The following is a 57,671-nucleotide window of genomic DNA, read 5'->3' as shown; positions in this document are numbered from 1 at the left end:
TGCCTGTTATAGCCTGTATTTTCAAGCGATTCTCCGTAACTTCAAATGGTGGTGAGTTTATGATATATTGTTGGCACGGATCAGCATCAAACCGGAGTTTAATTTGTCTGCCAGGGAAATAATAAATTTACTGAAATCAGACCAGGAAAAAGACCGTAAGCAGGTGGTAGTATATCTCACCAGAAATCTCAGCGATGAAAACACCAAGCTGCTCCAGAACATAGCGGAAAACGATCCTTCGACAGAAGTCAGATTTTTCGCCAAGAAAGCCATCAGGATCCTTAAGGACGGCGGGTTGATGGAACCTGGCTGGCTGGAAACCCAGCGCATAGATTTCAGCAAATTCAAGGTTTTCAGCGAAATCACTCAGATCGAGAAACTCCAGGTGATTCAGGGATTGATAATTTCAGACGACAAAGTCGATGCTCTGTCTCAACTGGTGCTTTACCTCAACAATGACCAGGACCCTACAGTGATTTCAGCTCTCCTGACGGCAATCGGCAAGCTCGGCAGCGAACAGGAAATCAATCTGATCGTTCCGTACCTTGAAAATGAGAATTCAAGGATCAGGGCGAGCGCAGTGGAGTCCCTTGAATACATCGACAATCCCAAGTGCTACCCCCATATAATGACAAGATTCGATGATGAAGACAACCGTGTGCGCGCCAATGCCCTTAAAGCTGTGAGCAAGCTGAATCAGGCACGAGCCATGGAAGTGATCCGAAACATGCTGCAGTCCAAGATGCCGAGCATGATTGCTTCCGCTGCTTTCGTCCTCCAGTATTACCCTGCGGAAGAGAATATTGAGCTGCTGCTGCCGCTGCTTGACAATCCAAATCTGAGCATTAAAAACAACGCCCTGCGGACATTGAGAAAATACCAGGACAAAGGGATGCAGAAAGTGGCGGATATTTTCCTGAAAAAATCCCTGGATTTTCTGGAACACCGCAAGGAGACCGTTGAAACCCTGGAAAAAGAACTGGACCATGCCCTTGAGATTAATCTCGATGAGGACAGCTCCAGTAAAGCAAAACCGGTCAGCCCTCTCAGACGGGAACCGGAACCTGACAGAATTTCAAAAATTCCCCCAATCTCAAGAATCTCAATCAAACGGGAGGATCTTACTTCCGCCAAACCTTTACAGCTCAGCTTGAAAACTCCGGAAATTCCTGACTGGTTGAAATCACCTCAGTTCAAGATCGCAGCTATGATCCTGCTGATTTTCATCATTTTGATCTACAATCTTATTTTGTTCAGCCTGAATGACCCGGGTGCCGTGCTGCGCCTGCATTCAATCGGATTAATCGGCATATCTCAGGTGATTTCGCGGTTTAGCGAAGCCTTTGACAAAGAGGACAGCAATTCGAAGATCCTGATGGCCGGATCCCTGCTGAAACTGAAAGCAGCCCCTAAAGATTCGCTTCCGCTGCTTTTCTGCGGCCTCAGAGACTCTGACCCCAGAGTCCGTGCGGAGTGCAACAATCTGCTGGACAAATACCTGCAGCAGAATGATTCGCTCCCTGCTCTTTTGTTTCTTCAGCAGAGTAAAAACCAGGCAGACTCGGTACTTTCCGGAAAAAAAATCAGCGCAGCCGCTGAAACAGAGCAAGGCAGAGCAGCATTAAGCAAATCTCTGGACAACGAAAACCCGCTCATCCGGATCCAGGCTCTGATCGCGCTTGGAAAAATTGCCGGATCTGAACCGATACTGCTGAAAATGCTGTCTGATTCCGTCCCGGTGGTAAGGCTTGCGGCACTTGAAGCACTGCTCACTTCCAGCTCCGGAGAAATAGCCGCCCTGGCCGTTACCGAATGCCTGATTGACGAGAATGACGAAGTCAGAAATTCAGCGCTTGGGTATCTGCGAAATTTCAATTCATTCCCGCCTGAATCTGTTCCCAGATTAGTCAAAGCACTGAAAAGCAAAAATCAGGAAATACAGCGTTCCGCCGCATTGGCTCTGGGAATGACTGGTTGTAAGAGCAGTGAAGTCATCGCCGCCCTGGTCAATGTGATTCCCGACGGGAGCGGGCAGGTGAATCTGAACGCCATTACTTCGCTCCAGAAACTTGGATGCCAGTCCACATCCATTCCCGAATTGATCAAATCGCTTTCAGATCCCAATCCTGTCACCTGCCGTTCAGCCTCAGAAACACTTGCAGGACTTCTGAAAACTCCGACCACCATTCCTGCTCTCATCACCTGCCTTTCAAGTCAGGATCCCAGAGTCAGACTGTACGCCGCAGAATCCCTGGGAAATTTCGGTAAGAAAGCCTTGTCTGCTTATCCCCTGCTGCTCGAAAACCTCTCCTCCTGCGATTCAGATGACTTCCCAAAGTATCAGACCGCACTGGAAAAAATCGGTCTGGACGAACCCGGAGCACTTCCCTACCTGATAAAAGCTCTGTCCGTCGATGGCCTCAGGGTCCGCACCTTTGTGATCCAGTCAATTGGGAAATATCAGAAGGCTTCATCAGGCGCGGCACAGGCCCTGGCGGATATTTTTTCAACCCCAAACCGTGAAATCCGCTGCCTCATTCTTCAAACCATCGGAGTCATCGAACCCGATTTCAGGATCGCCTATCCCCTGATCCTCTCAGCCTTTAAAGATAGAAGTAATTATGTCCGGTCCCAGGCCGAGGCATCTTTGAGAAATCTGGTCTCAACCGTAGAAACCCTGCCTGAACTTCTGGATGCCCTGAAAAGCACTGATCCTTACATCCGCTCCACAGTTGTTGCGTCGCTGGGTTTCTATAACCGGAACCAAAGCTTGGCAATCCACTCCCTGATTGAATCGCTTAAAGATAGCGATACAGCAGTGATTACTAATGCTGAATCTTCCCTGGTCAGGTTCGGTTCCGCCGCTGTTTTGGACTTGATCCCGATCCTGGAAAGCAGCGATACAGGTGAAGTCAAATCCGCGCTTAGAATACTTGACCGGATCGGCGGTTTATCTGCATCCATCCTGCCCTCGATCCTGAAAAAACTGACTGACCCGGATCTGGAAATTCATCACTGTTGTTTAAAGATCATTGGGAATCTCCGGGCTGGGGCTGATACTATCCAATTACTGATCAAGTCCCTGAATGAAAAAGACCCGGAATCCAGACGCCTTGCTGCAATTGGGCTGGAAAAGGCAGGTAAAGATGCCGGGGAAGCTGTCCCAGCCCTGACTGGTGTTTTAACCAGCGATGATCCATATCTCCGCCAGTTCGCAATCAAAGCCCTGGACGCCATCACAATCGACAAAGTCGAGGCATCTCCTATTTTTATCAAAGCTCTCGATTGCAGCGATTCCTATCTGAGGGAGTATGCAGCAGCAGTATTGAAAAAACTGGAAAATGACCAGGCCAAAGCTTTGCAGGCATATGCCAGGGGCCTCTCAGACGGGGATTCTTTTGTCAGGTTGCATTCGGCTAAATCTCTGGGCAGAATCGGGTCCGGCGCTATGGGGCAACTGTCTCTCCTCAGGCAGATCGCAGTGAATGATGAGAATTACAATGTACGTGTCGCAGCCCTGGAAGCAGCCAACGTCATTGCCGCATCCGGGAAATAGAAATCGATCGGTTCATTGATAAAAATTGCATCTCTGTGGTAAAATCAGCAAATCTAAGATTTCCTGGAGGTGCTATGATTAGAATCGCGATTTTGTCAGTATTTCTACTGCTTTTTTCGCTGGTGCTTGCGGCCGACAAAAAACCTGCTGCGCCGCAGAATACCTCTGACAAGGCCAGACCGGCAGGACAGATGCCGCCACAGATGGGACGCATGAACGGTTTCAGGAACATTGATTTTCGCGTTCCCTCCTTTGAAGAACTTGACAGAGACCATAATGGAACCCTGGACAGGGACGAATTCGCGGTCTGCATGCAGGAACTGACACAGCTGACAAGCATTGTCATGCAGATCAGACAGATCGTGGGCGGAGCTGGAGCAGAGAACCGGGACATGAACGGCGGCATGATGCAGCAGTTTATTTTGAAGAAATTTGATACGGACAAGAACGGTCACCTGGATTCGAAAGAAATCAGCGCCTGGAACAGCGCCCGCCAGACGATTGAGAAGAAATACGATCAGAGCGGCAAAGGCCAGATCGAACCTCAGCAGAGAAAAGCAATGATGGAAGAGATCATGGAGATGCTTGGAATGCCAGCTCCTCCGCAGAATCCGCAAACTCCCCCACCATCACCGGACGGTAATCAGTAATCCGACTTTGAGATTGTAATAAAGGGGAGCCTGTCTCCCCTTTCTGATTCCGGATTACACACAGTCAAAATACAGTCAGATTAATAACCTTATCTGCGTAAGGCGCAATTTGTAATAATTTGTAACAAATTGTAACTTGTCCCAATCTTTATTCAGAGTTATACTTCGGCCAGGAACCGAATTTGAGTCCCGGGGGCAGCATGCAGAATGCAAGATCGATTTATATCCTCGTTTTATTGATTTTCTTTTTTACATCATCAGTTCAATCCGGCAATCTGGACGGGAATTATTCAGGTGTAATGCTGCAGGGATTTCACTGGTATTCCTGGAAGTCTTCACCCTGGTGGGGTGTGATTGAGCAGAATGCCGGCAAAATTGCGGACGGGCATTTCACCATGGTCTGGCTTCCTCCCTGCTCAACTTCGGCAGCATCCGAAGGATACCTTCCAACCCGCCTGTCGTGTCTTGACACCCCTTACGGTACCAAAGATCAGCTCAAGAGCGCAGTCAATAAGCTCCATTCATACAATCTCAAAGCTCTCGCAGACATAGTGATCAATCACCGTTGCGGCACCAAGGACTGGGCTGATTTCACGGATCCGCAATGGGGACCTGATTCGGTCTGCTGCGACGACGAATGGCCCGGCGCACAAGGCGGTACAGATACCGGAGCCAGTTACAGCGCAGCCCGGGACATCGACCACAACAAGGAATATGTGCGCAAGAGCATCATCGACTGGCTGAAACTGCTTAGATCCGACGTCGGTTTCGACGGCTGGCGCTATGATTTCGTGCGTGGATATCACGGGAGTTTCACAGACATGTATAATCAGGCCACCACACCGTATTTTTCCGTAGGCGAATGGTGGGGAGACCTCAACATCAATAATCCTGACGTCAACCGGCAGATGATCTGCAACTGGCTGGATGCAGCAGGCGGCAATTCCGCGGCCTTTGATTTCACCACCAAGGGACTGCTGCAGCACTGCGTGACTACAAACGAATTTTACAGGCTCAAGGACAAAGACGGCAAGCCGGCAGGACTGATCGGCTGGTGGCCGGCCAAGGCAGTGACATTCGTAGACAATCATGACACAGGACCGAGCACTGGCGGTTCAGGCGGGCAGAATCACTGGCCATTCCCTGGCGACAAGGTGCTGATGGGCTATGCCTATATCCTGACTCATCCGGGCACTCCCTGCGTTTACTGGTGCCATTATTTCGACTGGGGCACTGGAATTCAAGCTGAGATCAAGAAACTGATCGAAATCCGGCAGCAGGCAGGCATCACCTCTACCAGTGACATCACGATTCCGATAGCTGACAATTCCAAATATGTAGCTCAGGTCGGTAAAAATCTGATCGTGAAGATCGGCCCTGGCGACTGGTCTCCAGCCTCAGGCTGGACTCTGGCAGCCAGCGGTGCCGGCTATGCGGTGTGGACAAAGTAAAGTTTTTCATGCTCTTAGATGCAAGATAAATATAATTACACCAAGAATAATTTGAATTATTCCCACAATCATCAGCATTTTCAGGGATGCCTTGTAGGGATTTAAAACAGAGTTTGATTTTTCAAGAGCTTGCATCGCTTTATAAGTTATGATGCAGACAACACCTGAAACAAATAAAAAATCTCCACAAAGATTAAGCAGTCTTTGATCATCATTCAGGAGATACCCGATTACTGCTGGAATCATTACTTTACTCAAATGTAACAGCCATCAGCGCATTGCCGCTGAGATCGCGGATCTTTTGGAAACCCGCTTTTTCGAAAGCCTTGAGAGGCCCCATCCAGGCATCACCTGGTGCGAGATCAGATTTACTTTTTGGATAGGCTTCGATTTTCCTGACACCTGAATTTTTCAGGTCAGCCACGATTCCTGATAAAAAAGCATTGCAGAGACCCTTCCCTCTTTGCGAAGGAATGATCAACAGGCAGGTGATGGCCCAGGTTTCAGAATCAGGTAAAAGATTAAACGCTTTCAGGAGTTTCGGCAGCCTGTCCCGCTGACCGGTCTGGCACCAGCCGCAGGGGACTCCGTCAAGATAAAGCAGATAGCCATCATATTCCCCGCTGCTGAACAGTTTGTTGCGAAGTTCACGGTTTTCTTTTGCAGTACGCTTATCCCAGCCGTCCCAGGTCGGCAGGTGCCAGGCCACGCAATTGCACCAGCCTTCTCCGTTTTCAGGGTCATGTACCCTGTAAAAATCAGGGATCAATTCTTGAGATAATCGTCTGATTTCGATTTTAATAAGAGACCTCTGCGGAATTCGATTTTCTGCCTGGTTACTCGGAAAGTCCGCTGATCAGAAGCTTGCCTACCTGATAATTCTGCATGAAAATGCTGAACTTGTCTTGATTGGGACCTGCCACGAAGTAGGGTGTGATTTCCGCAGAATTGCCGTAAGTAGAGGCAAGAGTTTTCTGAATGGTAGGTTCCAGAAAATAAATTCCCAGCCTGTCTGAAACCACATCTCCGATGGCCAGCGGCAGGAATTCGTTTTTCAAATCATAGAAAACCTTGCTTTTTTCCTTTTCGCTCAGGTTTTCCACGCCTGCATACTTGCTCATCACCCAGCCAACATTTTCGCCGGATGTATCGATTTTGGCAGCCATGTATTCAGCTGAAGCTTTGATGTTCGGAAGATAGGCCAGGTCGTTTTTCTCGGACAGCATGGGCGGACAGGTCGAAAATGGCGACATCAGCAGAAAAAGGGGATCAGGGAGGGCCTTCTGGAAATCCACGATCCCGGCGCAGCATTTGTCCAGCATCTCGAACTGGGTCACAAAGGCTTTTACGTCATGATTCCTTAAAGCCTGGGAAATCCGGTCGCAGATCAATACCAGCACGAATCCCTTGTCTGATTTTGCCGACAGAAGCTTGATCGATTTTTCCACCAGCAGAGAGAAAGATGGTTCATCTGCAGGCCTGTCCAGTTCGAAGCTCAGGTGGTTTTCAGTGAAAAGTCCAAGCACCTTGGTGTTGAGAGTGCTGCATTTCACTAGATCCAGGCGGTCGGCAAGCACTTTGTACCCCTGTTTCTCCGCGGTTCTTAGAAGATCCTTGCCGTCCTCCCTTACGCCACCCTGAGAATTGGACAGAAAATTGAACTTCCCGCCACCCATCACCAGATCAGGTTCCAGTTTCAGGAGGTCCAGGGCAAAGTCGTTTTCCTTGAATCTATTGGTGGAATGGGTGTAAAACGCAGCAGCCGGTGCAAAAGTCACTCTGGTGTCTGTTACGATGCCGATTGCTTTCCCGCTCTTCTGAGCTTCTTCCAGCAGTGTCGGCTTGACGCTGCCCAATGAATCCAGACTTAATTCGCCGTTATTAGCCCGTTCACCTGTAGCTATCGCTGACACTGCGGCGGCTGTGTCAGTAACCCAGGAATTGAAGGAATATGTGGAAAGGTAACCGCCGTGAGTCAGCTTCTCGAAATTCAACTTGCCGTAAGGCCCGGCAATAGCCATCCTGGCCAGGGAAAGACTTGCTGAATCAAGCCCGTTTATCAGAAAGATGATCTGGTTGTGCGGCCCTGCTGAATCAGCAGTAAAACCGCCAACTCCCAAACAAAAGATTGCCAATATGGTCAGGAATTTCTTCACAGCTCCTCCCGGAAACGCATGATGAAAAAATTTTATCACAGCCAGGGTTAAAAGTGTATTCTTTTTCGGCAGTCTGTCTGACGCTCTGCATTGCCATTTACAACCGGCAGGAATATAATTACGCAGAAATGAAATCCGGCAAGGAGCTAACGTGAGTCAATTCAGAGTCAGAATCGCCCCTTCTCCGACCGGCAGCACACATGTCGGCCTGGTCAGAAGTGCACTCTTCAACCAGCTTTTCTCAAAAAAAAATCAGGGTAAATTTATCCTCCGCATTGAAGATACGGATGAATGCCGCTCCACAAAAGAGTCCGAAGAAACCATCATCCGTGACCTCAAATGGGCCGGCATCCGCTGGGATGAAGGCCCGGACATCGGAGGTCCGCATTCCCCTTACCGCCAGAGCGAACGCACGAGCCTCTATCAGAAAATGGCGCGGCAGCTTGTAAGCTCAGGACATGCCTATTACTGCTTCTGCAGTGAAACTGATCTTGAAAGTAAAAAAGAAGCTGCCATGGCAAGCGGTGAAAACCCTCAGTACGATGGAACCTGTCGCAACATCCTCCCTGCCGAGGCCGAGAAAAGAGTAGCCTCAGGCGAAAACGCCACCATCCGCTTCCGGGTTCCACACAAAGATTATGTCCTGGACGACCTGGTGCGCGGACTGGTCACTTTTGAGGAAGGTATGGTTGGAGATTTCATCATCCTGCGCAGCAACAGCATTCCTATCTATAATTTCGCGGTGGTAGTAGACGATGTGCTGATGGAAATCACCCATGTCTTCCGGGGTGAAGAGCATCTTTCCAACACCCCACGGCAACTGATGCTTTATGAGGCTTTCGGCTATCCCCCGCCCCGTTTCGGACATCTCTCGATTCTTTTAGGTGCGGACAGGCAGAAGCTCAGTAAACGCCATGGAGCCGCCTCTGTAGCCGAGTTCAAAAAAATCGGCATCCTGCCGCAAGCTTTGACTAACTTCCTTTTTCTGCTGGGATGGTCTCCTAAATCGGATGAGGAATTCTTTTCTGCAGAGGAAATGGTGGAGAGATTCAACACTGAAAATCTGATCCGCAATCCCCAGTTTTTCGATGTGAAAAAACTTTTCTGGCTGAATCATCATTATCTCAGCCGACTGCCTGCCGATGAATACTGCAGGCTGGCTCTTCCCTTTTTACTGGAAGTTCATCCTGATCAGAAAGACGCTGACCCGGAATTCATGAAAAAAGTCCTGCTTTTCACCCAGAGCAACGTCGACAAGCTGTCCGATACCGGAGCAATTGCGAACTGGTTTTTCAATGAAGACATCAGTTACGAAGAAGCATTGCTGCCTGAATTGCCCGACAAAGATAAAATCAGCCGGCTTTTTTCGGAATATCTCGCGGAAATCGGGAAACTTCCGATACTGGAAAAAAATCTGATGCATGAGACGCTTAAGAAAGTCGGCAAAAGTTTATCCCTCAAAGGCAAGGAACTGTTCCTGCCATTCAGGCTTGCGCTGACCGGCAAGGAAGAGGGTCCTGGGGTGTACGATATCATTCATTGCCTTGGGATCGGAAAAACAACCCGGAGACTGGACAGATTTCTGAATTTTCTCGGGCGGAGAGATCATGAAAATCAGCTTTAAAAACACCTATAGCGGTCAAATTGAAGAGTTCCTTCCTGTGAAGCAGGGTGAAGTCGGCATGTACACCTGCGGCCCCACCGTATATAACTATGCTCACATCGGAAATTTCCGCACCTATATTTTCGAGGATCTGCTGCGCAGATTTCTGATCTCTGCCGGATTCAGCGTGACTCAGGTGATGAATATCACTGACATCGAAGACAAGATAATCCGTGACTCAGTCGCCCAGGGAAAATCTCTCCAGGAATTCACTGAATTTTATACCAGGGGATTCTTCGAGGACATGAAATTTCTAAACATTGAGTCTGCTGAACACTACCCCAGGGCTACAGCCCATGTTCGGGAAATGATAGAAATGATAGAAATCCTTAAATCCAAGGGATTTACTTATGAAAAGGACGGCTCCACCTATTTCCGCATCTCAGATTTCAAGGATTACGGGAAACTCTCCAAGATCGACCTTGCAGGAGTCAAAACAGGACTCAGATACGATACTGACGAGTATGAAAAAGATGATGTGCGCGACTTTGTGCTCTGGAAAGCCTGGAAAGAAGGAGAGCCATTCTGGGATTCACCGTTCGGAAAAGGACGGCCAGGCTGGCACATAGAATGTTCAGCCATGAGCAAGAAATACCTTGGCGAAACATTCGATATCCACTCCGGTGGAGTAGACAACATCTTTCCTCATCACGAAAATGAGATTGCCCAGTCCGAAGCAGCCTCTGGCAGGAAATTCGTCAGATACTGGCTGCACAGCGAGCATCTGATTGTGGACAACAAAAAAATGTCCAAATCCCTGGGTAATTTTTATACTCTGCGCGACCTGACAGACAAAGGCTTTCAGCCGCTCGGGGTCCGCTACCTGCTGCTTTCAGCCCATTACCGCAGCAAACTGAACTTCACCCTGGAAGGTTTGGAAAATGCCGAAAAAACTGTGAAAAGGATCGGCGAATTCAAGCAGCGGCTGATGGATTTTCATCCAGTAGAAGGAACTTCCAGCCTGGACTTCACCAGATTCAGGGAAGGGTTTCAAAACGCAATGGCAGATGACCTGAATATTTCCCTCGCTCTCAGCCATTTCCACGAATTCATGCGCACTCTCAATGATGCCATGAACTGCAGCTCTCTTTCCAATGATTCCAGAAATGCCGCACTTACTGAACTTCAGCTTTTTGACAATGTCCTGGGAATTCTTAAAACAGACAAATTTTCAATCCCTGAAAACATCCTGGAACTGGCAAGCAAACGCTGGCAGGCCAAAACCACCCGGAATTTTCCGGAAGCAGACAGGTTGAGATCCGAAATACTCTCCTTAGGATACAGGGTGGATGATTCCAAAGAAGGCTACAAGGTGCTGCCTATATGAATCTTTTTCAAAAGTACGATCCTGATGAGTATTCGCCATTGATACTCGCTTACATCGGAGATGCAGTCTTTGATCTTTATTTCAGGATGAAAGTCATTTCTTCGGAAAAATTTCAGACCAGATTCGCCCATAAAAAAGTCGTGTCCATAGTCAATGGCAAAAGACAGGCCTCTTTTCTCAAAAAAATGCTCCCCCTTCTCACTGAACAGGAACTGGATATAGTGCGCAGGGCGCGCAATAAAAAAATCACCTCACATCCCAAAGGAGTGGCCATGGCAGATTATCGTCATGCCACTTCGCTGGAAGCCTTGCTGGGATATTATTTTCTTCTGAAAGATGAAGAGAATCTCAAAAGACTTTTTCAAATGATGGAGACAATTCTCGTTCAAGATGAAACCTGATTTTTATTGCCTGATCTTGATCCAGTTTCTGCTCATCTGCAGTTGTACTGACCAGACTGCCGACCTTTCAAACCTTAAGCGCTACACTGGAGAAGTGACTCTCACTACCTGCACAAAAATCACAAATGGTGCGCCTCAAGACCCCAGGCAGTCTTTTGATGTGGGAGAAATGGCCTATACCCATGCCCTCTGGAAGGACGTCCAGGGCAGGCACCAGACTACAGCGATCTTTCTCGATCCCAGAGGAAACCAGCGCTATCCAACCGAGGTCTCGCTGAATGCCGCCGGCCAGGTTTCCACCTGGTACTGGCTGAAGATCGCGGAGGTCGAGCCTGAATGGGCACGCGGGAAGTGGGAAATCAGGGTGTTTTTCGACGGGAAACTGGCCGGTACTAAAGAAATAATTATTAAATAATTCCTGTAGGGGCGGATTTTACATCCGCCCATTCTCCAGGCAGAATGGATTTATTTACTACTCCCCCCAGCAGGGGTTGGCAGGTTCAAGTTTTCCCAGATCAATGTATTTTGTCTGGCCGTTCGTAATATCAAAGATCGCCAGTACGAATTTACTGCGATAATAAATCGCAGCTACCACGGCTTTGGCATCACTGGAGAGATCATAACCCTTGAGAGGATTATTGGTCAGAAAAGTGAAATTTTCAAGCTGCTTCTTGTCGATGTTCAGATCAGCCAGCAGAAGATTTTTTGACTCACCTGTGAAAAGCAGTTTCTTATAGTTGAGGCTGACTTTCGGTCTGCTCAACAGCTTGTATTTGGATAGATTTACATAATCATCCGCCGTATGAGCTTCCCCGCTGTTGTAGATCTTGATGACTTTCTTGGCAGTAAAATCATAGAACCGCAACCGGTTGGAATCTTCGAAGAAGATAAACGAATGTGACTGCAGATCCTCGCCCCAGTCCGGGTCGCTGATCGATCCGGTGTAATCTTCTGCCACACGGGAGAAGAGCATGGGCGTAACGCTGCGGTCCAGCACCCAGAGCTGATGGCTGTTTTTTGCCTGGATCGACACACAAGCCAGGTATCTCCCGTTATTAGGTGAAAACGTCTGTCCATAGTAATCATAGCGCTGCCCGCTGTCCTTGATCAGCGATTCCGGCTGGGACACAGAATTGACCACACCTCCCTGCATGAAAAACTTGAGCTTTGAGACTGCCGAGGGAAGGGGAGGATATCCGTGAAGATTAGTGAAATTCAGCTCCACAGTCGTACAGGCAACCTCCCTGGTGCTGCCCAGGTTAAAACAACAAGGCGCTGTCCATTTGCTGATCCTGTTCCCGCTGACAGGCTGGATGATGAGCTGAGGCTTACCGATCACTTCGAAGCTGTCGGTCAGGCTCAGCCCGTATAAATCTTCGGTGAAAATCTCAAAAGTCCGCTTGTAATAGACCGAATTGGCCGGGACCTGCACCTGTATATACTTCGGAGTTTCGGCTTCGAAAAATACTGTTTTCTCGGCTCTGCAGCAGGTTACCCAGATCATGAGCATAATCACGATGCTGATTTTTGTCATACTACCTCTATCGACTGAAACAGGTCTGAAAATTTAGGCATTTTCATTGTTTCTCGGATGCAGGTCTTTCTTCAACCTGGGCAGGGTCAAATAAATCCCTATCACCAGCGGACCGGTTTTTCCCGGCTTTCCAGCTCGCGCTGGTAATTCTCCCAGATTTTCCTGTAAAATTCAGGCAGATCCATGTTTTCATCTCTGATGTAATATTTTTTCAACTGCTCTTCTCTGGGTAAAGCCTGGCCGTCAGTCTGCCGCAGGTTCTGAAGTTCAGCTTCAGCTCTGCGTTTTTTTTCAGTCTCATCAAGTTTTTTCAGAGCTTCGTCGAGTTTGAGCATATTCTGGAAGGTACTTTCCTGCTTGTTGATTACATCCTGTCTGGGACTTTTTTCCTGCATTTTGCGTTCGATTTCCAACAGCATCATGTCGATCTGTTCCATCTGCCTCATCAACTCCTGAGAAACCGGAGAACCCGCAAGTTCCGAAAAGGCACCTCTGATAGCCGACTGCTGCTTCAGAACCTGCTGCCAGAGCTTCTCATACTCCGGTTCACCTTCACCAAGCTGTTTCAGCATCTGCATCGCCTGCTGCTGATTCTTCATGATCTCCCCCATTTTCTGCTTCAGCTCATCCAGCATCGAACCTGGATTGTTCTTCAGATACTCTTGAAATTTCAGCAGATCGTCGATCAGGGAGAGCAGCTTCTGATTCATCTTCTGCCTCTGGAAACGGAAGACAGGATCACTTTCCGCTTTCACAATCTTTTTAAAAGCATTTTCGATCTCTATCAGATCGATGAAAATTGTCTGTGGAAAAAGGAAACTCTGCTGTGAGAGATAGCTCAATCCGTCCGAGATTCGCTTGAACCATTCCAGGTAGCTTACGGCTTCACGGCTGAAGGAGATGTAATCCTTGAAATTTCCGGATTCATACCAGAAAAGCCCGGCTTCCAGCAGCAGCTGGTTGGTTCTTTGCTTCAGGTCACTCTTGCGTGTTTCTTCCTTCTGCTTTTTCTTTTTCTCACAAGAATCGAGAAAGTCGGAGACAGCTTTCTTGAAAGCCGCCCTGCTCTCTTCGGTAGACTCTCCTGACTCCAGGGTGTTTTTCACGTTTTTAAGTTCTGCTGAGAGCTCGTCCAGTTCGGGTTTAAAATCGTCAGGATAGGCATTTTCACGGCTGAGGTTCTGTTCGATTTTCTCGATTTCTGCGGAAATTTCACTGGTTCCGGCAGTATCAATGCGCTTTAGGGAATCGCGCAGCTGTTCCTTCAGCACCTCCAGGTTTTTCTCACGCTTCAGATCCTGCAGCAGTTTGAGTGTTTTATCGAGTTGATCAAGCACTGACTTCGCAGAAAAATCCTTCTTGCGATCGAAACTGGCGGATTTGGACTGATTCTCCACTTTCTCGATCAAAGGATTCAGATAGTCCCCGAGCAGTTCTTTGAGCAGATCTCTGACCTGTTCGCCCTTCTGCCTGATTTCTTCCGGTATTTCCAGCATCTGATCGGATTTTTCGGATTCCCGGTCCAGTCTGTTGACAAAGTTCTTGATATCGTCGCGGACTTTCTTCAGATCTCCGGCAATCTGCTGCAGTTCCTTCTGCTGCTCAAAACCAAGCTCTGGAGAAAATTTAGCCGACTCCTCCCATTTTGCCAGGGCATCCAGCGAACCTTTAATTCTGCTCTGGAGATTACCAGCCTCCTGCATCAGACCGACCTCAAAGGAAGACAGATTCTGCAGATTCATCTCCCTGTCCCCGAATCCGACTGTCAACTCGCAGGTGACGGGCAATCCAGCTGGATTGTTGTCTGAGACAGTCAAGCCAATTTTGAGAATGCCTGGTCTTGAAAACAGCTCTGCAGGCAGTTTTATGATTCTATCATAATAAAAAGCCGTTCCGGAAAGACTAAGCTCCTCAGTCTGCAGGAATTCATCCGCTCCGGCTTTGAAAGACAGCCTTTTCAAGCCATAATCGTCGTGAAACTGCGCTTTCAGCTTCAGATCTTCACCAGGAACAAGCAGGGATCCATTTGGAGGAGAATAGATCTCGATTACAGGGGCAAGATCCGGTCTGACCTCCAATTCACCGGTCAACAGCAGTTTGCTGATCGAATTCTCAGCAAGCAGTTTGATTTCCACAGTCGAGAAAGGCGCCAGTGAAAATTCAATTTTGTCCGCGGCCTGGACTTTTTCGGAAAAATCACCTGCAGACACTTCGGCACTTGCAATTGCTGAAAGCTGTATCCTGTAAGCTACGCTCCCGCCGCGCAGTATTTTTGAATTGAGAGAGGGCGTTGTCAGAGTTTCTGGAATTTTCCCGGTATATTCCGGGTAGCTGCGGACCTGCTTGATCTCGATAAGTTTAAGTTTAGGAATCAGAGTGATACGATATTCCCTGGTTTTACCGCCTGAAAATTCGAACCAGTACTGCAGGCTCCGCTCTGGAGCCAGAATGTACAGGTAGCTGTTCCCCTGCCGCTGTGGCACAATCTCGTTCAGGATTTCCCCCTGTCTGTAAAACAGCATCACTTCCCGGGAGCGCGCCCAGTCAAACCGTAATTTGAGTTCAACTCTATCTCCCTCTGCTATCGCTGCATCACCGGGGCTGACTGTGAAGCTGTCGTTCGACTGACGCTTTTCGGGAAAATGATTCACTCCTGCCAGAATCAGAAAGCAAGCCAGCAGAGGCAGCAGAAATTTCCATGGATTTAATGCTTTCCAGTAAGGCAGATGGGAAAGCAGTTCCCATCCCTTCTGTATTTCCCGATCCATCAGATATTCAGAGAAAGAATATTTATTTTTCCCCTTTTTTTCGATGAAATCAAAGGCATTCAGCAGCATTCCGCCGGCATTGAATTTTTCTTCCAGCTTTTTTCCTGTTTCACGGTATAGATTTTTGGAAAAAAAGGCTCCAAGCAATACCGCAGCTCCGGCTGGAATCAGAAACAGGGACAGGACATCAAAGGGAAGCCCAAATCCGATCAGGAAGAAACACTTCCGCAGCAGAAGCATCAAGGACAGGAACAGCACGAAGTAAAGCAGGTAAAGCGCTAACGCCGCTGTCCTGAAAACAAAGAGAACTTTCTGAAAAAGTTTATTCTGATCCGCAGAGTGCATAGTAGAAAATATTTACTCCCATCTGAAAGCTCTGTTCGCGCAGATTCTCCGGATCATTGTGTGTACCGGGATCAGCCCAGCCGTCGCTGATGTTTGACTCATAGGTATAAAACACTACCATCTTTCCCTTTTCGAAAATACCGAAGCCCTGTGGAGGTTTGCCGTCATGAACATGGATCTTAGGCAGCCCTTCCAGCCGGTAGAAAATTTTATAGATGGCATGATCTGCCGGCAGCGGCAGAAGTTCTTTATCTGGAAACACTTTTTTGAGCAGAAGACGAAAGCTCTGATCCATGCCATAATCGTCGTCAGCATAAAGGAAACCGCCGTTTTCAAGGTATTTTCTGAGCCTTTCCAGTTCATCGCCATCGAGTTTGATGTTTCCATGTCCTGTGAGAAACAGGAATGGACAGGAAAACAGTGCCTGGTCGGAAAGATCCAATTCTCTCTGCTGTTCGGAAACTTTGATTCCAGTCCGTTTGGTGATTTCACGGGCCAGATTCGGCAGAACTTCAGGGTCATTGTACCAGTCTCCGCCGCCCTGATATTTAATTCTGCATAGTTCAAGCGCTTGAAGCCGGAATGTAAGCAAAATCATCAGAAAAAAGAAGAATTTCACAGGTCATTTCTCATCGACTGTGCGGTATTTCTCTATCAGCGAGAGATAAAGCGCGTTATCCGGAGGAATCACGCAAGGCGTCAACTTTATTTTAAGCTTCTTTTCCAGAGTCATCACCATTGTCTCCACAAAACTGCGGAAATCGATCTGCAGTTCCGGGTAGTCTCCGGATTCCTGAAAAATCCTGTTGGACAGTTCAGGATCTCTCTTCAATAGAAGCGAGCCATGCTGAAGGCAGCAGTTCTTTTCCCTTTTCTGGGCAGAACCGAGGATCTTCTTCCCGCGGTGAATCAGCTCAAAATAGGAGGGGCTGCGGAAGCAGTCAAAGTTTTCCTGATAATCGTCCAGGTCGGGGTGGGACAACTCGCAGTCGATCTTCAGCTGTTCCAGGACTTCTTTGATCAATTCCGAGATTTTCCGGTACGAATCCTTGATGCTCCCTGAAAAAATTGATCCCTCCAGCGGAAACACGATGCTGTAAGTGATTTCATACTGATGCAGCACTGCCCGGCCTCCAGTCGGCCTGCGGATGACTTCCATCCCAAGACTGTGAATCCAGGGAAGATCGATTCCTTTGGAGGACTGGAAGACTCCCAGGGATAAACAGGCAGGGGAAAAAGTGTAAAACCTGAAAATTACAATCTTTTCTGCCTGTCCGCTCGCAAAGCGGAACAGGAACTCATCCCTCGCCATGTTCACTGCGCCGGACTGAGGCGGATCGACCAGCAGAAAATATTTCATTCGAATTCCGGATACAGCGGGAAGGATTTAGTCAGTTCCTTCACTTCAGCCTTGATCTTTTTCAATTCTTCCTCATTTTCGTTGTTGCTGAGAGCACGATCCACGAATCCGGCGATCTTTTTCATTTCTTCGGGTCCCATGCCTCGGGTGGTGACAGCCGGTGTACCCATCCGGATTCCGCTTGTAACAAAGGGGCTCTTGGTATCAAAGGGGATGGTGTTCTTGTTGACCGTGATGCCCGCGTGCTCCATGGCTTTTTCTGCGACCTTGCCGGTCAGCCCCTTGCTGCCCAGCACATCGAGCAGCATCAGGTGATTGTCAGTCCCGCCGGACACCAGACGGAATTTCCTGCTCATCAGTTCGTCAGCCAGGGTTTTCGCATTGATCAGGACCCGCTCCTGATATTTTTTGAAGTCAGGTTTCAGGGCCTCACCAAATGCCACTGCCTTGGCGGCGATTACATGCATCAGTGGTCCGCCCTGGATGCCGGGGAAAATGATCTTGTTGATTGCATTGTAGTCTTCTTCAGTATTGCACATGATCATGCCGCCGCGGGGACCTCTGAGGGTTTTGTGAGTGGTGGTGGTGGTAAAGCGGATCACTCCGATGGGGGTGGGATGAAGTCCGACTGCCACAAGTCCGGCGATGTGGGCAATATCAGCCATGGTCACTGCTCCCACGGAATTGGCGATTTCCTGGATCTTCACGAAGTCGATGATTCGTGGATATGCGCTCGCGCCGACCACGATCATCTTCGGTTTATGCTCGGCCGCCATTTTAGCGAGCTCGTCGTAATCGATACGCTCTGTCTTCTGATTGACTCCATAGGGGACGATCTTGAAGAAGATGCCTGAAAAGTTGACCGGCGAACCATGAGTGAGATGCCCGCCGTGCGAGAGATTCATGCCGAAAACCGTATCTCCGGGTTTCAAATTGGCGAAATAAACGGCCATGTTGGCCTGGGAGCCTGAATGGGGCTGCACATTGACCCACTGGCAGGAAAAAAGCTGCCTGGCCCTGGCTCTCGCAAGTTCCTCAGCCTGGTCCACGAATTCGCAACCGCCATAATAACGTTTGGCCGGGTATCCTTCAGCATACTTGTTCGTCATTACCGAACCCTGGGCTTCCAGAACAGAATAAGAAACGAAGTTCTCAGAGGCGATCAGTTCCAGTCCGTTTTCCTGGCGGTCGATCTCGGATTTGATGGCAGAAAAAACTTCAGGATCGGTATTTTTCAAGTGTTCCAGCATGAATTCCCCCATTCGTTGTATGATGTTCTCTCATTATAATGAGGCACTTGTCTTAAGATTAGTGTCCCATATGAGCCTCTAACAAAATTCCAACCCAAGATACAGCTCAAAAGAGAATTTTGCAAGAGGTTCATAATGCCTTTTAGCCAAATGATTCAATACTGCAGCAGGCAAATTTTGTGATCTGCCCCTTCATTGATACATTCAGAACGAGAACGCATGATTCAGGTTGACTTTCCAGGTTTCGTAGCACTCAGCAGGAAGTTCAGTCAGGAATTTCGACGGACTCACCATGGCCAGATATTTTTGTTTTCCACCCCTGACTGATGCTGAGCCATATTTTTCGACCAGATCAGGATAGGAAATATACAGTTCTTTTTTCGAGCGTGTAACTGCCACATAGAAAAGACGCCTTTCTTCCTCAATCCCTTCCTTGTCTTCATTCCTCGAGTCCGGAAAAATTCCCTGACTCACTCCAAGAATAAAGACCACACTCCATTCCAGACCTTTAGCTTGATGGATTGTGGAAAGAATCACTGAAGATTCTTCCTCGCTGCTGCTGTATTGATCGTTCTTGATATCTTCATCCAGCACAGCCAGGTGGATGAAATCCCGGATGTTTGTGCTCCCGGCCAGGATCCCAAGTTCCTCGATTTCAGCTTCGCGTTCATCGGCATCTTCGTACTCCATACTGAGGTAATTGCTGTAAAAATCATTCAGGATGGCAGTGACGATTTCCCCGCCTTTTTCCATGGTCATGGTTTTGGCATAAAGCTGCGCGAACATTGCCCAGCCTTCTTCGACCTTTTTGGAGAGCCGGACTGGCTGCAAATCTTCAGGATCTGACAGCCTGTCTCCATGGAATTCCCTGATGAATCTGAAATGCAGGGTTTCCGCGTTCTTGTTCCCGATACCAGGAAAAAGTTTGATCACACGCAAGAAATCCTGCAGATTGAAAGGATGAAAAAGCAGCCTGAGAAAGGCCATGATGTCCCTGATATGGGACTGCTCGAAAAATCCACGTCCTCCCCGGACCACAAAAGGCATTCCGTCTTTCTTGAGCTGCATTTCCAGTCGCAGTGCCTGGTAACGCGCCCTGAACAGCACGGCAATTTCTGAGGGCTCAGTACCGGCTTCCTTCAACTTCCTGATCTGTTGAACAATAAAAAGCGCTTCCTGGTGCTGATCACCGCATTTCACGATCCTGGGTATTAATCCTGTAGGAAGAACTGGCTTAAGATCCTTTGGATACTGATGCATGTTTTTGGAAATGCTCGCATTGGCCAGGTCCAGAATTTCAGGTGTACTGCGGTAATTTGTCGTGAGCCTGAATACTCTGCAGCCTGGAAATCGCTCCTGAAAATCGAGAATATTGCGAATTTCCGCTGCCCTGAAAGAATAGATTGACTGCGCATCGTCTCCCACAACCAGTAAATTTCCATCTTTAGGCACCAGTTTTTCCAGGATCTCGAACTGCAGTCTGTTCGTATCCTGATATTCATCCACCAGAACATAGTGAATCCTGTCCATGAAATTCCTGTAAATTTCATTGTCCAGGAGCTGGTTCCAGTAACAGAGCAGATCATCGAAATCCAGCAGATGCTGCTTTTTTTTCTCCTCCAGATATGAATTGAAGATTTCCAGAAAAACATCGGTACTGTTTATTAAGGCAGGGAAACGCCTGGCAATGGTGTCAGCTACAGGGCAGCAGGAATTCCGCGACAGGCCATAAATTGAACTTAATAAGCCTGGCTTGGGAGCGTAATTGCCGAATTTGGCAGCCAGGTTGACCAGGCAGCCCTTCAGAAGGTCTTTCTCATCTTCCTTGTCTATGATCGAATAATCATCCGGCAGTCCGACCAGACTGGAAAACCGGTGTAAAAAAAGATTTGCCACATGATGGAAAGTCCCGCCGTAGGGAAACATGTATGTCACACCGATCAGATTCTGGGCTCTGAAGAGCATTTCCTTGGCTGCTTTATTGGTGAAAGTGAGCAGCATGATTTCGTCCAGCGGCACATTCCGCTGAAAAAGATAGGCCAGCCTGTAAATCAGAGTGCGGGTCTTGCCTGAACCGGCACCGGCCAGGACCAGGGAATGGCCGTCGGCTTCCCGCACAACTTTTAGCTGCTCCGGATTCAGTGCGGCCTCGATATTCATCCTGTCCTGCTCCATCAATCAAGCCTCTCCCTGATGCGCAAAATCCCGATTCCGCGTCCATTCCGCTCATCAAGTTCTACCAGGACTCCACAAAGGATGTTTCCCTTTGCGGCAGGCTCGAACTTCTGAGGCAGGCGGCTCAGGAATTTCTCCAGGATGATTTCCTTTTTCATGCCTATGATGGAATGATGAGGTCCTGTCATTCCTGCATCAGAAAGGAATGCCGTTCCCTTAGGGAGTATCTCCTCATCTGCGGTCTGCACATGAGTATGGGTACCGATCACAGCACTGACCCTTCCGTCGAGATAATAGCCCAATGCCCTTTTTTCAGAAGTAGCTTCTGCGTGAAAATCGACAAAGATCAGATTTGTGCTGCTGCCGATTTCATTCAGAATTCTGTCCATGGTTCTGAAGGGGCATTCGATCCTGGGCATAAAGACTGTGCCCTGCAGATTGACAACAGCTACTTTCACTCTTTTCCGGGTCTCAAAGACAGCATAACCTCTACCCGGAAAACCCGGCGGATAATTCGCAGGCCTGATCAGTTTCGGTTCATTGTTCAGAAGCTCCAGGGCATCCGGTTTTTCCAGCACATGATTCCCTGTTGTATAGACATCGATTTCCTGAGAATTAAAAAAGTCCAGAGTTTGAGCCGAAATCCCAGAACCATGGGCAGCGTTTTCGATGTTGGCAATCACCAGATCCGGAAGATGCCTGCAGATCAGAACAGGCAGCAGGTCTTCCACAGCTTTGCGGCCTGGTTTTGCGAAAACGTCACCTATGAATAGTATCTTCATCAATCAATCCCATTAAACTGAAGGAGCTGTTTTAAATACTAATGGCAGTGACTGCACGACCCGCCGCCGCAAGTTCCGCAGGAAGCTTTCCCTTTGGTCGCAGTAAACGAAGCCGGGGACTTTCTGGTATCCTCGGAACCGCATTTAGGGCACTTGATTTTCTGCTCTCCTGATACCATGCCAAGCAGCTCCTCAAAATCGTGATGACATTTTTGACATGTAAAAACAAAAATCGGCATCTCCCCTCCGCTTTCTCCTGAATGTTCTTAAAATATATCTTTTAGGCCTGCCTGTGGCAATTTTTTTTCATTTTATTTTCGAAAGTACTTGATTTTTAGAAAAAAGCGGATAATATAGGTTTAGCTATAAGAAAGTTGTACGGATCTTCCAGTCAGAATCTCGCACTCCTTTCGACAGGCTACAAAAAACCAAAGGAGCTCGTTAAATGACAACGCCCAGACTGTACGTAGGAAACCTTCCCTATTCCACAACGACCGAGGATCTTAACAGCATGTTTTCCAAGCATGGCACTGTGAAAGATGTGAAAGTCATTGAAGGCAAAGGATTCGCCTTTGTCGAAATGAATGATATTGCCGAGGCTGAAAAAGCCATGACAGCCCTGAATAATCAGGAAATCAACGGCCGCACACTCAAGATCGACGAAGCCAAGCCGCAGCAGCCCCGCACTGGCGGATCATACGGCGGCGGAAACTCCAACAGAACACCCCGCAGATACTAATTTCCTCTCGGTTTGACTGGAACCAACAAAAGGGCCGGATATATCCGGCCCTTTTCATTTAGGTCAGCGGTTTACAAAATTATTAAAATTTAAAGCTTGCAATCCTGAGAAATCCGAATAACATATAGGTAGCTATGAGAAAGTTGTACGAATCTTTACCCAGTCATGATTTCGCACTCCTTTCGTTCAAGCGGAAAAATTCTCAAGGAGCAAGAACCAAATGAAGACACCCAGACTGTACGTGGGAAATCTCCCCTATTCCACCACCTCGGAAGAGCTGACCAACCTCTTCTCTCAGCACGGCACTGTAAAAGACGTTAAAGTCATCGAAGGCAAAGGCTTTGCCTTTGTTGAAATGAACGATACGGCAGAAGCCGAAAAAGCCATGGCTGCCCTGAACAATCAGGAAATCAATGGCCGCACACTCAAGATCGACGAAGCCAAGCCTCAGCAGCCCCGCACCGGCGGACCCTCAAACAGAGGTCCGAGAAGGTATTAATCAGCTGTACAAAACCCTGACGGGTTTCAACAGCTTCTAAACTTACAAGAACAATTTCGACTGGGAACATTAAGAGACCGGATAACACCGGTCTCTTTTCATGTCCAGCTATCATCCAGATCGTTGCTTCAGCTGGTCATATTATTGGAATTGAATCAAATGGCCGAAGACTTATTCCTGCTCCGGCTATCTTCGGCTGCGAATGCCTCGGCAATTGGCCTCGGCGGGATTCTGCTTCTAGCATAAATACTGCAACGCCTTTGAACGCCTCCGCAGGAACAAGTCTTCAGCCGATATCAGAATCCTGGATCAGATTGCCGGGAGTTGCCATATCTCATGTTTTCCAGGTAAATCCTTGCCACATCTTCCCTGGTGAAGCTCCGCTTGATTTCCGGATAACCGGTATTTAGTTCCGCCACTTCTGCAGGCAGCTCTTTACCAGTTAAGAATGACATGATCTTCGGAATCACCAGATCGTTCTGCTCGATCAGTCCGGCATGTGCGCTTTTTTCCAGCAGCACCAATTCGCAATTTGAACCAATACCTTTGCTGATCTGCTCCGCGTACTTCTGAGGTGTGATCGGGTCGAATTTTCCTACAAATACAAGCACAGGCATTTTCAACTGTGAGAACTTTTCAGTGACATTATAGCCGGTGAACTGGTTGAGCCCGGATTGTTTTCTGAATGCCGCGATTCCCTGGCAGCTCATCTTGTCCAGCCATCTGTATGTATAAATCTCCAATGTGCCGTTCTGGGCAGCTGCGCTTTCCACAGCCTTGTCATCCTGCATTTCCTGGGCGACTGTAATCTTGTATACATTCTCGTTCTGTTCCAGAGCCCGGTCAGTACGCGTACCGCCTCCCATCAGCTGCAGGATCAGGTTGAGAGTCTCTGACGAGCCGTTCCTGGCGATTTCGTCCACTATCTTAGCTACCATCGCATGGCCTTCCATGCTGTAGGTCAGACCTCTGACCAGAGCCAGGAATTCGTCTGAGCTCAGATTGACACCATCAGGCAGTTCCACTTCCTGGCTGTCGAATTTCTTGATTGAAGTGAGGTAGTTATTTCTGATCCCCTGGTGGATGGTTCCGTCCAGCAGCTTGATGTTATCGTCGCAGTTGGCCGGCAGGCTGGTGTAATAGTCGTCACTGGCAGCTGAATCGTGGATGATCAGCTTTTCAACGCTGCCCGGAAACAAAGTGGCATAAGAAAGAGCGACCATGCCGCCGTATGATTCGCCGAAAACCACGATCCTGTCTTTTTTTATCACCTGTTTGCGGATTTCCTCGATGTCGCGGCAGATGTTCGGAGTGCCGTAGCAGGCAAGCTTGGCAGGCTGGATATTTTCAGGCTGCACTGTAACAGGATTCTGCACTGTATTATGCTTGTCGCATTTGAGCCTGTATCCGGTCTGTGCATCGCCGGTGATGGAATAATTCCCGCGGCACGGGCATTTGAGGTTGCCGGCCAGGGCGTTCAGCTGCTCGATGGTGGGAAGCGTTTCCCCGATATCCTGCAGGTAAATTTCCAGCACACCTTCCAGATTTTTCAGGTTGTCGCAGCATTTGAGGGTCAGGACTTCAGCAGAAAGACCCATGGATGATTCATCGATTTTGCTGGATTCACCGTTACCACGCTGATCAAAATAATAAACATCGAATTTTTCGCGCAGTTTGGATAAATGATCTTCTTTGTAAGATGCTGTAGTCATGTCCAGATTGTGAAAAGTGTCGTGTGTACAGCCGGGACCGCCGTTGATGCAGATGACCGCCCCCTGACTTGTGCCTGAGCACTTCAGCCTTTCCCAGTAAACTTCAATTGTGCGGCCGGCAGGAGTGCTATAATCTTCAGGCACAGTGATCAGTCCGGAATCGTAGGCTTGTGGATCAGGAATCGCTGCCTGGCATGATAAAATGAAGGATATAGTGAAAAGCAAAAGAAAATGCTTCATCCGTCCCCCTGTATTCTTTACTTATACTCTGGATTTAATTATATACTGAAAACAGGAACACTGCCAGCCAAATTTTCAGATAGAATTCAGATAGAAGCTGTTTTCCGATTTATTACTTGAATTTATTGAATGCTCTTCGCTGTAGCAGAAAGGAATCCGGCCACCAGTTTAGTAGTAGCGGTCAGTGTATCTGTAAGATCTGATCTGAACTCCAGGAGAAATTTCTTTTCTTTTTCAGAATAATCAGGAATCTGAGGATTGAAGTATTCAAAAATGTCAAAACTCTGGTCAAGCCCTGGGTCATAGCCTGGATCTGAAGTCAGTTTGGCCGGGAAAACGTCGCAGATCATAGTATCCACCGCATTGGCGTGGTAATAAGCTTTTTCAGAGGATTGGTTGAATTCGTCCAGGTATTTTCCGATGCCTGCAGGAGGCTGCGGGCAATTAGCGGCACTCATGATGATGCCGTGGCAGTCCGGCATCACTGATTCGATGCACTGCAGGCGGCCGAACAGAGTCTCGCAGACCAGTGTTTCATAGAGAAACTGGTGATTGGCGAGCAGCTGGGTCTTTTCCCTGATGAATTTTTCTTTATCTGAGGCAGTGAGATAAGCCCAGGCAGTCCCGAAGCTGAAATTCGGAAAAACCCTGGAATGGTAAGGAACGATCACATCCTGCTGATAATGCAGGGAATTGCCCAGAAACCTGGCTGCCCAGAACAGGTCGCCGCTTTTGAGGGCGATCCCGGCCATTTCCGTAAAAATCGTAAATCTCAGGAAAGCCATGCTTTGCTTCAGGCTCGGCATCAGCTTGTACATCACGAAGCTTTCATTATTATAATCCTGATGGAAAGCTGACTGTGACGAGTATTTCTGAGGGTCTCCAAAAGGAATCGTCCCGTAACGGGGATCGCCGTTGAACAGATAGAGATCCATGCCCCAGTCAGGCTCGTCTGAAAAGCAGCAGAGCCAGGTGGAGAAAGGGAGCTCAGTGGCAGGGTTCGCAACGATTGTGCCGAAAGCTTCAGTGAAAAGCTCAGGCGGGGTGATTGAATTGAACGCCATCTCCTGCACGCCAAGCAACAGCTTGAATTGCGCCGGAGTCAGTGCTGCAGTGCTGTCCAGAGCGGCTTTTCCATCGTCAGTCAGGATCCATTGCTGATATGGATAAACTTTATTTTTCCAGGTGTAAAATTCTTTGAGTCTCTTCCTGATTTCAGAGCTGTTTTTTTCCAGAAACGGTTCCAGCGCAGAATAATGCACTTTTTCGCCAAGCAGCGGGTAGCCGGCCTGCAGAGCATTTGAAACAAGCTTCAGGTAAATGAAATGGCAGTCCCAGCAGAAGACCTGGCTGTAAAATCCGAGCAATAAGACAATTACAAGGGCAAATTTCAAATGCAGATTGAATTTCATCTTATTTTCATGATATCCGGATTCACTTCAGTGTCAAGAACAGCTGAATAATTTCGATCAAATTTGATATAATGAGCTCAGTTTGGTTTTGGCTTTCTGAAAACACAATGAGGGATAAATTGCAGGCAGAGAACGGAAAATTAACCTTCCTGTTCACAGATATCGAAGGCAGCACCAGGAAATGGGAGCAGCATCCTGAGGCGATGAAGACTGCACTGGAACTGCACGACAGCATCCTCTCTGAAGAAATTAAAGGATCTGACGGCAATGTATTCAAAACAGTGGGCGACGCGTTCTGCGCCACCTTCAAATCACCAATTCATGCTGCCAGAGCGGCGGAATCGTTCCAGAAACGCCTCGCAGGCGAAAGCTGGGGTGAAACAGGTGAAATCCGTGTGCGCTGCGCAATCCATTCCGGCCCAGCAGTGGAGCGCAGCGGTGATTATTTCGGCCCGACCGTGAACAGGGTAGCCAGAATCCTTGCTACAGGGCACGGCGGCCAGGTGCTGCTCTCCTCTACTTCAGCTGTATCTCTTGAATCTGAAACAGATTTGATCAGCCTGGGTGAACACAGGCTGAAAGACCTGGAAAAACCCGAGCAAATCTATCAACTCAGTTCCAAAGGACTCAAGCATGATTTCCCGCCTCTGAAATCCCTGAACCGCTTCCAGCACAACCTGCCTGTGCAGCATACCAGCTTTATTGGCAGAACAGAGGAAAAAGAAAAAATCAGGCAGCTGTTCTCTGAAAACTGCATTGTCACCTTGAAAGGCTTCGGAGGATGCGGAAAGACCAGGCTGGCCTTGCACTCTGCGGCCGAGATGTTCGACCGGTTCCCTGATGGAATCTTTTTCGCGGAACTGAACACTCTGAACTCAAAACAGGAGATCCTGGACAGGCTCTGTGAAATATTCAACCTGCAGATCCAGAAAAATGTCCCTGAACTCAATCAGATCATCCGGCATCTGAAAGAACTCAAGCTGCTGCTGATTTTCGATAACTGCGAGCATCTGATCGATGCAGCAGCGGAAGTGATCAGCAGCATCGCAGCTGGTGCATCGGCTGTCAGACTGATGGCCACTTCCAGGGAAAGCCTTAGAATCGATGGCGAATGCATAGTGGAGATCCTGCCGCTGGCCACTGCATCCGGGCAGGCTGAGTCAGAACCTGCTGAGTCTGTGCTTCTTTTCATGGACAGGTTCCAGAAGAAGAAGGAACTCATTGACAGGGATCAGGAGCTGATCGAGCGGATCTGCAGTAAACTGGACGGAATACCTCTGGCGATCGAGCTGGCTGCAGGCCTGACTTCCTCGCTGCCTCTCAGTGAAATCGCAGCCAGGCTGGACGAGAGATTCTCACTTCTCAAATCCGGAAAAAGGGGCGCACCGCTTCAGCACAGGACATTGCGGGCAGCCATTGACTGGAGCTATGACCGGCTCAGCGATCCGGAAAAAATGCTGTTGCGGATGGTTTCAGCGCTTAAATGCGAATGGGTTCTGGAATCAGTGGAAAGAATCGCCTGCTCAGCTGGTTCCAGGAGTGATGAAGTGCTGCACCTGCATAGTTCGCTCGTGGAAAAATCCCTGATCCTTCCCCTGCAAGACGGCAGGTTCCATCTTCTGGAAACAGTCCGCGAGTATGCCAAGGAAAAACTTCTGGAGTCAGGCGAAATGCCCTTTGTCTTCAAGTGCATTTCCGAGCATTACCTCGCTCTGGCTGAAACGACTTCCCTACGCATTTTCGGTGATCATCGGACTGCAGTGAAGACCTTCCGTGCCGAATCCTGCAATTTTCTGGCTGTGGCGGATGAGCTGGATTCCCATCACGACCAGTCGTCGGCTGAACAACTGGCAAGGCTGATTCTGGCACTTTACGAATACTGGCATACCACAGGCATGGAGCTGGAAGCATCGGCAAGGTTCAAGCTGGCTCTTAATAAAAGGGAACAGCTGCCTGAACAGATGCTCGCTGAACTGCTGATGAAAAGAGCCAGGAATCTCAATTCCCTAGGGCTTTATGAAGAAGGGGAGAAAACTTCCCTGGAATCGATTGCAATTTCCGAGGGTAAGTTCCCAGTCCTGTGCGCCTGGGCCCATTTGACTGCCGGAGTATCTTACATCCTGAGAAAAGATTACGTTAATGCGAAGAAACATTATGAAATAAGCCGGCCTTTGTTTGAAGCATCAGGTGATCTGATCGGCCTGGCCGGGATACTCGGAAATCTTGGCGGGCTTTTTACAGAAACTGGCGAACTCGAACCAGTCGAAAAACTGCTTCTGCGGTCCTGCGAAATTTATCGCCAGGCTGGGGAGTCCAGACGGCTGGCTTTTGCAATCGTCAATCTCGGTGATCTGTATCTGGCCAGAAATGACCTGCTGAAAGCAGAGCAGAAATACAGGGAAGCCATCGCCCAGCTGGAACAGAACGGCTGGCATGGACATCTGGATATCGGTTATGGTCAGTTAGGGAAACTGGCTGAACTCAAGGGAGAGCATGCCACAGCCCTTTCCTGTTTCATCACGTCGCTGAAATCGATTCTGCATAACCAGTGCCCGCTGATCTGTTCGGAGTATCTCCAGAAATCGGCCTATTCCCTGCTCAAACTCGGCCGGATATATGAATGCGGAGTATTACTCGGAGTTGCCGCTGCAGCAGAAAAGAGCATGTTTGGAACAGAAATCGAACCATTCGTTGAAAAATGGCTGCAAAGCCGCGGCGAAAAATCCGATTCAATCGATGGCCTGAGGAAAGGCTTTGATTACGGCCTGGGATTAAGGCTGAAGGATGTAGAGGGATTTCTGGAAAAGCAGCAACTCATTCCAGCAACTCAGACTTAGTTAGGCCTTATTTAATTTGCCCGAATCCATAATAACATTTAATATGTAATATGCTCAAATTCAGGAATCTCGGTTTTAAGAGATTTTTTATAAAGTCCGCACTGATTCTCTTGATCTTATCATTTGCCATCGCTCCGTTTATAAGGATTAAATTTGAAAAATATGAGTATTTCAAAAGGTTTGTTATTAGTTTCGGAGAAAGTAAAATCTTTTTCTACCTGAATTCAAACCGTTTCCCATACGGAGAATTCAGAACAGTCGAAAAAGTCAGAAAAGACTGCATTGCTAACATGCGCACAATGGAAAGCGGTTTGGAGATGTATTACATGCAAAACAAGAAATTCCTGGAAAAAATGAATGATCTTCAGCCTTACATTTGCGGTTCTAAATTGCCTTCATGCCCTGATAAAGGTGAATATTGTCTGCGCTACAGTTCAGATTATAATTTTTGCTTATACTGCAGCCGTCACGGAACGATCTCTAAACCTTTAGCTGCTCCAGTTGAATCGTCACCGATCATTACATCAATAGCAGGAAGAAAAATCACTACTTCAGGAGATTCTTTAGATTTAGATGGTATCTTAAGCCTGATTCAGAATAAAGAAAGATTGGAAATCCCTGATTTGGATGGAAACACCCCTCTTTTAATCAGCATTGCCGCAGGTCTGAGTTCCATCACGAATGCCCTGTTATCAGCAGAAGTCTCTCTCTCAACCAAAAATAATTCCGGGGTCAGCGCAATTGGTGCGGCCCTTTCATTTCAGAATTTCGATTCCTTGTGTGCGCTGATTGATTACAATGCACTTATCACAGGTTATACAGAGGAAGTTATATACATGCTTTCAAAAAATGGCCTGATCAAACAGTTACAAATGCTTCTCGAAAATGGAATTTCTCCCAATCTGACCCTTCCATCTGATCGATCAAAACAGTATTGGAAAACAACAGTAAAAATATTAAACTATGAACATGTAAACTTGTTGCTGACTCCGAACATTGAATATGATTCAGTTCCTCCGATTTCAGCTGCTGCCAAAAACCTTCAAAAAGAAACCCTTCTTCTACTGTTGGACCATGGAGCTGATCCAAATTTTCCCGACATCACAGGTGCAACTCCACTTGATGTTGCTCTGAAATCCTTACGTAGCTTCAACAATGAGGATAACAGGAACACAGCGCTGGAAATTATCAGAATACTTTCGACTGTTGGTTCAACCATTAAAACTGTCGACAATTCCGTCTGGGGAAATGACCTAGACTATGCTTTGCGGTGCGCCCCTGAAGAGTGTTGTGAATATCTTTACAGTATCGGGGCCACTCCGAAAAGATTCAGAGGCAATGATCCCTCTGCGCTCATGGTAGTTGCAGAGAGAGGATTCTGCAAATTAGCTAAGTTTTTACTTGTTGATGAGCAGGTAGATAAAACTGATTTTTCGGGAAATACGGCCCTGCATCATTCTCTCTTCGAAGATTACAGCAGAAATAAAATCCAGATGCTCAATTTTCTGCTTGAAAGAGGCGCAGATATCAACAAAATAAATGCTGATGGTCTTACGCCTCTTATGTATGCTTCTAAACATTCTACTCTTGAAGTTATAGAATTCTTGATTAAAAAAGGATCTGCTGTAAATTCAACCGACAATGAGGGCAAAACAGCACTTTTTTATGCCTGTGAAAATTATAGAAATTATGGTCAAATCATTGATTTACTTGTGGCGAATGGAATAAGCAAGGAAGCCAGGGATAGAACGGGCAGAACTGCGTTGGGTTACATTAAGACTTATGAATCTTATCGTGATTCAGACAAAAGAAAGATCATGGATAAACTGAAGCAGGCGGGAGTGCCTGAGTGATCTGTCCAAAATCTTTTACTTCCAGTACCCAGATGCAAGTCCATCAATACAAAACCAGAGCAGATAAAGTGCTCCGGTCAGGAAATAAGGAATGGAAATCCAGAGCTTTCTGCCCCGTGATTCGCGGATCAGAATTGCCAAACCCAGCAGAAACAGGACTAAATAGAATTTTTCGCTCAGATCATTGGCATTGAAGCTCTCGAAATTGCATCCGCAGCCTAAAACTTTCACAAAAACCCACTGATTTAGAACACCATAGGCATTCACAAAGATCGGAAAAGCCAGGAATGGAAACAGCAGGTTAAATTGGCAGAATCGGTTTTGGCAATAGACTATGATCAGAACTATGGCAGTGGCCAGCCAGCCAATGTAACATGGATAGTCGATAAAACTTCTCAAAGGCCAGTCTACCAGCCTCCAGATTGTCATCGACACTGCGGTGAAAATGGTACTGATTTTCAAAAAAAGTAACAGCTTTGATTTCTGCTGCATCCAGAAGCAGATAAAAACAAGCAGATAAAGAATCACGATCATGAAAGTCGCTATATGATAACAATGAGAAGTATCAGACCAGAAATAATAAATCATTGGTTCCTACTAATTCAAAATAAAACCAAATCTGCCATACACTCATATTGATACTGGTATTTCTTCACTGATGCGACATTCAGGCTTATCTCAATGCTCTTCCATCAGTCCCTTTCGGGATCAATGGAGCGTTCTTTGAAGTACCATCAAACTCTATCTCGATTATGCCGAGTACGCCGCTTTTTATCTTAAGCTTTTTCCAGATTGGAAAATATGGTTCGATTTCGTCATAATTTCCGACTCGATCAGTTAGAAAACGATAGAATTTTTTCGATGGCAAAACTAAAATCCCACAGACAAGCTTATCGTTCAGCAAACCCAGAGCCATTTTGTTCAATGCGCGATGTGTTGAGGAAATATTGCCGGTTTCCCATTCCAAAGCGAACAATTTTTCGTTTGAAACTTTTTTAACAGCATCAACTGGGCCAGGACTTTCCTCTGAGGAAATCGGCATCCGTCCTTCCAGTTTCCAGCCATAGTCCTTAAGCATGGACATGCAGGCATTTTTTATTGGTTTAACGCCGTTTCCCATTTTTGTAGGGTTAATAACGAAGATATCGGCTTCATGCCATGACACCGCAGTGATGGCGGTCTTGATTTCAATCATCAGAGAATTAAACTCTTCGGATTTATGGAACTCGCCTTTTTTCAAAAGATATTTAACTTTTTTAATCTTCATTAATTACCTTTAAGACCTCAGAAATTAAGGAAAGCAGGTCAAGTTCCAGCGCTTTGGAAATGGAGATCATTGTTTTCAGGGTTGGCTGTCTCAATCCACGTTCCAGTAATGAAATATAGGTTCTGTCCAACCCGCTGTCCTGAGCGAGTTTTTCCTGAGAAATCCCGGATTTTTTCCTTTTTCCCCTAAGAACGATGCCGAATGCTTTTTCAGGTTTCAAAAATAAATTCCTCAGCTGTTGTTGAAACAACTATAAGTTTTAATGATAATATTTTCGACGGACTATAGTCTGCAAAGATTGCTTTTTTAAAAAGTTTGTAATAATATAATCATGAGGAAAATATGGATAAAATTGGCTCATCACAGAGCTTCAAACCTTCTTTTTACTCCGAATACGGGCATATGTTTCAAGGCGATTGCCTGGAAATTCTACCAACGCTACCATCGGAAAGCGTGGATCTGGTATTTGCTGATCCTCCTTTTAACCTGAAAAAACAATATCCTTCAAAGATTAACGACGATCTGAAAGCCACCGAGTATCTGTCCTGGTGTGAAAAATGGTTGAGTGAATGCATCAGAGTTCTTAAATTCGGAGGCAGCTTGTTCGTCTGGAACATTCCCAGATGGAATACTTACATCTCCGGTTTCTTAAACCAAAGGATGACTTTCCGCCACTGGATTTCAGTTGACATCAAGTATTCGCTGCCGATAAACGGACGCCTGTATCCTTCCCATTACTCTTTGCTTTATTATTGCAAAGGTGCAAAACCCAAAGTCTTTCACCCTGACCGCCTGCCAATGGAAACCTGCCCCAAATGTGCCTTTGACCTGCATGATTATGGTGGCTACAAGGATAAAATGAACCCGAAGGGCATCAATCTGTCCGATGTCTGGTACGACATACCACCAGTCAGGCATTCCAAGTATAAAAAGCGGCAGGGTGCAAATGAATTGTCAATCAAGCTTCTTGACCGGATCATTGAAATGGCTTCAAACGAAGATGATGTAGTATTAGACCCATTTGGCGGTGCAGGCACTACCTACATTGTTGCAGAAATCAAGAAAAGGCAATGGATAGGATGTGAAATCGGCCCGATTGAAGTAATCGAAGAACGTTTCAAGAAAATCAGCGAAGATCGTGAACTTCTAACTAAAATTCGGAAAAAATGTAATGTTTTGTTCACTGATGAATCATACCGGACACGGAAGAAGAATGGATTCTGGACGTGCGAATCGGTTCGAGAAAGAAAAAAAGCTGAAATAGAGGCTCAAGAAAAGCAATTGGCTTTATTGTGAAGCATTGTAAAGTTTTAATCCATGATTGAAGAAATTGATGAAAAAGGTTTTTTTTGGCTCCCCGAAAAACCCGAAATAAAAATACCAGGGACTTTTTCGTCTTCCCCCGCATCTGGTGGCTCAAAGTTAGAGCTTTTCCACCCCATTGAACTTCTATCTGATGAGCCAATTATATCTGATAGACCATATAAATTCGATGTGATACTAGGACATTTTCTAAATGGTTATGAAATTACTCTAGTGAATTGTATAGAAACAGCTGAATTTAAAAATTATAGTGTTGATAAAGTTTTTTTAGGCTATCATTTTAAAGATAAATCAGAAATAAAATTCAGAAAAGTCCGTTTCAGCCTAACCTTCCTCAACACATGGATGAATAAATCGGTTTTTTCTTTTAAAAAAATAAGTGAAAATTCATCACAAATTGAATTCGTTAAACCATCACCTGTTTCAATAACATCTTACAAAAATATCAAAGTTTTTCTGGATACTGGAGTTCACGAATCATATCAGTCATTAAATCCATCTGTTAAACTTGATCAACAGGCTTTTTTCACTCTTGAATCAGAACAAGATTTAATAATTGATGAGTACCTTGAAATGTTGTATTTCATAAGATCTTTTTTTTGTTTTGTTCTAACTGAACCCATTTACCCTCTTGTCATGAATGGTGTACTTATCAATAAAGAAAAGGAAAACAGTCAAAATCCCTCCAGAAACACAATTGTCCCTATTATACTAAAAACTGTTGGATATCCGGATAAGTCTAAGCAACCGCAACCAAGTATTTTTTACTTTACTTTTAGAGATATCGAAAAAAATTTAGGAACTTATTTCAGTAATTGGTTTACGAACTTTGAAAAGCTGAAATCTGCCATAGATTTATATTTCAGTGCAGTTCACAGCCTGTATAAATACCCAATTGATATTTTTTTGAGCTTTGTGCAAGTATTGGAAATCTATCATCGTTGCTCATACAGAAATTCAATAATGACCAAACATGAGCATAAGTTACGGATTAAAAATATTATTAATACTGCACCTTCAGATTACCAGATTTGGTTGAAGGATAAACTTGCTTATAGCAATGAGCCAAGTTTAAAAAACAGAATAAAAGATTTATTATCTGTCAATCACACTATCTTAAGTGAATTCATTCCAGATGAAGATACCTTTATAAAAAAAGTTGTAGACACCAGAAATTTTAATGTCCATTATGACCCGCGCCTGAAAAGTAAATCACTTACAGGAAAAGAACTTTATAATCTTGGACAGAAGTTAAAAGTTCTTTGTGAATTGTGTTTTCTTAGAGAAATTGGATTTACAGACGATTTATTGATTCAATTCACTACACGGAATTATAGATTTCATAAAATTTTAAAGGATTTGGCAAATTGACGAACGGAGGTTTTCATGAACCCAGTGATCATCGTGCATGGCGGGGCAGGGAAAGTTTTAGTGAAAAAAGCCACTGTGAACGGGGTGCGCAAGGCATCCACTGCCGGGTATGAGGTGATGCTCGGCGGAGGGTCGGCCTTAGACGCTGTGGAAGCTGCAGTGAAAGTACTGGAAAATGCGGCACAGTTCAATGCTGGTTACGGTTCATACCCGACTCTTGCAGGCACTGTGCAGAACGACGCAGCGATCATGGATTCTGAGCTGCACTGCGGAGCTGTGGCCGGGATCGTAGGCATCAAAAACCCGATCAGTTTTGCCAGAAAAATCATGGACCGCACAGATCATGTGCTGTTTGTGGGCGAGCAGGCAGGAAGGCTTGCAGACATCTGGAAATTGAAGCGGGCTAATCTTTTGTCTCCACGCCGCAAGGCCCGCTGGGAAAAAGCGATCCGCGATCTGAAAGCAGGGAAACAGGTCTCAGCCTATTTCAAGAATCTTCACAAATTCCTCGATAAATACGGCATCGAACCGCACGGCACAGTCGGAGCTGTAGCCAGGGACAAAAACGGCCTGCTCGCAGCCGCCACTTCCACAGGCGGGATTTTCCTGCAGCTGCCCGGCAGGGTGGGCGATACGCCTGTGATCGGCTGCGGCAATTTCGCTGATAAATGGGGTGCCTGCTCAGCCACAGGACACGGCGAAGGCATCATCAGGCTTACTCTCACCAAGATGTGCGTGATGCAGATGGAATTTCTGAACGCGAAGCAAGCCCTGCGGAAAGCCATGGAGCGCGCCAATGAACTGGACGTAAAGTGCGGAGTGATCGGGATTGACCATAAAGGTAATCTGGGTTATGAATTCAACACAGTGGGCATGAGTTTCGCTTATTTCGACAAATCAGGTAAAATTTATTCTTATGGAGACACTAACAAAACTTGAGTTTAACATGATAACAACCTTTACAAGCTGCTTCACTGAAAGAATTTTGTTATTGCTCCAAGAGCCTCTAACAAAATGTCTCTCAAAAACAGCGGGTAAAGACATTTTACAAGAGGCTCTATGACGAGCATGCTTGATTATTTCCTTCTCTTTGTCTCGCTGCTTACGATAGTGACGGGTCTGATCAGGGGATTCATCAAAGAGATTTTTTCCCTTGTCTACCTGGTCTTCCTGATCTTTCTGTTCCCGAAAATAGCGGCCAGACTCTCGATTTTCTCGAACAGATTCCAGAGTTACCCTGTCTACCTGCTCTCTGTATTCATTGCCTGTTTCGCAATTTTCTTTCTGATCGAATTCGCGGTTTCCAGATTTCTCAAGGATTCCAAGGGCACTTTTTCAGACCGCATCGCCGGGGGGATGCTTGGATTCATCAAGGTCTGCGGCCTGTTTTTCCTGCTCGCGATTTTTTCGGAAATGAACATGCCTCCATTGACCATGCTCGACAATTCCAAGATCATCCACTCATTCAAGGAGTCAACAGGGCGCGGGATCAATTATTCAGCATACCAGGATAAGCTCTTCGATCTGATGCAGAACAACATGGAAAAGCTTGTGACCTCCAGCCTCCGCTCTACAGGGGAAGCGGTTTCTGCAGAAACTGATCAACTCTCACAGACAGCGGAAGTCAGAAAAATAAAGACCATTGAGGACCTGCAATCCAGTTTCCACGGCAGTGCAAAACTCAACGAACTTTTCTCAGACCCTGAAGTGCAGGAAAAAGTCCAGAAAAAGGACATTCAGGGGCTGCTCTCAGCGAAAAAGTTCAAAGAGCTCTCAGAAGACCAGGAATTCTGCAATGAGTTGAAGGAGCTGATGAAAAACACGGATTTAAAGTCCCTGATGCGCGACATGCAGAGAATTCAGAAAGAAAACGAACCCAAATGATAAGAACTGGTTTCAAAGGTCACCGGTCAATTTAAGTTTAATTTATCTCTTGACATCATTTTTGATCTATATTAGTCTATTGTGCCGCCCTGGAGAGTATGACGTAATAAAGTAGATCCAAAACTCGAAAAGGGAGGGGCAAAATGAAAAGATACCTGGTCCTCTGTTTCGCACTCACAACTCTTGCAATTTTCGCAGACAGCCTCACAGCTACCGACGACCAGCTGAAAAGCAGAAAGAAAACGGCAGTTGAAATCATCAGTTCAGACGAAGGCTTTCTGGAAGAGTATTCCGACAGACTGAATGAAAAGGAAATGACCTATTTCTATAACCTGTCTTTCAAAATGGCGGAAGACCTTGCTTCCGAAACCATCCAGATTAAAGACGACAACCTGGCCTATGAATACATCCAGACCAGAATCGAGTGCAAAAGCGGCCTCAAGAGCCAGATCCGCGGCAAAATTGAATCCTATCTAAGAGGCGAGTACCAGCTGACCGAAGTCAAACTCAATCCGGATTTTTCAAACGCCTGCAGCAGGATGCTCAGAAACCTGGAAGCAATCAAACTGCAGCGCGCCATGACAACAATTTAACACCACAGTTTCAGTTCGGTTCCATCTGAATTCAAATCCCCTCCAGCTGAGGGGATTTTGCAACACTACTCATTTTTGTATAAAATGGATGAAATCTATATTTTAAGCAGGAGGACTGATGAGCGACATTTTCAAGGCTTACGACATCCGGGGTGTCTACAACAAAGACTGGAACAAGAGCGACGCTTACAAGATCGGATATTTCCTGCCGAAACTCCTGGGCGGGAAAAAATTCGCGGTGGGCAGGGATGTCAGGGCGAGCTCTGATGAGATCTTCGAACACCTGGTGGCAGGCATCACAGACGCGGGCGGCGATGTTTACGATCTCGGACTCACAGCCACACCAATGGTTTATTTTTCTACAGTAAAGTATGAAATGGACGGGAGCGTAATGATCACTGCTTCCCACAATCCCCCTGAATATAACGGCATGAAAGTTTCCAGAAAACTCGCCATGCCTGTTGGTCTCGAGAGCGGCCTCGCAGACCTCAAAAAAATGGTGGAGTCAGAGATTACTGTGAAAAGCAGCAAAAAAGGCAAAGTCCATAAGCTTGATTTCATGAAAGATTACCCTGACCATCTGAAAAAATTCGCCAGAAACATCAAACCCCTGAAAGTTGTGCTTGACACAGCCAACGGCATGGGCGGACTTTTAATCCCGAAACTGCTCGAGGACCTGGGTTTCGAAGTTACCAACCTCTTCCCTGAACTGGACGGCACGTTTCCCAATCATTTGCCTGACCCGCTCAAAGAAGAGAATCTGGTTGACCTGAAAAAAATGGTCGTGAAAAAGAAAGCGGACCTGGGAATCGCAATCGACGGCGATGCAGACCGGGTAATGTTCGTGGACGAGAATGGCGGCTATATCAGCGCTGACCTGATCCTGCCTGTGATGGGAAAACTGCTGCTCAAAGACCAGAAAGGTTATGTGATTTACGATGTGCGTTCATCCCGCTCGGTTCCAGAAGAGATCAAGAAGCTGGGTGGAACCCCCTACATGTGGAAAGTCGGCCATGCATACATGAAACAGAAGATGCGCGAACTGGACGGAGTATTCGGCGGCGAACTGGCTGGTCACTATTATTTCAGGGACAATTTCTATACGGATTGCGGTACAGTGGCATTGCTTTGTGTCCTCTCAGCCCTCTCGATGGGAACCAAGAAAATCTCGGAATTGATCGCTGAAATCAAGCATTATCATTTCAGCGGAGAGATCAATTTCAAGGTCGAGGACAAGGCCGGTAAAATCAAGCTCCTGCTGAATAAATATGCAGACGGCAAACTGGTGGATATCGACGGGATCCGCGTGGATTACCCGGATTACTGGTTCAATGTCAGGCCGTCCAATACCGAACCTTTCCTGCGTCTGGTGGTGGAAGCCAAAACCGATGAACTGATGAAAAAGAAGACCAAGGAACTGACTGACCTGATCAAAGCGTAACATTCTTATATTAATTTAAAATAGAGGGCGGTGATTAAACCGCCCTTTGATTTCGAGTAGTGGAATAATATTTCATCTGTTATAAATCGTAAAGAAATTCAGGGGCCAAGTCCGCACCGTTTGGCCATTCGATCGTGTCTATCTCAGGGTTGAATCTCACTTTGCTAAAGAAAACGGCATCCTTCAGCGGCAGAAAAATACTGCGCTTTTCGTTTTTTATCTTGTTTTCTAAATCTGCAATCTTCTCAGTGCCATCGCTGAAAGTAACTTTCACTTTAAAGGCTTCAAGGTACTTGGCGTCAACTATCCAGATCATGTAATGCTCCTATTCCAGCGGCTTCACCTTTTTGAAATCACCCGTTCTTCCAATGGTTTCCCAATTTTCAAGCAGTTCGCTGCGATGTTCGTTAGCCCACTCCAGAGTCATGGCCAGGACTCTGCGCGGCAATTCCCCTTCAATCAACCTCAAATCATTAATCGAGACCTTTGCCCTGAATTCATTATACTTTACATGAAAATGAGCCGGGCAATGATCATCGAAATACATCATGATGATGATACCAAAAAACCTGCTTATTTCAGGCATGTTTCAACTCCTTTGATAGGATTGTGGATCATGCTTTTTTCCAGCATTGCTTCAATTACCGCCAGTTTCGGTTTGACCGGCTCAGGCAGGGTCAGATATGAAAGCACGCTTTTTACATCCTTCAGACCATTGCCTGTAATCAGAAGCAATACTGATTCCCGACCGTTGAGAATGCCTGATTCGCGTTCCCTGATGAAACCGGCCGCAGCGGCCGCAGCCGCGGGTTCTGCGAACACACCGCTTTCAGCTGCCAGTTTCCGCTGGGCAGCCTGGATTTCCGAGTCGCTGACTGTCATGAAATGGCCCTTTTTTTCTTTGGCGATTCTGATCGCCTGGGAAAAGGCCCGGGGAATATCCACTGAAATTGAATCAGCCACTGTTTCAGCCGCCACCTGCATCAATTTATACCCTGCTTTGACTGATCTGCAGTAAGAATCAGAACCTGCAGCCTGCACACCGACCAGGAACGGGATTTCGCTGATCAGGCCAAGCCGCTTGAGATCTAAAAAGCCCTTGTAAACACCGCCTATGATGCAGCCGTCGCCTACAGGCACATAAATTCTGTCCGGTAATCTGCATTTTTCAAAGATTTCCAGTGCCGAGGTCTTCTTCCCTTCCAGCAGTATCGGATTAAATCCGGTACTGCGGTTGTACCAGCCGAACTTTTTGGTGGCCTCCAGGCAGAGATCATAGGCTGTATCGTAATTCCCGGCCACCCGGAAAAGCTTCGCCCCGAAAATCATCAGCTGCACGATTTTTGCCACAGGCGCAGTTTCAGGGACGAAAATAATACTTTTAAGCCTGAACGCAGCTGTCATTCCAGCAAGGGATGACCCGGCGTTGCCGGTTGAGGCGCAGGTGATGACCGGCTCCCGCTCCTCTCTGGCCCTGATGCAGGCAATCACTGAAGCCCTGTCTTTATATGAGGCGGTCGGATTTCCGGTGTCGTCGAACAGCAGCACGCCTTTCTGCGAGAAACTTTTCTCCCATACCCTGAGATTGTATACCGGTGAATCTCCGACCTGCAGAGGGACGTCGGAATTTTTCAAAGTTTTAACAATCGGCAGAATCTTCTGGTAGCGGACAGGGGCATTCCGGGACCGGCTGAGCCAGCCCTTTTTCTTCAATGCATCATAATCGTAAATCACATCGAGCAGACCGGTTTCACCGCATTTTCTGCAGGTATAACTGACTTCCTGAAGATTGTAGCCGGCCCCGCAGACAGAGCAGGAATAGTGAAATTTCACGCCAGTTCTTCCAGGGCTTCTTTTTCGGTGGGACAGATTTTGATGATTTCGCTGATATGGGTGATGCGGAACATATTCAGAATAAAAGGATTCAGGTTGCAGACAACCATTTTCCCCTTACTCCCGTGAAGATTGTTGTAGAACTTGACTATTATACCGAGTACGGCGCTGTTGATATACGGAAGACCCCCAAGATGGAGGATAACTTTGTTCCCCTTTAACAAACTGGCGGATTTAAAGTATTCGGCCATCTTTTCCTCTTCCCGATGGTCGATCTCGCCCTTGATTTCGATCACAGTGATTTTACTAATAATCCGGCTGATCATTTCCATGCTGGATATTCTATCCGAAAGTAAAATCCGTGTAAAGAGATTTTGTCAAAGGTACCAGTATCAGAATCTGACCTGGAAGATACTTTTTTGCCCGCTCTTTTTCAGAAGCTGGAGTAAAATCCGCTTCAGCGGCAGCGGAAGGAAATCAGAAAAAAGCAGATTCAGGAATCTGATATTTTTACTCTTTGCCGCCATTTCAACCAGATCGATGAAATGATGGTAATAAAAGCGCAGATGCCTGTTCAGAAAATGCCTTTGGAAAATGCTGCCTTCGAAATAAGTGTAGAATCTCCTGGTGCTGAGTATTTTCCACCACTTTTCATACACCGGAGTGCCGCGATAGGGATAAAGATAGGACAGCTGGAGCAGTGCAGGATTGATTTCAGCGTTAAGGAAGACCGATTTCATTACATCAGCACCGCATTCGCCGGGTATTCCAAGCATATTGAAAGTTGCCACCCGCAGTCCTGCATCAGACAGCATCCGGCAGCGTTTTACCGTGTCCGTGAGAACCGACTGTTTGCCGATCCTCTCTTTCATTTCAAGTGTCCCAGACTCCACTCCGACGAACACCTCCTTCACAGGCAGCTTTTTCAAGAGCTTTACTGATTCCTGGTCTATGCTCCCTGTAGACAAAAGGAATGAAACGGGCAGGCCGATTTTTTTGTATTGTTCCACGAATCTGGAAAGCCATTCCAGGTCAGGGAAAAAAATGTCATTCTGAAACTGGATGGATTCAAGGTCCGGATAGCGGCTTGTCACCTGTTCGAGTTCGGCGCAGACATGTAAAGGCGAACGGAAGCGGAAGGTTTTGCTTCCGTATAACCGGTTGAGAGCACTGTTGCAGCAGAAATCGCAGGAATGTCTGCAGCCGCGGGCTGCCATCAGCGGGAATCTCTTGAAAATCAAATAATCGTCGCTCCCTGCATATCCGGATGCATCCAGATCAGCGAAAGGCAATGAATCCAGATTTTCCACCAGTCCGCCGGTTCTGTTTTTCACTGCACCAGTTCTTGAGTTGAACCAGAATCCCGGAGTAGCTGTGATTTCCGCTTTATCCCTCAGACTGGAGAGCAGGTTTAAAAAAGGGAGCTCGCCTTCCCCGACGCAGACACAATCCACTCCAGGGGAATTCAGCGCTGATTCAGGATCTGTCGTGGGGAAAAAACCACCCCAGGCGACTGTCAGCCCCGGAGCCAGAACTTTCACTTTCCGAGCCAGTCTTTTCACTTCCAGAGAAAGATGATTCAAAGAGGAAAAAGCCAGCAGATCCGGACTTTCCCGCTGCAGGATCCGGGAAAGCTCCAGGGTCCGGATCGGATTGCCTGATTGATGAAACGCTACTTCAAAACCGTGTTTTTTCAGAAAGGCCATAAATACGGACATGCTGTAATAAAAACGCCCCTGCCAGATAGTCCTGTTTCCGGAACTGCTGTAACCGCGTTCAGGATATATGAATAGTACTTTCATGATTTTAGTATAACTCATTAAATTTAGGATGTGTTATAATACCTAGATATGATAACAAATTTTCCGAAAACCAAGATTCTTGCTACTCTTGGTCCGGCCAGTTCTTCGATGAGCAAGCTTTTCCGGCTGATTGAAGCCGGTGTCAACGGTTTCCGGATCAATTTCTCACACGGTACGCTGGAAGAAAAGGCTTCTTTGTACAGGAATATCAAAAAAGCCGAAATCAGGACCCGGAAAAGGGTTTTTATCGTTCAGGACCTCTGCGGCCCCAAAATCAGGGTCGGTACCATTCAGGATGCGGTCTTTCTGGAACCCGGGCAGACCTATACTTTTGTCAAAGCTGAGACTGCCGCCAATAAGGGTGAACTACCGCTTCCGGTTGAGGAAATTTTTGATAAACTCAAGCTTGGCGAGACTTTCTTTATCAACGACGGGATGATCGAAGTCAAAGTCAAGAGGATTGTCAGCTCGACTTCGTTTCAGGTGACTGTCCTGAAAAGTGGATTCATCTCCTCACATAAAGGAGTCAATTTTCCTCACCAGAATTTCGATTTCCCCTCGCTCACAGACAAGGATAAGGAAGCAATCAACTTCAACCTGGAGTATCCCTGCGATTACATTGCTCTTTCGTTCGTCAGGAAGCCTGAGGATGTTCTGGACCTGAAAAAATACCTCAAAAGACTCAAACTCGACCTCCCGGTGATTTCCAAAATCGAAAAAGTTTCAGCGATAAAACTGATCGACACAATCATTCCTGTCTCTGATGCCATCATGGTAGCACGTGGCGATCTGGCAGTGGAAGCAGGATTCTCTGGAATCGGAGTCCTCCAGAAAACCATTGTGGCAAAAGCCATAAAAAAAGGGTGTCCCGTGATTGTTGCCACTCAGATGCTGGAATCAATGATCAGCAACCCGATTCCTACCAGGGCGGAGATCACAGATATTACAAACGCTGTTTTGGATGGAGCAGATACACTCATGCTTTCCGGTGAAACTGCGATGGGTAAATATCCTCTGCAGGTGATCCGCACCATGCGCAAGGTAATCCAGAAAACTGAGGCCATGAGTCATAACAGCATCGTGAAACTTCAAAAGCACTCCTCAATTTATGATACTGTCGCCGCAATTGCCGTGGAAGCGGCCTCCTCCCTCAATTCAAAGGCAATTGTGACTCCCACCATGTCCGGTGCCACTACCAGGAAGATAGTCAGCCTGAGACCGGATATTCATGTAGTTGCTCTAACTCCTCATGAACATCTGGCAAGAAGGTTACTGCTATACCGGGGAGTTGCAAGTGAGATTATTAATTTTTATAATAGTACTGATGAGATGATTGAGGAAGTTGAAAAAGCACTTTTGAGTAAAAAACTTTTGCATTCAGGCGACCTGTATGTTCTGACCGGCGGCACCCCTCCCGGGAATTCAGGCACCACAAACATCGTAAGGATAGAAAGACTATGACGAAAAAAGGAATCACTGCAGGTGAAATCATCACCGCACTTTTCATTGCAGGAGTTCTCGGTATTCTCCTCGGCATAGGTTACCTCAAGAAAAGCAGTGAACGTAACAGTTCTCTCTGCATGATCAACATGAAAGCCATCAAGACAGTCATCGAGTATTACAACTCAGAGACAATGAAAACCGAAAAAGTAAGCTTCCCCAATGGCCTGGGCCAGTTTCAGCAGAAACACGAACAGGCTCTGCAGACTTATTTTCAGGGTAACAGATTCCCCAACTGCCCTTCCGACGGTAACTATGGAATCAATGATTATGGAGAATTGTATTGCTCAAAACATACCAAAAATACGATCCCGATCGAAGGAAATATGGTGCAGAATACTGCTGAAGTTACTGCGATTCAGCCTGTGAAACCAGACAACTCGCTAGCCCTGTCTGAAGACGAGCAGTTCTTTCAGAAAGCCAAAAAATTTCTCCAGGAAAAAAATTTTTCCCAGGCAGGCTATTTTTACCAGCGGGCATACGAACTCAGCCCGGAAAAAGATTATTATCTGTATTATGCTTCAGATGCTTATTTCAAAGCCGAGGAATTCGGCAAGGCACGGATAGCGCTTGGACCGATCCTTAAAAACAAGAAAGCACAGGACCTGGCCAAAATTATTCAGAAATACGAGTATTTCAAGACCAGGCTAAGTGCCTATGAGGCACAATACAGCCTTTTCCAGGTACTCAAAACTTATGGAAATGACGAAGCCATTTTAAGAACTAATTTGCTGGGCAGGAATGAGCAGATCATCCGGGGGAACCTCTACCTAGCAGATTTCTACCTTGCACTCAAGGAAAATGCCATTTATTTCATTAACAGCGACAATATCTTCCACTATGACCTTGCATCCGGAAAAAATGACGTTCTCTACAACAACAGCGGCCTGGTGATGTTTTCAATTACTGCCAAAGGGAACAAAGTCGCTTTCATCTCCCCTAAAATCAACAACATTTCTCAGCTGATTCTGCTGGATACTTCCACGCGAATCGCCCAATCGGTCACTACCGAGAGGAATGATGTCAAAAAAGCAATTTTTTCAGCTAACGGCTATTACATCTATTATCTTTCAGGCAATAAGATTTACAAGTATAATCTGGAAACCCAGCAAAGCTCCATCAGCTGGGAAAATCCCACTTTTTCCGCCTATGATTTCGCCCTGCACCCGAAAAAAGAACAGCTGGCGATCGTAGTCAGCACCGGCGATTATCCTGATAATCGTGATCTGATCCTGGTCGATCTTGACAATCCCCAGAAGCATACCCAGCTGACAACCAGCCAGGATGCCAGGGAAGTCACTCCCAGCTTCTCGCCGCAAGGAAATTTCCTGACCTATGTCACCCGCCTCAACAAAGTCGAAAACCTGTATGCCTATGACATGAACAACAAGTCTTCGATTGCCCTCACTCAGAACGACCTGGAAGGGAAAACCTTTTTCCCGACCTTCTGCTGGTTCCCGGATGAGCAATTTTTCTATTATTCATACGGAGATGAAAGCAGCCATTCGCTCTACCTGATGGAATTCAGCAGCCACCAGAATCTCAGGCTGCTGGAAAAGGGCAGCGACATCGCCAATATTCAGCTCTTTTTTCCCCAGAAAAAGGAAAGTACCACTCAGGACCTGAAACTCTTCCACTAGTCCATTAATTTATTCAGCATTTTTCCGAAGAATTTCCTGTGAAAGCAATTACTTTAGCATTAATTTTATGCTTGTCTTTAATCTGCTGCGCTGAGGTGAACTATCTTGTTTACACTGCAAAGTGGCTTTCACCGGAGCAGTTAGCTGAAATCATCGGATCACAACTTACACCTGAAGGCAGCCTTTATTGCCTTGATTTATCAAATCAGCTCGTGATTTCGGATAAAGAGGAAAATCTGGACAAGATCAGAGTGCAGCTTGCCACAGTTGATGTTCAGGAAAAAACCATTTCAGACGACATTCTTGGATCTTTTGCAGTCATTACCGGCACGCTGGAGGTCAACGACGCAGCTAATCTGAAAATACACAGGCGTGTGAAATGCGGTGACTCTGTTTCAGTTGATAATTATGAAAAGGTGCTTTACAAAATCGGAAAACTTAATGAAGATGACAGATTCATGCTCTGCGGCAATCTGATCACATTCGAGCCTGTCCTGCAGTCCGGCGAATTCTCACTTAAAATGAAATTCGAATGTCAGAACATCGTGGGATGGGATAAAAACGGCGAACCGATCACCACCAAGCATTCCATAGAAAAAAACTTCCAGCTCGAAAACGGAAAGGAAATGCTGATATCGCTTGGCGAAAGTGGTGATCAGATAATCAATCTCAGGCTGCTCGCAACTTTAGAAGATTATCTGGGTTAAAACGCTGCCATTGCCAGGCTCTGGGATCCGTCGCAACTGAGAGTTACCGGAGGATCGATCCCCAGGGCCGAGATTTCATATTCGCTGTCCGCGACATGGACCGCGACCGTGCCTCCCTTGGTTACAATTCCTGTGAGGGTCATAGATTTGTCGGCTATATAGTTCGCCAGGGAATTGTCAACGCGTGAATCGTTTTCATCACCGTAATTTGTCTGGATCATCAGGGGGCGGCCTCCTGAGGTGCTGCGAATGTTCTCGAATCTCGTTACAGCGCTCTTGTTGGGATGGCCATATGAATTCTTTCCCATCTGGGTGATTCCGACTTCCGGTTTCAACGCGGTCAGAAGGTCGCTGCCACTGGCCCCGTCGCTGCCGTGATGGTCGAAGACATAGAGTTCAATGTCTTTCACGAATGGAACGATCTTCGTTTCCATGGCTTTGGGAAGGTCGCCCCCATAGTAAAGATCAAAATCTCCGCAGCTCAGGATTCCTGCTATGCTGAAATTATTTTCATCACTCCCGGAAATCGAAGCGTGGGTTCCGTTGGGCAGGTCGCAGTTGACACAGAGGCAATGAAAGGTCATGCCGCCGCCCAGGTCGAGCGTAGCATTGGCTTTGATCGTTGTACGATGATGAGAGGAAGCGGCAGAGGCATAGTTGCTGTATGCGGTTGTGCCGGGCGCGCCTGAAGTACCGCGGTCATATGCGATGCAGTCCGAGCCGGCCAGGCTTGAATTGAGCACTTTATCCAGTCTGCCGATGTGGTCGGCATCATAATGGGTGGCAACTACAAATTTGAGACTTTTCAGGATCCCGGAACTTTTCAGATTGTTGAGAAAACTCATCAGGTCTTCGTCTGTGGTCTGATTGGCGCCGCTGTCAAACACGATCCCGTTTCCGGTGGAAGAAACAGCGATCAAGCAGCCACCCTGTTCCACATCAGGAAGGAACACATATCCGCTGGCACCAAAGAGTAAGCTGATTGAAAGGAAAAAAATTACAACCGCGAAAATACTGCTCCTGAACATGCTGCCCTCCATACTTCTTACAAACTTGATACTCGATGCTTATACTGTCAGGACTAACGCAAAACTAAAAAATCTCCCTTTTCTTAAGGATCTAAGTGAGCAGACAGAGTGCCGGGTTTTGAGAACAACTCGATAGGCAAAAAGAGCGAGAAAGGCGCAACTGTATACTCAATGCTTAACCTTTCTACTCTAGTCCACTAATTATTATTATACAGGTCTTCGGTTTTGTCAAGATATTAAACAAAAAATCAGAATATATAGCAGAGCCCTGCAGAGAGACGGAAATTGTACCCGTAATATTCCGTGTTGTGGACGTCAACAGGCATCGCCATTTCCACCATGAAGTCCTCGTCGAATCTGGCCCTCACAGACGGGATCAGCTCGACCTTATTGCCGTTGTTTCCCCAATCTTCCGTGGCCAGCTCAGCGCCGATAGTCACATCCTCATTGTGGGAAAAATCAACTCCCATCCTGAACAATATCTTGTCGTCTCCCCAGTAATGGGTTACATCCGAATACTGCGGATCACCGGTAAATGTGTACCCAACATTGATATGGCAGTTGGCCAGCCCTGCTTTTGAACTCATGGCTGCCATCATTGTGAAATCGGTCTGTCCGGTGGAACCATCAGCCTCGATCCTTTTATCGTTTCCTGAGGGAAATTTGAATCCTGCGCATAAGGCCATCCCGCTGGTATTCTTGTCATTAAGCGGAATCCCGAATTTACCCATCAGCATGGCGTCTCCTACTGCGGATTCTTTTTCATTGGATGGATTCAAATACGGGGTGTTGATGTCCCAGGAAGTGATGGGAAGCACGAATCCAGCCTCAAAATGGTCCACCAGCCCGATTGTGACTGCTGTCGGGAAACTCTGCACATCAGCTTTCTCCCCTGAACCGAATGCGATCTTCTGGCCATTAGTCTTGGTGATCGTGCGATACTGGAACCTTCCACCGATCCTGTAATGGCTTTTGTCCACTGTACGGGCAGTGATAGTCTCCGTCAGACCGGAAACTCCATAAAAGGAGGGACCGATCAGACCGGGGTAATAATAAATATCCCGCTTTTCAGGAATTTCTTTTTCTTCTGCCGGGGTGATTTCGTAAAGATCCCTGTAAATCTTGTTGGCTTCCTGCTTTGCCTGCGCGTTGGTACCAGCTTCCGGGATCATCGGGTTCTCTTTCTTCACCCTGCGGGCATCGAAATATTTCTGCACATCAGAATAGCCATTCGACTTGAGCTGATCATCGGTGCTTACAGCGCCCCAGAGCGGAAAACTGATCAAGATTAAAGCCAATATTGAGAAAAACAATGAGAGTCTCATGGCATCTCCCCAGGATTTTTCTTACCTATCGGCAGGTTTGGGAAAAGAGGTTAGCAGCTTCTTAGTCTCTGCTCCTTTTCTTTTCGATGATTGATTCCGGTTTGCGCAGATGAATGCTGATGGTTCTGGAAGATTTATCCCTGAATTTGAGAGTAACTTCAGCCAGCTCTGATTCTTTCTTTAAAAGTACCCCTGAAGTCCTGAAAACATGGCGGGCTTTATCCAGTTCCAGCCAGTAATCCTGATCCCTGACCTTCAGGGCGGCTTCCTCCGGAATGCAGCCGGCATCAGTTCCGTAAAAATAAAACTCGACTCTGCAGGAATCTTTTGTGTCTTCAGGAACAGCCACTTCTACGGTCAATTCGCTGGTGTCCTTATGGCTGCGCTTGTCCGTCCGGGGTTCTTTCTTTTTCTCCACCCAGTAATAATTGCAATCAGTTTCTTCTGTCTCGTAAATCCCTTTCTGTTTCAAGAAGATTTCTCTCGCGTAACAGTCGGAAGGGAAACAGGAAAGAAGGGTCTCAGCCGGTTGGCCGGCCGGATCAAGCAGTGCAGCAAGGTAGAGTGCTTCACGGTAGGCTGCCGGCTGGTATTCCAGGTCGATTTTCAGGAAATCGTTGGGCCATTTAATCAGATCCAGCATATCGTCAAGGCTCTTCTTCTCTTCAGAGCGGGTGGTGGGATAGATCAGCAGCCTGGACAGATTCTTACGCTCAGGCGAAATGTAGAAGTCTTTCCGGTAATCAAGAAGATTACGCATGTTGAAGAAATCGTCGTCCTTCTTGAGCAGTGTATCCACAACCTTGAGATCGACTTCATGGCTGCTCTCCAGGGCGCCCTGGTATGCGAGTTTCAGAAGCAGCAGGGTTTCTCTGTAGTGGTAATATGAAAGGAACCTGGGAGATTTGAAGATCTCCAGGCCTTCAATCGCTTCATCCGGCAGGCCGGCATCCAGAAAGAATCTGGCCTCTGCTTCGAGGAACTCGGGCATGTCGTGCGGGACTTCGCAGGACTGCAGGGTAACCCAGGCCTGGGTCAGATATCCTGAATAGAGCCAGGGATAAAAAGCCAGCACTTCGATTTCTTCTGAAGTGTAGTAATGCTCACCAAGGTTGAAATGGAAGAGGCTGTCCTTTTCTTCCGGAAAATTCTTGGCCAGGCTGAAAAACACCCTGCTGTAAAACAGGTGTTCCTCAGGATTTTTCTCATCGAAGCGGCAGAGCATGGTTTCAATCAGGCCGCCCAGCAGGTATTTCTGTTTGTTCTTGGTGTCTGTGATGGCTCTCTGGAAAGATTCCTGAGCCAGTTTGAGCAGCCTCTGCACCTCGGTCTTCTGACCGCTGCGATACTGCAGCAGGTGCGCCTCCAGGTAGAAACACCAGGATTTGATATGATGAATCTCAGGCACCAGCTTCAGCTCTGCCCTGGCGAGCGCTCCATCCATTCTTTTCTGATAATCACGGATCACGGCGAGATCGGTGAGAGATTCCCTCTTGGCAAGTCCCATCACCACTTCATTGATATTCTGCTCTGCAGTAGTTTTGGTGATGGAGAGATTCCCGCCTTCGAAACAGCCCTGGAGCAGACAGCACATCAGCAATACCGGAAAAATGGAAAGGGAAAGGAAAAAGAACTGGCTTTTCATTTTATTGTTTCAACCCGATTTTCACTGCGTTGGGATCCTGATTCCTGACGATGCTCGCATCCTGGAATTCGACATATCCTTCCTTGATTAATTCCTGCACGATTTTGTTGACATTGCGGAAGCGGTACATGTCGTTTTCCACCTTGAAGCCCAGTTCGACGAATTTGTTGGCTTCAATGATGAACAGCATCTGGATGATCGATGAAAGGCCTTCCGGTGAATCGCGGTTCTTGTCCAGATGCAGGTTGACTATATCGAGCTTTGGAAGCTTGTTTGGGTCCTTATCCATCTGCGTGGCAATCTGCCTTAACTGCTCGGTAAGTTCCTTGGTGTCTTCCCAGTCTTTGGCCATGATGATCGCAGCATCCAGGTCGTACTCGATATCTCCGCTGCCTTTGCAGTGATACATGGAAGGCCGTTCGTCAGACTGTTGAAGGTCCAGGTTGCAGCCTTCCTTGGAAAGCGAGGAGATGGCCAGGATCGGGCAGTTCAGTTCCAGCGAAAGCCCCTTGATCCTGGTGGAAATCTCCTCCACCCTGAACTTTTCGGAAGAATATTCCTGTCCGAGCGGCATTTTCTGGATATAGTCCACCACGATCATCACGTCATCGGTGTCGAAGTCCTGCATGGCATTATAAGCGTGTGCCTTGATGCGTTCGATGGTGTCGTCCTTGCTTCCTTCAATCAGATAGAAATATTCCATGTATTTTTCCATCTTGCGCCAGCCCAGAATGAAGTTTTTCTCAAGCTGCGGATCCTTGTCAAGCTGCTTTCTCTGCAGAGTGTCGGCATTGATGCGGGCTTCCTTGGCCAGCAGCCTGTATGTAAGGTTCTTTCTGGTCTGTTCCCAGGTATAAAAAAGTACCGGGATCTTGTTGAAGGTGGCGATTCTGGTAGCGATTTCCAGCGTGAGCGTTGTTTTCCCGCGGCGGGGTGCTCCGGCGATCCCGTACAAAAATCCTTTTCTGAGTCCTGAAAGAGCTTGAGCCAGGCAGGTGAAATCACCAATATCGTAGCCGATGATTTTAAGTTCCCCGGTCTTTTTCCTGGTCTCTACCTCGCGGGCGATCACCAGCAATTCACCTTTGATCTTCTGAATATCCTTTTTTACCCTCTGCCGCTGGAGTTCCCGCAGGTCCTTCAGAATATTGCTGATGAATTCCACTATTTTCAGGTTGCGGTTTTTGCCCTCACCTCTCAGATATTCATTGATGCTTTCAGCGGATCTGCTCAATTCATCCCGGGCCAGCCTGTCTTTGAGCACATCGATGTAGACCATGATCCTTGAAAACCGGGGGGAGTTGCGCTCGTTGGTTTCGTTGTAAAAAGCCTGGACACCCTTGGAAAAATCTTCTCTTTCCTTGATCTTGCTGCTGAAAAAATCCGGCTGGATGATTTTTTCCTTGAATTTTGAAGTGTAAAGGTCCTCGATTTCCTCGAACAGGATCGCCCCTTCCTTGGTGGAGAACATCATTCTGTTCATTCCCATCAGCATGCTCCGGTCGAGGATGAAAAGGTCAGTGAGCATGCCTTTCAGAATCACCTGTTCCATGTTGATCACTTCGTCCTGGATCGGCCCGCCGTCTTCTTTTTCACGGATCTTTTTCTTAATGGCTTCCTGATCGACTTTCTCCAGAGCGGATTTTATCTTCGGGTATAATTTATAATAACAATCAGGGCATAAATTACCGCTTTTTTCATCACCGGGCATGAATTCGTTTCCACAGTTCTTACAGAGCATGGTAATTCTCCTTGTATCTGGTGGCGAAATCTGAAAGAAATTCCTGCATGATTCCCTGCTTTTCGGTCCTGCCAGTGGTTTTTCCGGTCAACTGCATGATTGAGGTGGCACCATTTCTCAGCTCCACCGGAAAATCCTCAGAATCGTGATTCAGGTTCAAACCAATGCCAGTAACGATACCTGACAAGTTTGCGCCTTTGCTCACCGTTTCCACTAGAATTCCCGCCAGCTTCTTCCCTCCGGCCAGAATGTCGTTAGGTTCTTTTACGGAAAAGCCGATGTCCGGATAGCGGCGATTAAGAAAGCCGCAGAGAGCGGCACCGACAAAAACTGAGAATCTTTCAAAATGCGAGAGTGGCAGCGATGGAGTCAGGACAAAAGAAAAATAAAGGCCCAGACCTGATTCGGAAAACCAGCTGCTGGTCTTCTGTCCTCTACCGGATTTCTGTGACTCTGCCATGATCACCAGTCCCTCCCGGGCATTATCGGAAACGACCAGTTCCTTGCACAGGTCATTGGTTGATCCGACCGCATCATAGCATCTGAATTCCCAGTTAACCATCCAGTTCTTTCCAGGCCTGTTTGATACCCTTGGCCATAGGGATGATGCGGGAAAAATTGATCAGTTTGAAAATTCCGGAAAGGTAATCATTGAGTCCGCAGATCACAAGCTTGGCATCAGGGTCTTTGGATCTCAGCCGTTTCAGTGTGCCGATGATGAATCCGATTCCTGCAGAATCTATGTATTCCAGGTTCGTCAAGTCGAAGACAACCCTCGTGGTCTGATTCAGCATGACTTCCATACGTTCCCGTATTTTCTGCAAGCTGAAAACATCCAGATTTCCTTTGATTTTCAAGATCACTGCCGAATTTTCCTCGCGTGACTCGATTTCCAGATTCTGCTCCTCGATTTTCGCCATTAGCGGCTTCTCCTCCTGCGCAATTTTGTTCATAGAGCCTCTTGCCTCAAGGCTAGAGGCTCTTGAAGTACATTTGTCTTCATTTTTTTACCTCTTGTCATGGCGCGGGTTCTGCATGACTTCGCTGGATGCCTGAATCAGAGCGGTCACGAGATCCACTCTGAACTGGGAAGCCAGGGCGGAAAGCCGGCTGTAATTTTCCCCTTCTTCAGTCACTACATATTTAGGGGGAAAGTTATTCAGAACGAGCGCCGCTATGTCCAGTCTGCAATGCTGGCATTTGCAGATTTCAGGATGGACCTTGAGATACTCATCCACTTTTTCCAGTACCAGTTCTTCCATGAAATTCCGCAAAGTCACCATGATGATTTAGTGGAGCCGATGGTCAGGATTGAACTGACGCCCCGCTGATTACGAATCAGCTGCTCTACCGCTGAGCTACACCGGCTTCTTTTTCCTTTCTAATAAATGTTTCATCCCTTTTCTCGCCGTATGATACTATCGTTACCGGCACGCCGAGAAATTTTTCAATAAATCCGATGTATTGATTATAATAAAATTCACTCTCCCGTTTCAAGTCTTTGAATCCTGGAATTTCTTCATAGATCGGGGTGCTTTGCTGAAGCATCCCGCCAATTTCGGGGAATTCGGTCTGAATCCGTTCCCCAATCCGATACCCGGTAGCTACTTTCAGCGGGGTTATCCCGCAGAGAATATCCAGCTTGGTGAGTGCGATTTCCGTTACACCGTTTATCTGTACTGCGTATTTAAGAGCAACCAGGTCCAGCCAGCCAGTCCTGCGTGGACGCCCGGTAGTGGTTCCGTATTCATGTCCTATTTCCCTCAGGGCATCTCCAAGATCGTCTCTGAGTTCAGTAGTAAACGGACCTTCTCCGACTCTCGTTGAATATGCTTTTACCACCCCGATCACCGCTTTGATGCTTCCAGGTCCGATCCCTGAACCCAGACACGCTCCTCCGGAAGTCGGATAAGATGAGGTAACATAGGGATAGGTACCGTGATCCAGATCCAGAAGAGTTCCCTGTGCACCTTCCAGAAGGATATTTTTCCCATGTATGAGATGATCGTGCAGTATACCGTTCACAGGCTTCACAAATTCCCGGATGATCTGAAAGTGATCACTGCAGCTCTTCACAATCTCAGATACGGAGAATTTAGAACCCAGCTTTTTTTTCTCCAGATTCATTCCGACCTTTTCCTGGAAGAGCTCCTGAGAAAAAAGATCCCCGATCTGGATCCCGCAGCGATCCACTTTGTCCCTGTAGGCAGGGCCGATTCCTCTGCCGGTAGTACCTATTTTTCGCTCTTTTCTCTGCACTTCCTCCTCAGAGTCCAGGAAGATATGATAGGGCATTATCAGGTGAGCTTTGGGGCTGATCATCAGATTGTCGAAGGATACTTTCCGCGCCCTTAGGCCCTCAATTTCAGAGACAAGTGCACCAAGGTCGATTACCATCCCGTTTCCAAGAATGCATCCTTTCCCAGGGTGCAGGATACCGGAAGGGATAAGGTGCAGCTTGAATTTCTCGGATCCCACCACGACAGTGTGGCCGGCATTGTTACCGCCCTGATATCGAACTATCAGGTCGGCATCTTCAGCCAGATAATCCGTGATTTTTCCCTTGCCCTCATCACCCCACTGCAGACCGATCACGATCCTTGCTGGCATTTATTCCCTCGCCTTCAGTCGAATCCCGGGAACACTGTCCGGGATGTCCACTTTCAAGATGAATTCTGTCCCGCGTTTGAGTTCCACATCTTTACCTTTTACAAACAGGCCGCCGACCGCACCAACAGGTCCGAAAGCAGCCAGGCCGATCAGAGTAGCTCCGGCAGCCATCCCTGTCTTGTCATCCTCAGTAAAGCCAAGCTGTTCGAGTTTGAGGCTGCATTCCCTGTTTCCCAGATCCAGTATCTGTTCAAGAACCAGGTTGAGCCGCCCGTTCTTACCCATCAATTCAGCGCGTTTGGCGCGACCGATCTTGCCTCTGATTGTAGTTCCTGATGGAAAGATCAGTATTTCGCCTGTTGAAACTGCGGTTTTGAGTTCCATTTCCAGCAGCTGGTCCTTGCGGGAGTGCCTGGAACTGAGGTCAGTCCTTAAAACTGCCTTCAGTTCAAAGTTTTCAGGCAGTCTGATATACTGGATTTCAAGGTCGCTGCCTTCGAATACTACAGCACAAAGTTTCCCGACTTCAAAGATCAGAGGATCGTTTAATGTATTGTCACCCTGTGTCTGTTTCTTCAATCTCGAGACCTTGGTCAGAAGAGGCAGGTCCGAACACCGGCTGGATAATTTCCATTCCAGATAATTTATCTTTGCCACCAGGGAGATGGTCCCTGATTCATCGAAATCAAATGGTTTCATCAGCCTGGTCAATCTGATATCGAGATTATTTTCGTGAAAATCCTTGCCGAAGATAATGGTTTCCAGCCTTGAAAACCGGGATTCCAGGGATTCATTGAGCCGCACCTGCCCGTAAACCATAGTTTCCAGATTGCAGAGGCTTCTTTCGATCGACTCTCCGATTCCCGCAGAAACCGTAAAGAATCCGGTTAGAAAAAATATAAAGACCAGCCTGCTCATCCCCCTCATACTAATCCTTTTCCAGTAGAAATTTCAACAAATCCACGGGTTTTTCGATCATCCGCATGGCACCATGGGCTGCCAGTTCATCTTTGTTCCGGAAACCCCAGAGAGCTCCTACAGGATACATCCCTGCCCCGACCGCAGTTTTCATGTCGATTCCGGAGTCGCCCAGAAAAACAATTTTAGACAAAGGCTGCCTGAGGGCATCGGCAATTTCCAGGGCGCTGGATGGATTGGGTTTTTTCGGAGCATACGGCCTCGCGCCAAGCACCATGTCGAAGAGCCAGCTTGGCAGAAGCTCCCGGACCATCTTCTGTGTCATGTCATGATTTTTGTTGGAAAGTACTGCCATTTTCATTTCCAGATCAGTGAGAGTGTCAAGCAGCTCAGGAATGCCGTCATAAGGTCTGGTCTTAACCGACCAGAATTCGCTGTATGTCTCCACAAAAGCCTGCTGACAGGCAGCGATCAGGTCCAGGTTGCTGCAGGAGGCAGGCAGTGCCCTTTCCACCAGAAGATCAACACCTTCCCCGACCAGATACTTGTACTTTTCAGTCTCATGCTGGGGAAACCCCATCCTGTTCAGGACCCTGTTCATTGCGTCGGCAATGTCGTCAAGGGTATTGAGCAGGGTGCCGTCCAGGTCAAATATCACTGCTTTAAAATCCATACAACTCCTTCCAGTCACTTTTTTCCGACAATTTCAATTCCCACCGGGCAATGGTCAGATCCTTCAATATCCGATAAAATAAATGCTGATTTGACTCTGTTTCTCAAACCCTGGTCTACAAAGAAGTAGTCGATTCTCCAGCCGATGTTCCTCTCTCTGGCCCTTGTTTTATAGTCCCACCAGCTGTAATGCCCTGGGCCGGACTCGAACATGCGGAAAGTGTCGGAGAATCCGGAGGCCACAAACTTGTCGATCCAGGCTCGCTCCTGCGGCAGAAACCCGGATGAGCCCTCATTTTCCTTTGGCCTCGCCAGATCGATTTCCTGATGGGCTGTGTTGAAATCCCCGCAGATTATCAGATGCTTGCCTGCAGAAACAGTCTTCTTTGCGATTGAGAGAAATGCATCGTAAAAGTTCAGCTTGAATTGCAGGCGCTCGGCTGAAGATTTCCCGTTAGGATAATAGATATTATATAGAATGAATTCCTCATATTCAGCCCGGATCACTCTGCCCTCTCTGTCAAAATCCGGAATACCCAGTCCAGTGCTGACTTCCAGAGGATTCAGCTTTGTATACAGCGCCACTCCGCTGTATCCCTTTTTTTCGGCGCTGGCGAAATAAACGTGATAACCTGGCAAATCCAACGCTTCCCTGGGAAGCTGCTCAGGTTCGGCTTTTGTTTCCTGAAGGCAGAGAATTTCAGGCTGCTCGGTCTGCATCCATTCCAGAAAACCCTTTTTCAGCACAGCCCTGAGGCCGTTCACATTCCAGGAGATGATTCTGATCGCTTCCATTCGATCCCTCGCAAATTTTACTTGGTTCGGGGTTCGAGGCTCGTGGCCCGGGAAAAGAGCTGTATTTTCTCTGACCTCGATCCACGTACCTCGTCCCTCGGACCTTTCTTAATTATCTGAAGTTTCCATTTTTTCCAGCTTGAAAGGCAGAAAATTCTGCAACAGGAAATAGCCAGCGGCAAAGCCTCCCAGATGCGCTTCCCAGGAAATGCGGCAGTCTGTCCCTGAAGACAGACCCATCGTTACATTTCCCGCCAGAAACAGCGCTACGTAGAACCAGACAGGAACTTTGAACGGGATAAACAGGATAGTCTGATATAGTTGAGACTTAGGGAAAAGCAGCCAGTAACTCGCTATGATTCCAGCCACTGCCCCGCTCGCACCAACCAGCGGCAGGTGGTTTCCCCCGAAAATATTGATCAGGCAATGGGTCAAGCCCGCCAGGATGGACAGGACTAAATAATAAACAAGAAATAATACATTCCCCTTCCCAAAACCGTGATCCATGAAAACATCCAGCACATTGTCTCCGAAAATCCAGAGGAAATACATGTTGAATATCACATGGAACCAGCTTACATGAAGAAATGCGTATGAAATCAGCGAAAAAATCCCGATCATAGAAAGCAGCTTTTCGGGCATGGCTCCGAAAGTCAGATAGAATCCAGAAACCGATTCAGGATTCATGCCGACAACACCTATAAAAATGGCCAGGTTGAGCCCGATGATCAGATAAAGCAGAAAAGGTCGATTGCGGACAGGGTTGTAAACCTCTACCGGCAACTGGAAAATCAGGCAGAAAAGATAGAGGGCTCTGGTGATCTGTTCTTTTTTGGCAGCTCCCTCCAGATCCATTGTTCTGTAAT

General features: G+C 47.1%; 54 protein-coding genes and 1 tRNA gene (1 of these 55 running past the window's edge). 21 read left to right on the top strand and 34 right to left on the bottom strand.

Annotated features, from left to right (window positions below):
- From PHW04_10905 to PHW04_10890, 4 genes are all read left to right on the top strand, one after another.
- Window positions 1–55, top strand: partial view of a radical SAM protein gene (locus tag PHW04_10905; GenBank protein ID MDD2716386.1) — the 3' end only. The gene continues 911 nt to the left of window position 1, outside the view; the window shows 55 of its 966 coding nt (coding positions 912–966); its start codon lies beyond the left edge, outside the window; it ends in the stop codon at window positions 53–55.
- 15 nt (window positions 56–70) lie between these two features.
- A complete protein-coding gene (locus PHW04_10900; protein ID MDD2716385.1) occupies window positions 71–3,556 on the top strand; it encodes a HEAT repeat domain-containing protein in 3,486 nt (1,161 codons plus the stop codon).
- A 74-nt stretch (window positions 3,557–3,630) separates the two neighbouring features.
- Window positions 3,631–4,206 carry an EF-hand domain-containing protein gene (locus tag PHW04_10895; GenBank protein ID MDD2716384.1) on the top strand — a complete coding sequence of 192 codons (576 nt, stop codon included), beginning with the start codon at window positions 3,631–3,633 and terminating at the stop codon, window positions 4,204–4,206.
- Window positions 4,207–4,406: 200 nt separating this feature from the next.
- Complete coding sequence (locus PHW04_10890) at window positions 4,407–5,657, top strand: alpha-amylase C-terminal beta-sheet domain-containing protein (GenBank protein MDD2716383.1); 1,251 nt, start codon at window positions 4,407–4,409, stop codon at window positions 5,655–5,657.
- A gap of 6 nt (window positions 5,658–5,663) precedes the next feature.
- Here the strand turns inward: PHW04_10890 and PHW04_10885 are convergent, their stop codons facing one another.
- The 3 genes from PHW04_10885 to PHW04_10875 all read right to left on the bottom strand — a co-directional run bounded on the left by PHW04_10885 (window position 5,664) and on the right by PHW04_10875 (window position 7,813).
- Entirely contained in the window at window positions 5,664–5,903 is a 240-nt protein-coding gene (locus tag PHW04_10885) for a hypothetical protein (protein ID MDD2716382.1), read from the bottom strand.
- 4 nt (window positions 5,904–5,907) lie between these two features.
- Window positions 5,908–6,426, bottom strand: a complete 519-nt coding sequence (locus tag PHW04_10880; protein MDD2716381.1) for a GNAT family N-acetyltransferase — start codon at window positions 6,424–6,426, stop codon at window positions 5,908–5,910.
- Window positions 6,427–6,493: 67 nt separating this feature from the next.
- Window positions 6,494–7,813, bottom strand: a complete 1,320-nt coding sequence (locus PHW04_10875; protein ID MDD2716380.1) for an alkaline phosphatase — start codon at window positions 7,811–7,813, stop codon at window positions 6,494–6,496.
- Window positions 7,814–7,964: 151 nt separating this feature from the next.
- Here PHW04_10875 and gltX point away from each other — a divergent pair, with 151 nt between their 5' ends.
- From gltX to PHW04_10855, 4 genes are read left to right on the top strand one after another with little or no spacing between them, the layout of a single operon-like run.
- Window positions 7,965–9,437, top strand: a complete 1,473-nt coding sequence (gene gltX, locus PHW04_10870) for a glutamate--tRNA ligase (protein ID MDD2716379.1) — start codon at window positions 7,965–7,967, stop codon at window positions 9,435–9,437.
- The gene (gene cysS, locus PHW04_10865) at window positions 9,421–10,803 is read left to right on the top strand and encodes a cysteine--tRNA ligase (GenBank protein MDD2716378.1); all 1,383 of its coding nucleotides are present in this window, start codon (window positions 9,421–9,423) and stop codon (window positions 10,801–10,803) included. The genes gltX and cysS overlap by 17 nt, the downstream gene beginning before the upstream one ends.
- A complete protein-coding gene (locus PHW04_10860) occupies window positions 10,800–11,204 on the top strand; it encodes a ribonuclease III domain-containing protein (protein MDD2716377.1) in 405 nt (134 codons plus the stop codon). Before cysS ends, PHW04_10860 begins: the two co-directional genes overlap by 4 nt.
- Complete coding sequence (locus tag PHW04_10855; GenBank protein MDD2716376.1) at window positions 11,194–11,619, top strand: hypothetical protein; 426 nt, start codon at window positions 11,194–11,196, stop codon at window positions 11,617–11,619. The genes PHW04_10860 and PHW04_10855 overlap by 11 nt, the downstream gene beginning before the upstream one ends.
- Before the next feature lie 57 nt (window positions 11,620–11,676).
- Here PHW04_10855 and PHW04_10850 read toward each other — a convergent pair whose 3' ends face one another.
- From PHW04_10850 to PHW04_10815, 8 genes are all read right to left on the bottom strand, one after another.
- Window positions 11,677–12,738 carry a hypothetical protein gene (locus tag PHW04_10850; GenBank protein ID MDD2716375.1) on the bottom strand — a complete coding sequence of 354 codons (1,062 nt, stop codon included), beginning with the start codon at window positions 12,736–12,738 and terminating at the stop codon, window positions 11,677–11,679.
- A gap of 101 nt (window positions 12,739–12,839) precedes the next feature.
- Window positions 12,840–15,851, bottom strand: coding sequence for a hypothetical protein (locus PHW04_10845; protein ID MDD2716374.1), 3,012 nt, complete (start codon window positions 15,849–15,851; stop codon window positions 12,840–12,842).
- A complete protein-coding gene (locus PHW04_10840) occupies window positions 15,829–16,449 on the bottom strand; it encodes a DUF4159 domain-containing protein (GenBank protein ID MDD2716373.1) in 621 nt (206 codons plus the stop codon). Before PHW04_10840 ends, PHW04_10845 begins: the two co-directional genes overlap by 23 nt.
- A gap of 24 nt (window positions 16,450–16,473) precedes the next feature.
- On the bottom strand, window positions 16,474–17,211 hold the full coding sequence (locus tag PHW04_10835) for a hypothetical protein (protein ID MDD2716372.1): 738 nt from the start codon (window positions 17,209–17,211) through the stop codon (window positions 16,474–16,476).
- The gene (locus tag PHW04_10830; GenBank protein MDD2716371.1) at window positions 17,208–18,458 is read right to left on the bottom strand and encodes a serine hydroxymethyltransferase; all 1,251 of its coding nucleotides are present in this window, start codon (window positions 18,456–18,458) and stop codon (window positions 17,208–17,210) included. Before PHW04_10830 ends, PHW04_10835 begins: the two co-directional genes overlap by 4 nt.
- A gap of 207 nt (window positions 18,459–18,665) precedes the next feature.
- Window positions 18,666–20,636 (bottom strand): ATP-dependent helicase, encoded by a 1,971-nt coding sequence (locus PHW04_10825; GenBank protein ID MDD2716370.1) that lies wholly within the window; start codon window positions 20,634–20,636, stop codon window positions 18,666–18,668.
- The gene (locus tag PHW04_10820) at window positions 20,636–21,418 is read right to left on the bottom strand and encodes a TIGR00282 family metallophosphoesterase (GenBank protein MDD2716369.1); all 783 of its coding nucleotides are present in this window, start codon (window positions 21,416–21,418) and stop codon (window positions 20,636–20,638) included. The genes PHW04_10825 and PHW04_10820 overlap by 1 nt, the downstream gene beginning before the upstream one ends.
- A 38-nt stretch (window positions 21,419–21,456) precedes the next feature.
- Entirely contained in the window at window positions 21,457–21,657 is a 201-nt protein-coding gene (locus PHW04_10815; GenBank protein ID MDD2716368.1) for a zinc ribbon domain-containing protein, read from the bottom strand.
- A gap of 206 nt (window positions 21,658–21,863) precedes the next feature.
- Here PHW04_10815 and PHW04_10810 point away from each other — a divergent pair, with 206 nt between their 5' ends.
- Window positions 21,864–22,157: an RNA-binding protein gene (locus PHW04_10810; GenBank protein MDD2716367.1), complete on the top strand. Its 294-nt coding sequence runs from the start codon at window positions 21,864–21,866 to the stop codon at window positions 22,155–22,157.
- Window positions 22,158–22,377: 220 nt separating this feature from the next.
- On the top strand, window positions 22,378–22,656 hold the full coding sequence (locus PHW04_10805; GenBank protein ID MDD2716366.1) for an RNA-binding protein: 279 nt from the start codon (window positions 22,378–22,380) through the stop codon (window positions 22,654–22,656).
- Window positions 22,657–22,952: 296 nt separating this feature from the next.
- Here the strand turns inward: PHW04_10805 and PHW04_10800 are convergent, their stop codons facing one another.
- Together PHW04_10800 and PHW04_10795 are read right to left on the bottom strand one after the other, a co-directional pair.
- Window positions 22,953–24,608 (bottom strand): alpha/beta hydrolase, encoded by a 1,656-nt coding sequence (locus PHW04_10800; protein MDD2716365.1) that lies wholly within the window; start codon window positions 24,606–24,608, stop codon window positions 22,953–22,955.
- Between the two features lie 122 nt (window positions 24,609–24,730).
- On the bottom strand, window positions 24,731–26,020 hold the full coding sequence (locus PHW04_10795; GenBank protein MDD2716364.1) for a hypothetical protein: 1,290 nt from the start codon (window positions 26,018–26,020) through the stop codon (window positions 24,731–24,733).
- Window positions 26,021–26,127: 107 nt separating this feature from the next.
- Between PHW04_10795 and PHW04_10790 the strand changes: the two genes are divergently transcribed.
- Together PHW04_10790 and PHW04_10785 are read left to right on the top strand one after the other, a co-directional pair.
- A complete protein-coding gene (locus PHW04_10790) occupies window positions 26,128–28,857 on the top strand; it encodes an adenylate/guanylate cyclase domain-containing protein (protein MDD2716363.1) in 2,730 nt (909 codons plus the stop codon).
- A 50-nt stretch (window positions 28,858–28,907) separates the two neighbouring features.
- The gene (locus PHW04_10785) at window positions 28,908–30,710 is read left to right on the top strand and encodes an ankyrin repeat domain-containing protein (GenBank protein ID MDD2716362.1); all 1,803 of its coding nucleotides are present in this window, start codon (window positions 28,908–28,910) and stop codon (window positions 30,708–30,710) included.
- Window positions 30,711–30,725: 15 nt separating this feature from the next.
- On the opposite strand, the gene PHW04_10780 is transcribed toward PHW04_10785, so the two are convergent.
- The 3 genes from PHW04_10780 to PHW04_10770 form a co-directional block, all read right to left on the bottom strand.
- Entirely contained in the window at window positions 30,726–31,244 is a 519-nt protein-coding gene (locus tag PHW04_10780) for a hypothetical protein (GenBank protein ID MDD2716361.1), read from the bottom strand.
- A 139-nt stretch (window positions 31,245–31,383) separates the two neighbouring features.
- On the bottom strand, window positions 31,384–31,977 hold the full coding sequence (locus PHW04_10775; GenBank protein MDD2716360.1) for a restriction endonuclease: 594 nt from the start codon (window positions 31,975–31,977) through the stop codon (window positions 31,384–31,386).
- Complete coding sequence (locus PHW04_10770; GenBank protein ID MDD2716359.1) at window positions 31,967–32,197, bottom strand: helix-turn-helix transcriptional regulator; 231 nt, start codon at window positions 32,195–32,197, stop codon at window positions 31,967–31,969. The genes PHW04_10775 and PHW04_10770 overlap by 11 nt, the downstream gene beginning before the upstream one ends.
- Window positions 32,198–32,319: 122 nt before the next feature.
- Between PHW04_10770 and PHW04_10765 the strand changes: the two genes are divergently transcribed.
- From PHW04_10765 to PHW04_10740, 6 genes are all read left to right on the top strand, one after another.
- Window positions 32,320–33,273: a site-specific DNA-methyltransferase gene (locus tag PHW04_10765; GenBank protein MDD2716358.1), complete on the top strand. Its 954-nt coding sequence runs from the start codon at window positions 32,320–32,322 to the stop codon at window positions 33,271–33,273.
- A gap of 21 nt (window positions 33,274–33,294) precedes the next feature.
- A complete protein-coding gene (locus PHW04_10760; protein MDD2716357.1) occupies window positions 33,295–34,671 on the top strand; it encodes a hypothetical protein in 1,377 nt (458 codons plus the stop codon).
- Window positions 34,672–34,686: 15 nt separating this feature from the next.
- On the top strand, window positions 34,687–35,610 hold the full coding sequence (locus tag PHW04_10755; GenBank protein MDD2716356.1) for an isoaspartyl peptidase/L-asparaginase family protein: 924 nt from the start codon (window positions 34,687–34,689) through the stop codon (window positions 35,608–35,610).
- 120 nt (window positions 35,611–35,730) lie between these two features.
- The gene (locus PHW04_10750) at window positions 35,731–36,555 is read left to right on the top strand and encodes a CvpA family protein (GenBank protein MDD2716355.1); all 825 of its coding nucleotides are present in this window, start codon (window positions 35,731–35,733) and stop codon (window positions 36,553–36,555) included.
- Window positions 36,556–36,698: 143 nt separating this feature from the next.
- Window positions 36,699–37,148: a hypothetical protein gene (locus tag PHW04_10745; protein ID MDD2716354.1), complete on the top strand. Its 450-nt coding sequence runs from the start codon at window positions 36,699–36,701 to the stop codon at window positions 37,146–37,148.
- Window positions 37,149–37,266: 118 nt separating this feature from the next.
- Window positions 37,267–38,589 carry a phosphomannomutase/phosphoglucomutase gene (locus PHW04_10740; protein ID MDD2716353.1) on the top strand — a complete coding sequence of 441 codons (1,323 nt, stop codon included), beginning with the start codon at window positions 37,267–37,269 and terminating at the stop codon, window positions 38,587–38,589.
- Window positions 38,590–38,668: 79 nt separating this feature from the next.
- Here PHW04_10740 and PHW04_10735 read toward each other — a convergent pair whose 3' ends face one another.
- From PHW04_10735 to PHW04_10715, 5 genes are read right to left on the bottom strand one after another with little or no spacing between them, the layout of a single operon-like run.
- On the bottom strand, window positions 38,669–38,905 hold the full coding sequence (locus PHW04_10735; protein MDD2716352.1) for a DUF2442 domain-containing protein: 237 nt from the start codon (window positions 38,903–38,905) through the stop codon (window positions 38,669–38,671).
- A gap of 9 nt (window positions 38,906–38,914) precedes the next feature.
- Window positions 38,915–39,175, bottom strand: coding sequence for a DUF4160 domain-containing protein (locus PHW04_10730; protein ID MDD2716351.1), 261 nt, complete (start codon window positions 39,173–39,175; stop codon window positions 38,915–38,917).
- Entirely contained in the window at window positions 39,163–40,422 is a 1,260-nt protein-coding gene (locus tag PHW04_10725; GenBank protein ID MDD2716350.1) for a pyridoxal-phosphate dependent enzyme, read from the bottom strand. Before PHW04_10725 ends, PHW04_10730 begins: the two co-directional genes overlap by 13 nt.
- Window positions 40,419–40,754, bottom strand: a complete 336-nt coding sequence (locus PHW04_10720; GenBank protein ID MDD2716349.1) for an STAS domain-containing protein — start codon at window positions 40,752–40,754, stop codon at window positions 40,419–40,421. The genes PHW04_10725 and PHW04_10720 overlap by 4 nt, the downstream gene beginning before the upstream one ends.
- 60 nt (window positions 40,755–40,814) lie before the next feature.
- Window positions 40,815–42,224 carry a cobalamin-dependent protein gene (locus PHW04_10715; protein ID MDD2716348.1) on the bottom strand — a complete coding sequence of 470 codons (1,410 nt, stop codon included), beginning with the start codon at window positions 42,222–42,224 and terminating at the stop codon, window positions 40,815–40,817.
- A gap of 48 nt (window positions 42,225–42,272) precedes the next feature.
- Between PHW04_10715 and pyk the strand changes: the two genes are divergently transcribed.
- The 3 genes from pyk (at window position 42,273) to PHW04_10700 (ending at window position 46,071) form a co-directional block, all read left to right on the top strand.
- A complete protein-coding gene (gene pyk, locus PHW04_10710; protein MDD2716347.1) occupies window positions 42,273–43,685 on the top strand; it encodes a pyruvate kinase in 1,413 nt (470 codons plus the stop codon).
- Complete coding sequence (locus PHW04_10705) at window positions 43,682–45,364, top strand: hypothetical protein (protein ID MDD2716346.1); 1,683 nt, start codon at window positions 43,682–43,684, stop codon at window positions 45,362–45,364. The genes pyk and PHW04_10705 overlap by 4 nt, the downstream gene beginning before the upstream one ends.
- 71 nt (window positions 45,365–45,435) lie before the next feature.
- Window positions 45,436–46,071, top strand: coding sequence for a hypothetical protein (locus PHW04_10700; protein MDD2716345.1), 636 nt, complete (start codon window positions 45,436–45,438; stop codon window positions 46,069–46,071).
- Here PHW04_10700 and PHW04_10695 read toward each other — a convergent pair.
- The 13 genes from PHW04_10695 to PHW04_10635 all read right to left on the bottom strand — a co-directional run.
- Entirely contained in the window at window positions 46,068–47,099 is a 1,032-nt protein-coding gene (locus tag PHW04_10695; protein ID MDD2716344.1) for a hypothetical protein, read from the bottom strand. The genes PHW04_10700 and PHW04_10695 overlap by 4 nt on opposite strands.
- 248 nt (window positions 47,100–47,347) lie before the next feature.
- Complete coding sequence (locus tag PHW04_10690; GenBank protein MDD2716343.1) at window positions 47,348–48,424, bottom strand: hypothetical protein; 1,077 nt, start codon at window positions 48,422–48,424, stop codon at window positions 47,348–47,350.
- 61 nt (window positions 48,425–48,485) lie between these two features.
- The gene (locus tag PHW04_10685) at window positions 48,486–50,069 is read right to left on the bottom strand and encodes a hypothetical protein (GenBank protein MDD2716342.1); all 1,584 of its coding nucleotides are present in this window, start codon (window positions 50,067–50,069) and stop codon (window positions 48,486–48,488) included.
- A gap of 1 nt (window position 50,070) precedes the next feature.
- Window positions 50,071–51,810, bottom strand: a complete 1,740-nt coding sequence (locus PHW04_10680) for a DnaB-like helicase C-terminal domain-containing protein (protein ID MDD2716341.1) — start codon at window positions 51,808–51,810, stop codon at window positions 50,071–50,073.
- Complete coding sequence (locus tag PHW04_10675) at window positions 51,800–52,372, bottom strand: biotin--[acetyl-CoA-carboxylase] ligase (GenBank protein ID MDD2716340.1); 573 nt, start codon at window positions 52,370–52,372, stop codon at window positions 51,800–51,802. The genes PHW04_10680 and PHW04_10675 overlap by 11 nt, the downstream gene beginning before the upstream one ends.
- Window positions 52,365–52,763, bottom strand: coding sequence for an STAS domain-containing protein (locus tag PHW04_10670; GenBank protein MDD2716339.1), 399 nt, complete (start codon window positions 52,761–52,763; stop codon window positions 52,365–52,367). Before PHW04_10670 ends, PHW04_10675 begins: the two co-directional genes overlap by 8 nt.
- Before the next feature lie 54 nt (window positions 52,764–52,817).
- A complete protein-coding gene (locus PHW04_10665; GenBank protein ID MDD2716338.1) occupies window positions 52,818–53,072 on the bottom strand; it encodes a late competence development ComFB family protein in 255 nt (84 codons plus the stop codon).
- A 31-nt stretch (window positions 53,073–53,103) separates the two neighbouring features.
- A tRNA-Thr gene (locus tag PHW04_10660) sits at window positions 53,104–53,178 on the bottom strand.
- Complete coding sequence (locus tag PHW04_10655; protein ID MDD2716337.1) at window positions 53,158–54,420, bottom strand: adenylosuccinate synthase; 1,263 nt, start codon at window positions 54,418–54,420, stop codon at window positions 53,158–53,160. The genes PHW04_10660 and PHW04_10655 overlap by 21 nt, the downstream gene beginning before the upstream one ends.
- Window positions 54,421–55,338: a hypothetical protein gene (locus tag PHW04_10650; GenBank protein ID MDD2716336.1), complete on the bottom strand. Its 918-nt coding sequence runs from the start codon at window positions 55,336–55,338 to the stop codon at window positions 54,421–54,423. It abuts the gene before it with no gap.
- A 10-nt stretch (window positions 55,339–55,348) separates the two neighbouring features.
- Window positions 55,349–56,011, bottom strand: coding sequence for an HAD family hydrolase (locus PHW04_10645; GenBank protein ID MDD2716335.1), 663 nt, complete (start codon window positions 56,009–56,011; stop codon window positions 55,349–55,351).
- Window positions 56,012–56,025: 14 nt separating this feature from the next.
- Window positions 56,026–56,805, bottom strand: a complete 780-nt coding sequence (locus PHW04_10640; protein ID MDD2716334.1) for an exodeoxyribonuclease III — start codon at window positions 56,803–56,805, stop codon at window positions 56,026–56,028.
- Window positions 56,806–56,913: 108 nt separating this feature from the next.
- A partial coding sequence (locus PHW04_10635; protein MDD2716333.1) for a rhomboid family intramembrane serine protease occupies window positions 56,914–57,671 on the bottom strand: 758 nt, incomplete at its 5' end.

The organism is Candidatus Wallbacteria bacterium (genome assembly GCA_028687545.1).
Lineage (GTDB): Bacteria > Muiribacteriota > JAQTZZ01 > JAQTZZ01 > JAQTZZ01 > JAQTZZ01.
This window is presented reverse-complemented; position numbering and strand designations above follow the sequence as displayed.

Bases quoted from the DNA above. Each gene is read 5' to 3' on its own strand.
- PHW04_10895 (MDD2716384.1), top strand. From the start codon at position 3,631: ATGATTAGAATCGCGATTTTGTCAGTATTTCTACTGCTTTTTTCGCTG.
- PHW04_10890 (MDD2716383.1), top strand. From the start codon at position 4,407: ATGCAGAATGCAAGATCGATTTATATCCTCGTTTTATTGATTTTCTTT.
- PHW04_10885 (MDD2716382.1), bottom strand. From the start codon at position 5,903: ATGATTCCAGCAGTAATCGGGTATCTCCTGAATGATGATCAAAGACTG.
- cysS (MDD2716378.1), top strand. From the start codon at position 9,421: ATGAAAATCAGCTTTAAAAACACCTATAGCGGTCAAATTGAAGAGTTC.
- PHW04_10860 (MDD2716377.1), top strand. From the start codon at position 10,800: ATGAATCTTTTTCAAAAGTACGATCCTGATGAGTATTCGCCATTGATA.
- PHW04_10855 (MDD2716376.1), top strand. From the start codon at position 11,194: ATGAAACCTGATTTTTATTGCCTGATCTTGATCCAGTTTCTGCTCATC.
- PHW04_10850 (MDD2716375.1), bottom strand. From the start codon at position 12,738: ATGACAAAAATCAGCATCGTGATTATGCTCATGATCTGGGTAACCTGC.
- PHW04_10845 (MDD2716374.1), bottom strand. From the start codon at position 15,851: ATGCACTCTGCGGATCAGAATAAACTTTTTCAGAAAGTTCTCTTTGTT.
- PHW04_10840 (MDD2716373.1), bottom strand. From the start codon at position 16,449: ATGATTTTGCTTACATTCCGGCTTCAAGCGCTTGAACTATGCAGAATT.
- PHW04_10835 (MDD2716372.1), bottom strand. From the start codon at position 17,211: ATGAAATATTTTCTGCTGGTCGATCCGCCTCAGTCCGGCGCAGTGAAC.
- PHW04_10825 (MDD2716370.1), bottom strand. From the start codon at position 20,636: ATGGAGCAGGACAGGATGAATATCGAGGCCGCACTGAATCCGGAGCAG.
- PHW04_10820 (MDD2716369.1), bottom strand. From the start codon at position 21,418: ATGAAGATACTATTCATAGGTGACGTTTTCGCAAAACCAGGCCGCAAA.
- PHW04_10815 (MDD2716368.1), bottom strand. From the start codon at position 21,657: ATGCCGATTTTTGTTTTTACATGTCAAAAATGTCATCACGATTTTGAG.
- PHW04_10810 (MDD2716367.1), top strand. From the start codon at position 21,864: ATGACAACGCCCAGACTGTACGTAGGAAACCTTCCCTATTCCACAACG.
- PHW04_10805 (MDD2716366.1), top strand. From the start codon at position 22,378: ATGAAGACACCCAGACTGTACGTGGGAAATCTCCCCTATTCCACCACC.
- PHW04_10800 (MDD2716365.1), bottom strand. From the start codon at position 24,608: ATGAAGCATTTTCTTTTGCTTTTCACTATATCCTTCATTTTATCATGC.
- PHW04_10795 (MDD2716364.1), bottom strand. From the start codon at position 26,020: ATGAAATTCAATCTGCATTTGAAATTTGCCCTTGTAATTGTCTTATTG.
- PHW04_10790 (MDD2716363.1), top strand. From the start codon at position 26,128: ATGAGGGATAAATTGCAGGCAGAGAACGGAAAATTAACCTTCCTGTTC.
- PHW04_10785 (MDD2716362.1), top strand. From the start codon at position 28,908: ATGCTCAAATTCAGGAATCTCGGTTTTAAGAGATTTTTTATAAAGTCC.
- PHW04_10780 (MDD2716361.1), bottom strand. From the start codon at position 31,244: ATGATCGTGATTCTTTATCTGCTTGTTTTTATCTGCTTCTGGATGCAG.
- PHW04_10775 (MDD2716360.1), bottom strand. From the start codon at position 31,977: ATGAAGATTAAAAAAGTTAAATATCTTTTGAAAAAAGGCGAGTTCCAT.
- PHW04_10765 (MDD2716358.1), top strand. From the start codon at position 32,320: ATGGATAAAATTGGCTCATCACAGAGCTTCAAACCTTCTTTTTACTCC.
- PHW04_10760 (MDD2716357.1), top strand. From the start codon at position 33,295: ATGATTGAAGAAATTGATGAAAAAGGTTTTTTTTGGCTCCCCGAAAAA.
- PHW04_10755 (MDD2716356.1), top strand. From the start codon at position 34,687: ATGAACCCAGTGATCATCGTGCATGGCGGGGCAGGGAAAGTTTTAGTG.
- PHW04_10750 (MDD2716355.1), top strand. From the start codon at position 35,731: ATGACGAGCATGCTTGATTATTTCCTTCTCTTTGTCTCGCTGCTTACG.
- PHW04_10745 (MDD2716354.1), top strand. From the start codon at position 36,699: ATGAAAAGATACCTGGTCCTCTGTTTCGCACTCACAACTCTTGCAATT.
- PHW04_10740 (MDD2716353.1), top strand. From the start codon at position 37,267: ATGAGCGACATTTTCAAGGCTTACGACATCCGGGGTGTCTACAACAAA.
- PHW04_10735 (MDD2716352.1), bottom strand. From the start codon at position 38,905: ATGATCTGGATAGTTGACGCCAAGTACCTTGAAGCCTTTAAAGTGAAA.
- PHW04_10730 (MDD2716351.1), bottom strand. From the start codon at position 39,175: ATGCCTGAAATAAGCAGGTTTTTTGGTATCATCATCATGATGTATTTC.
- PHW04_10720 (MDD2716349.1), bottom strand. From the start codon at position 40,754: ATGGAAATGATCAGCCGGATTATTAGTAAAATCACTGTGATCGAAATC.
- PHW04_10715 (MDD2716348.1), bottom strand. From the start codon at position 42,224: ATGAAAGTACTATTCATATATCCTGAACGCGGTTACAGCAGTTCCGGA.
- pyk (MDD2716347.1), top strand. From the start codon at position 42,273: ATGATAACAAATTTTCCGAAAACCAAGATTCTTGCTACTCTTGGTCCG.
- PHW04_10705 (MDD2716346.1), top strand. From the start codon at position 43,682: ATGACGAAAAAAGGAATCACTGCAGGTGAAATCATCACCGCACTTTTC.
- PHW04_10695 (MDD2716344.1), bottom strand. From the start codon at position 47,099: ATGTTCAGGAGCAGTATTTTCGCGGTTGTAATTTTTTTCCTTTCAATC.
- PHW04_10690 (MDD2716343.1), bottom strand. From the start codon at position 48,424: ATGAGACTCTCATTGTTTTTCTCAATATTGGCTTTAATCTTGATCAGT.
- PHW04_10685 (MDD2716342.1), bottom strand. From the start codon at position 50,069: ATGAAAAGCCAGTTCTTTTTCCTTTCCCTTTCCATTTTTCCGGTATTG.
- PHW04_10680 (MDD2716341.1), bottom strand. From the start codon at position 51,810: ATGCTCTGTAAGAACTGTGGAAACGAATTCATGCCCGGTGATGAAAAA.
- PHW04_10675 (MDD2716340.1), bottom strand. From the start codon at position 52,372: ATGGTTAACTGGGAATTCAGATGCTATGATGCGGTCGGATCAACCAAT.
- PHW04_10670 (MDD2716339.1), bottom strand. From the start codon at position 52,763: ATGAACAAAATTGCGCAGGAGGAGAAGCCGCTAATGGCGAAAATCGAG.
- PHW04_10665 (MDD2716338.1), bottom strand. From the start codon at position 53,072: ATGGAAGAACTGGTACTGGAAAAAGTGGATGAGTATCTCAAGGTCCAT.
- PHW04_10655 (MDD2716337.1), bottom strand. From the start codon at position 54,420: ATGCCAGCAAGGATCGTGATCGGTCTGCAGTGGGGTGATGAGGGCAAG.
- PHW04_10650 (MDD2716336.1), bottom strand. From the start codon at position 55,338: ATGAGCAGGCTGGTCTTTATATTTTTTCTAACCGGATTCTTTACGGTT.
- PHW04_10645 (MDD2716335.1), bottom strand. From the start codon at position 56,011: ATGGATTTTAAAGCAGTGATATTTGACCTGGACGGCACCCTGCTCAAT.
- PHW04_10640 (MDD2716334.1), bottom strand. From the start codon at position 56,805: ATGGAAGCGATCAGAATCATCTCCTGGAATGTGAACGGCCTCAGGGCT.